At 73.9% G+C, this 56,762-nt stretch carries 45 protein-coding genes and 2 pseudogenes (1 of these 47 running past the window's edge); 26 read left to right on the top strand and 21 right to left on the bottom strand.

Annotated elements, in window-relative coordinates; all coding sequences use genetic code 11:
* From ACIA8O_RS25065 to ACIA8O_RS25045, 5 genes are all read left to right on the top strand, one after another.
* Nucleotides 1–125, top strand: the 3' end of a protein-coding gene (locus ACIA8O_RS25065) for a hypothetical protein (RefSeq protein ID WP_396296200.1). It extends 238 nt beyond the left edge of the window; only the last 125 of its 363 coding nucleotides appear in the window; its start codon lies off the left edge, out of view; its stop codon occupies nt 123–125.
* 291 nt (nt 126–416) lie between these two features.
* Nucleotides 417–1,619, top strand: a complete 1,203-nt coding sequence (locus ACIA8O_RS25060) for an aromatic acid exporter family protein (RefSeq protein ID WP_396296199.1) — start codon at nt 417–419, stop codon at nt 1,617–1,619.
* A 47-nt stretch (nt 1,620–1,666) separates the two neighbouring features.
* A complete protein-coding gene (locus tag ACIA8O_RS25055) occupies nt 1,667–2,158 on the top strand; it encodes a flavin reductase family protein (protein WP_396296198.1) in 492 nt (163 codons plus the stop codon).
* A 156-nt stretch (nt 2,159–2,314) separates the two neighbouring features.
* Nucleotides 2,315–2,563, top strand: coding sequence for an SCO4226 family nickel-binding protein (locus ACIA8O_RS25050; RefSeq protein WP_396296197.1), 249 nt, complete (start codon nt 2,315–2,317; stop codon nt 2,561–2,563).
* A gap of 67 nt (nt 2,564–2,630) precedes the next feature.
* The gene (locus ACIA8O_RS25045) at nt 2,631–3,902 is read left to right on the top strand and encodes a glycosyltransferase (RefSeq protein WP_396296196.1); all 1,272 of its coding nucleotides are present in this window, start codon (nt 2,631–2,633) and stop codon (nt 3,900–3,902) included.
* Between the two features lie 25 nt (nt 3,903–3,927).
* Here ACIA8O_RS25045 and ACIA8O_RS25040 read toward each other — a convergent pair whose 3' ends face one another.
* A complete protein-coding gene (locus ACIA8O_RS25040; RefSeq protein WP_396296195.1) occupies nt 3,928–4,707 on the bottom strand; it encodes a winged helix-turn-helix domain-containing protein in 780 nt (259 codons plus the stop codon).
* Nucleotides 4,708–4,771: 64 nt separating this feature from the next.
* Between ACIA8O_RS25040 and ACIA8O_RS25035 the strand changes: the two genes are divergently transcribed.
* Nucleotides 4,772–6,301, top strand: a complete 1,530-nt coding sequence (locus ACIA8O_RS25035) for a DHA2 family efflux MFS transporter permease subunit (protein WP_396296194.1) — start codon at nt 4,772–4,774, stop codon at nt 6,299–6,301.
* 61 nt (nt 6,302–6,362) lie between these two features.
* On the top strand, nt 6,363–6,827 hold the full coding sequence (locus tag ACIA8O_RS25030; RefSeq protein ID WP_396296193.1) for a hypothetical protein: 465 nt from the start codon (nt 6,363–6,365) through the stop codon (nt 6,825–6,827).
* Between the two features lie 56 nt (nt 6,828–6,883).
* Here the strand turns inward: ACIA8O_RS25030 and ACIA8O_RS25025 are convergent, their stop codons facing one another.
* Nucleotides 6,884–9,796, bottom strand: coding sequence for a glycoside hydrolase family 48 protein (locus tag ACIA8O_RS25025; protein ID WP_396296192.1), 2,913 nt, complete (start codon nt 9,794–9,796; stop codon nt 6,884–6,886).
* Nucleotides 9,797–9,989: 193 nt separating this feature from the next.
* Between ACIA8O_RS25025 and ACIA8O_RS25020 the strand changes: the two genes are divergently transcribed.
* Nucleotides 9,990–11,504, top strand: a complete 1,515-nt coding sequence (locus ACIA8O_RS25020; RefSeq protein ID WP_396296191.1) for a cellulose binding domain-containing protein — start codon at nt 9,990–9,992, stop codon at nt 11,502–11,504.
* Between the two features lie 87 nt (nt 11,505–11,591).
* On the opposite strand, the gene ACIA8O_RS25015 is transcribed toward ACIA8O_RS25020, so the two are convergent.
* Nucleotides 11,592–12,710 (bottom strand): glutamate--cysteine ligase, encoded by a 1,119-nt coding sequence (locus tag ACIA8O_RS25015; RefSeq protein ID WP_396296190.1) that lies wholly within the window; start codon nt 12,708–12,710, stop codon nt 11,592–11,594.
* Nucleotides 12,711–12,930: 220 nt separating this feature from the next.
* Between ACIA8O_RS25015 and ACIA8O_RS25010 the strand changes: the two genes are divergently transcribed.
* The 3 genes from ACIA8O_RS25010 (at nt 12,931) to ACIA8O_RS25000 (ending at nt 19,356) form a co-directional block, all read left to right on the top strand.
* The gene (locus ACIA8O_RS25010) at nt 12,931–13,734 is read left to right on the top strand and encodes a hypothetical protein (RefSeq protein WP_396296189.1); all 804 of its coding nucleotides are present in this window, start codon (nt 12,931–12,933) and stop codon (nt 13,732–13,734) included.
* A gap of 103 nt (nt 13,735–13,837) precedes the next feature.
* Nucleotides 13,838–14,341, top strand: a complete 504-nt coding sequence (locus tag ACIA8O_RS25005; protein ID WP_396296188.1) for a hypothetical protein — start codon at nt 13,838–13,840, stop codon at nt 14,339–14,341.
* Complete coding sequence (locus ACIA8O_RS25000) at nt 14,338–19,356, top strand: tetratricopeptide repeat protein (protein WP_396296187.1); 5,019 nt, start codon at nt 14,338–14,340, stop codon at nt 19,354–19,356. The genes ACIA8O_RS25005 and ACIA8O_RS25000 overlap by 4 nt, the downstream gene beginning before the upstream one ends.
* Nucleotides 19,357–19,418: 62 nt before the next feature.
* Here the strand turns inward: ACIA8O_RS25000 and ACIA8O_RS24995 are convergent.
* Together ACIA8O_RS24995 and ACIA8O_RS24990 are read right to left on the bottom strand one after the other, a co-directional pair.
* A pseudogene (locus ACIA8O_RS24995) lies at nt 19,419–19,568 on the bottom strand (ATP-binding protein); the annotation flags it as partial.
* Nucleotides 19,569–20,073: 505 nt separating this feature from the next.
* Nucleotides 20,074–20,727 (bottom strand): HemK2/MTQ2 family protein methyltransferase, encoded by a 654-nt coding sequence (locus ACIA8O_RS24990; protein ID WP_396296186.1) that lies wholly within the window; start codon nt 20,725–20,727, stop codon nt 20,074–20,076.
* A 150-nt stretch (nt 20,728–20,877) separates the two neighbouring features.
* Here ACIA8O_RS24990 and ACIA8O_RS24985 point away from each other — a divergent pair, with 150 nt between their 5' ends.
* A complete protein-coding gene (locus ACIA8O_RS24985; protein ID WP_396296185.1) occupies nt 20,878–21,984 on the top strand; it encodes a serine/threonine-protein kinase in 1,107 nt (368 codons plus the stop codon).
* A 124-nt stretch (nt 21,985–22,108) separates the two neighbouring features.
* Nucleotides 22,109–22,843: an erythromycin esterase family protein gene (locus tag ACIA8O_RS24980; protein ID WP_396296184.1), complete on the top strand. Its 735-nt coding sequence runs from the start codon at nt 22,109–22,111 to the stop codon at nt 22,841–22,843.
* 57 nt (nt 22,844–22,900) lie between these two features.
* Here ACIA8O_RS24980 and ACIA8O_RS24975 read toward each other — a convergent pair whose 3' ends face one another.
* Nucleotides 22,901–23,794, bottom strand: coding sequence for a LysR family transcriptional regulator (locus ACIA8O_RS24975; protein WP_396296183.1), 894 nt, complete (start codon nt 23,792–23,794; stop codon nt 22,901–22,903).
* Nucleotides 23,795–23,891: 97 nt separating this feature from the next.
* Between ACIA8O_RS24975 and ACIA8O_RS24970 the strand changes: the two genes are divergently transcribed.
* Nucleotides 23,892–25,313 (top strand): MFS transporter, encoded by a 1,422-nt coding sequence (locus ACIA8O_RS24970; protein WP_396296182.1) that lies wholly within the window; start codon nt 23,892–23,894, stop codon nt 25,311–25,313.
* A 7-nt stretch (nt 25,314–25,320) separates the two neighbouring features.
* Here the strand turns inward: ACIA8O_RS24970 and ACIA8O_RS24965 are convergent, their stop codons facing one another.
* Nucleotides 25,321–25,854, bottom strand: coding sequence for a DM13 domain-containing protein (locus ACIA8O_RS24965; protein ID WP_396296181.1), 534 nt, complete (start codon nt 25,852–25,854; stop codon nt 25,321–25,323).
* A 269-nt stretch (nt 25,855–26,123) separates the two neighbouring features.
* Here ACIA8O_RS24965 and ACIA8O_RS24960 point away from each other — a divergent pair, with 269 nt between their 5' ends.
* Together ACIA8O_RS24960 and ACIA8O_RS24955 are read left to right on the top strand one after the other, a co-directional pair.
* Nucleotides 26,124–26,828, top strand: coding sequence for a hypothetical protein (locus ACIA8O_RS24960; protein WP_396296180.1), 705 nt, complete (start codon nt 26,124–26,126; stop codon nt 26,826–26,828).
* 111 nt (nt 26,829–26,939) lie between these two features.
* Nucleotides 26,940–27,680 carry a hypothetical protein gene (locus ACIA8O_RS24955; RefSeq protein ID WP_396296179.1) on the top strand — a complete coding sequence of 247 codons (741 nt, stop codon included), beginning with the start codon at nt 26,940–26,942 and terminating at the stop codon, nt 27,678–27,680.
* 69 nt (nt 27,681–27,749) lie between these two features.
* Here ACIA8O_RS24955 and ACIA8O_RS24950 read toward each other — a convergent pair whose 3' ends face one another.
* The 3 genes from ACIA8O_RS24950 to ACIA8O_RS24940 all read right to left on the bottom strand — a co-directional run bounded on the left by ACIA8O_RS24950 (nt 27,750) and on the right by ACIA8O_RS24940 (nt 33,105).
* Nucleotides 27,750–29,999, bottom strand: a complete 2,250-nt coding sequence (locus tag ACIA8O_RS24950; RefSeq protein ID WP_396296578.1) for an FdhF/YdeP family oxidoreductase — start codon at nt 29,997–29,999, stop codon at nt 27,750–27,752.
* 924 nt (nt 30,000–30,923) lie between these two features.
* Entirely contained in the window at nt 30,924–32,042 is a 1,119-nt protein-coding gene (locus tag ACIA8O_RS24945; protein WP_396296178.1) for a fatty acid desaturase family protein, read from the bottom strand.
* Nucleotides 32,043–32,049: 7 nt separating this feature from the next.
* Nucleotides 32,050–33,105 carry a ferredoxin reductase gene (locus tag ACIA8O_RS24940; protein ID WP_396296177.1) on the bottom strand — a complete coding sequence of 352 codons (1,056 nt, stop codon included), beginning with the start codon at nt 33,103–33,105 and terminating at the stop codon, nt 32,050–32,052.
* Between the two features lie 87 nt (nt 33,106–33,192).
* On the opposite strand from ACIA8O_RS24940, the gene ACIA8O_RS24935 reads away from it, so the two are divergent.
* The gene (locus ACIA8O_RS24935) at nt 33,193–34,332 is read left to right on the top strand and encodes a PucR family transcriptional regulator (protein WP_396296176.1); all 1,140 of its coding nucleotides are present in this window, start codon (nt 33,193–33,195) and stop codon (nt 34,330–34,332) included.
* A 62-nt stretch (nt 34,333–34,394) separates the two neighbouring features.
* Here the strand turns inward: ACIA8O_RS24935 and ACIA8O_RS24930 are convergent, their stop codons facing one another.
* The 3 genes from ACIA8O_RS24930 to ACIA8O_RS24920 all read right to left on the bottom strand — a co-directional run bounded on the left by ACIA8O_RS24930 (nt 34,395) and on the right by ACIA8O_RS24920 (nt 35,706).
* Nucleotides 34,395–34,679, bottom strand: coding sequence for a hypothetical protein (locus ACIA8O_RS24930; RefSeq protein WP_396296175.1), 285 nt, complete (start codon nt 34,677–34,679; stop codon nt 34,395–34,397).
* 28 nt (nt 34,680–34,707) lie between these two features.
* Nucleotides 34,708–35,001 carry a hypothetical protein gene (locus ACIA8O_RS24925; protein WP_396296174.1) on the bottom strand — a complete coding sequence of 98 codons (294 nt, stop codon included), beginning with the start codon at nt 34,999–35,001 and terminating at the stop codon, nt 34,708–34,710.
* A gap of 99 nt (nt 35,002–35,100) precedes the next feature.
* A complete protein-coding gene (locus tag ACIA8O_RS24920) occupies nt 35,101–35,706 on the bottom strand; it encodes a hypothetical protein (RefSeq protein ID WP_396296173.1) in 606 nt (201 codons plus the stop codon).
* 150 nt (nt 35,707–35,856) lie between these two features.
* Between ACIA8O_RS24920 and ACIA8O_RS24915 the strand changes: the two are divergent.
* The 3 genes and pseudogenes from ACIA8O_RS24915 to ACIA8O_RS24905 all read left to right on the top strand — a co-directional run.
* Nucleotides 35,857–37,398, top strand: a pseudogene (locus tag ACIA8O_RS24915) (IS1182 family transposase); the annotation flags it as partial.
* Nucleotides 37,399–37,960: 562 nt separating this feature from the next.
* Nucleotides 37,961–38,755 (top strand): hypothetical protein, encoded by a 795-nt coding sequence (locus tag ACIA8O_RS24910; RefSeq protein ID WP_396296172.1) that lies wholly within the window; start codon nt 37,961–37,963, stop codon nt 38,753–38,755.
* 335 nt (nt 38,756–39,090) lie between these two features.
* Nucleotides 39,091–39,558 (top strand): phospholipase, encoded by a 468-nt coding sequence (locus ACIA8O_RS24905; RefSeq protein WP_396296171.1) that lies wholly within the window; start codon nt 39,091–39,093, stop codon nt 39,556–39,558.
* Between the two features lie 75 nt (nt 39,559–39,633).
* Here the strand turns inward: ACIA8O_RS24905 and ACIA8O_RS24900 are convergent, their stop codons facing one another.
* Complete coding sequence (locus ACIA8O_RS24900) at nt 39,634–40,629, bottom strand: ArsR/SmtB family transcription factor (protein ID WP_396296170.1); 996 nt, start codon at nt 40,627–40,629, stop codon at nt 39,634–39,636.
* A gap of 681 nt (nt 40,630–41,310) precedes the next feature.
* Entirely contained in the window at nt 41,311–42,006 is a 696-nt protein-coding gene (locus ACIA8O_RS24895; protein WP_396296169.1) for a hypothetical protein, read from the bottom strand.
* Between the two features lie 368 nt (nt 42,007–42,374).
* Between ACIA8O_RS24895 and ACIA8O_RS24890 the strand changes: the two genes are divergently transcribed.
* Nucleotides 42,375–43,139: a hypothetical protein gene (locus ACIA8O_RS24890; RefSeq protein ID WP_396296168.1), complete on the top strand. Its 765-nt coding sequence runs from the start codon at nt 42,375–42,377 to the stop codon at nt 43,137–43,139.
* A gap of 190 nt (nt 43,140–43,329) precedes the next feature.
* Here the strand turns inward: ACIA8O_RS24890 and ACIA8O_RS24885 are convergent, their stop codons facing one another.
* Nucleotides 43,330–44,379 (bottom strand): hypothetical protein, encoded by a 1,050-nt coding sequence (locus tag ACIA8O_RS24885; RefSeq protein ID WP_396296167.1) that lies wholly within the window; start codon nt 44,377–44,379, stop codon nt 43,330–43,332.
* A 417-nt stretch (nt 44,380–44,796) separates the two neighbouring features.
* Between ACIA8O_RS24885 and ACIA8O_RS24880 the strand changes: the two genes are divergently transcribed.
* The gene (locus ACIA8O_RS24880) at nt 44,797–45,213 is read left to right on the top strand and encodes a low molecular weight phosphatase family protein (RefSeq protein WP_396296166.1); all 417 of its coding nucleotides are present in this window, start codon (nt 44,797–44,799) and stop codon (nt 45,211–45,213) included.
* A gap of 68 nt (nt 45,214–45,281) precedes the next feature.
* Here the strand turns inward: ACIA8O_RS24880 and ACIA8O_RS24875 are convergent, their stop codons facing one another.
* Nucleotides 45,282–46,358 (bottom strand): beta-propeller fold lactonase family protein, encoded by a 1,077-nt coding sequence (locus tag ACIA8O_RS24875; RefSeq protein ID WP_396296165.1) that lies wholly within the window; start codon nt 46,356–46,358, stop codon nt 45,282–45,284.
* A 76-nt stretch (nt 46,359–46,434) separates the two neighbouring features.
* Nucleotides 46,435–47,328: a hypothetical protein gene (locus tag ACIA8O_RS24870; protein WP_396296164.1), complete on the bottom strand. Its 894-nt coding sequence runs from the start codon at nt 47,326–47,328 to the stop codon at nt 46,435–46,437.
* Nucleotides 47,329–47,768: 440 nt separating this feature from the next.
* Here ACIA8O_RS24870 and ACIA8O_RS24865 point away from each other — a divergent pair, with 440 nt between their 5' ends.
* Both ACIA8O_RS24865 and ACIA8O_RS24860 read left to right on the top strand, forming a co-directional pair.
* Nucleotides 47,769–48,437, top strand: a complete 669-nt coding sequence (locus tag ACIA8O_RS24865; protein ID WP_396296163.1) for a helix-turn-helix domain-containing protein — start codon at nt 47,769–47,771, stop codon at nt 48,435–48,437.
* Between the two features lie 71 nt (nt 48,438–48,508).
* Nucleotides 48,509–49,777: an APC family permease gene (locus ACIA8O_RS24860; RefSeq protein WP_396296162.1), complete on the top strand. Its 1,269-nt coding sequence runs from the start codon at nt 48,509–48,511 to the stop codon at nt 49,775–49,777.
* A 122-nt stretch (nt 49,778–49,899) separates the two neighbouring features.
* Here ACIA8O_RS24860 and kdpB read toward each other — a convergent pair whose 3' ends face one another.
* Nucleotides 49,900–52,029 (bottom strand): potassium-transporting ATPase subunit KdpB, encoded by a 2,130-nt coding sequence (gene kdpB, locus ACIA8O_RS24855; RefSeq protein ID WP_396296161.1) that lies wholly within the window; start codon nt 52,027–52,029, stop codon nt 49,900–49,902.
* A gap of 678 nt (nt 52,030–52,707) precedes the next feature.
* Here kdpB and ACIA8O_RS24850 point away from each other — a divergent pair.
* On the top strand, nt 52,708–53,244 hold the full coding sequence (locus ACIA8O_RS24850; protein WP_396296160.1) for a universal stress protein: 537 nt from the start codon (nt 52,708–52,710) through the stop codon (nt 53,242–53,244).
* Between the two features lie 227 nt (nt 53,245–53,471).
* Here the strand turns inward: ACIA8O_RS24850 and ACIA8O_RS24845 are convergent, their stop codons facing one another.
* Together ACIA8O_RS24845 and ACIA8O_RS24840 are read right to left on the bottom strand one after the other, a co-directional pair.
* Nucleotides 53,472–54,293: an SDR family NAD(P)-dependent oxidoreductase gene (locus ACIA8O_RS24845; RefSeq protein ID WP_396296159.1), complete on the bottom strand. Its 822-nt coding sequence runs from the start codon at nt 54,291–54,293 to the stop codon at nt 53,472–53,474.
* Between the two features lie 564 nt (nt 54,294–54,857).
* Nucleotides 54,858–55,652, bottom strand: a complete 795-nt coding sequence (locus ACIA8O_RS24840) for a MerR family transcriptional regulator (RefSeq protein WP_396296158.1) — start codon at nt 55,650–55,652, stop codon at nt 54,858–54,860.
* A 300-nt stretch (nt 55,653–55,952) separates the two neighbouring features.
* On the opposite strand from ACIA8O_RS24840, the gene ACIA8O_RS24835 reads away from it, so the two are divergent.
* Entirely contained in the window at nt 55,953–56,687 is a 735-nt protein-coding gene (locus tag ACIA8O_RS24835; RefSeq protein ID WP_396296157.1) for a DUF6193 family natural product biosynthesis protein, read from the top strand.
* Nucleotides 56,688–56,762: the final 75 nt, after the last annotated feature.

The raw sequence follows: 56,762 nt of genomic DNA, 5'->3' as shown, positions 1-56,762 counted from the left end.
ACCTGCACGTCGCCCGCATCCTCCAGGGCAGCTACGGCCTGCCCCACACCGGCGGGATGTACCGGATCGCCATCGCCGACATCAGCAGCTGGACGGTGGGAGACCTCAGCTACTCCGACCAGTGACCCGGGGAGCCCCTTCGCCCGGCGGCTGACCACAGGCGGCTGACAACTGACGACGAGCGCAGACCCCGGCCGCCGGGCGGGGGGGGTTGCCTGCGGCGGCCGGGTCTGCGCGACGGGCCGGACGGCCCGCCGGAGGGATCGGCGGGCGGTTCCTGCACCCGCCACTCCGTCTCACCCCGTTCGCAGACCTCAAACCTGACGGTCCGTCCGCCCCGCGTCGGGTCCCGCGCGACCGGCCCGCGACGACTCGCCGGAGGGATGACCCGGCCCTCGGCGGGACACACGCGGAGAATGGCCGATGTACGAGCGACCGCGCCCCCGAACCTGCGCCGGCACCTCCGCGACCCGGTGGTGCACCTCACCGTGCGCGCCACCCTGGCGGCCACCCTCTCCTACGCCGCCGCCGTCGCCCTGCACACCTCCCCCGCGCCGCTCACCGCTCCGCTGACCGCCCTCCTGGTGGTCCAGGTGACGGTCTACTCGACGCTGACCACCAGTGTCCGGCGGGTGAACTCCGTCGTGGTCGGGGTGCTGATCGCCATCGCGTTCAGCGCTGTCACGGGGCTGAGCTGGTGGAGCCTGGGGCTGGTCATCCTGACCTCGCTGATCATCGGTCAGTTCGTCCGGGTCGGCGAGTTCGTGAACGAGGTCGCGATCAGCGCGATGCTGGTCCTCGGGGTGAGCCAGCTGGCGGCCCAGGCCTGGGACCGGGTGCTGGAGACCCTGATCGGCGCCGTGGTCGGGCTGGCGTTCAACCTGCTGTTCGCGCCGCCGGTCTGGGTGGACACCGCGGGCGAGTCGATCGAGGACCTGGCCCGGCGCGCCCGGCACCTCCTGCTCGGCATCGCCGAGCAGCTCCCGCGCCCGACGCCGGTGGCCCGGGCGGCGGCCCGGCTGCACGAGGCCAGGGCGCTGGACCAGGCCATCGCGGAGGTGGACGCCGCGCTCCGCCAGGCCGAGGACAGCCTCCGGCTCAACCCGCGCATCTCCGAGGGCGTGCTCTCCCGGCTGGTGCTGCGCACCGGCCTGGACACGCTGGAGATCTGCGTCGTGGTCATCCGGGTGCTGGCCCGCTCGCTCACCGACCTGGCCAAGCGCCGCGGCGAGGACGAGGAGCTCTTCCCGCCGGACGAAGCGCTCGCCCTCGGCGAGCTGCTCGGCCACGTCGGCGACGCCCTGGTCAGCTTCTCGGTCCTGGTCACCACCCAGGTCAGCCGCAACGCCGAGGCCGCCGAGCTGCGCCTCGCCGGCGAACTCGCCGCCGCCCACGCCGTCCGCGACAACGTCGCCAACCTCCTGCTGGCACGCGTCCAACGCCACCCGCACGCCTGGCAGTTGCACGGCGCGCTGCTCGCCGAGCTCGACCGCGTCCTGGACGAGCTCGACCTCGAACACCGCTCCCGCCGCCTGATGGAGGAGCTCGACCGCGAGACCGTCGCCCGCCGCGACCGCCTCACCGTGCCCCACCGCCTGCGCCGCCTCCTCGGTGGCTGACCCGGCGGACACCCCGACGACCCGCTGCCCGGAGGAGCTGACGGACCATGAACCGCTTCGAGGACTTCCTCGACCTGCTGGACTACCCCGTGTACGTGGTCACGGCCGCCGCCGGGGGCGAGCGGGCGGGCTGCCTGGTCGGCTTCGGCGGCCAGAACTCGATCGACCCGGCCCGTTTCACGGTCTGGATCTCGAAGGTGAACCACACCCACCGGATCGCCCTGCACGCCCCGGTGCTCGCCGTCCACCTGCTCGACTCCCGCCGACCCGGCGGCCGGGCCCTGGCCGAGCTCTTCGGCGGGCGCACCGGCGACGAGGTGGACAAGTTCGCCGCCGTCCGGTGGGAGCCCGGCCCGGAGGGAGTCCCCCTGCTCACCGACGCCCCCGCGCGCTTCGCCGCTCGGGTCCTCGACCGCGCCGACTGGGGCGACCACACCGGCCACCTCCTGGAGCCCCTCGCCACCAGGGTCCGCGAGGGCGCCAACCGCCTCCTCTCCTACCGCGAGGTGGCCGGCATCGAACCCGGCCACCCGGCCTGACGCCGGCGGGCACTCCCGCGCCCCGGCCGGCGGTCCCGTTGCGCGGGGGTGTTGCGCGCGGTCCTGTTGCGCGCGGGGGCGTTCGGCGCAGCCTGGAGGTGGAGCGGCTCGGCACGAGCCGGGCCGCCGGTACCCGCTCCCGGAGGTGTGTGGGCGATGACGAAGTTCATGGACGTGCACCACAACATGGTCGGCATCACGGAGGAGGACCTGCGGGCGGCCCACATGGCCGACCTGGCGATCCAGGCCGAGGAGAGTGTCCACTTCGAGCAGGCCTGGGCCGACCCGGAGGCGGGCGTCGTCTACTGCCTGTCCGAGGCGCCCTCCAAGGAGGCGGTCCAGCGGATCCACGAGCGTGCCGGACACCTCGCCGACGAGATCCACCCGCTCCCGCTGATCGTCTGACGGGCCGTCACCCGGCCCCGGCCCGTCGTGGCCGCCCCGGCGGTCCCGGGGCGCCATACTGGCCACCATGCGTGTTGCGCTGATCACGGCCGGCTCACGTGGTGACGTCGCGCCCTTCACCGGACTGGGGCACGGGCTGGCGCGGGCGGGCCACCGGGTCACGCTCGTCACCCACGCGTCCTTCGAGGGGCCGGCCCGCGAGGCCGGGCTCGGATTCCACGGGCTGCCGCTCGACCCCCAGTCCCTCCTGCGGTCCGAGGCCGGCCGGCGGCTGCTCGACAGCCGCAGCGGGCCGGGCAAGCTGGCCCACGTCCTGAGGATGATCCGGCGCCTGGTCGGCGACATGGTGCCCGGGATGCTGGAGGCGGCGCGCGGCAGCGACGTGCTCCTGCTGTCCGGCTCCGTGGCCCCGCTGGGCCGTGCCATCGCCGACGGGCTCGGCCTGCCCAGCCGCGGCGTGTACCTCCAACCCATCTCCCCCACCCGGGAGTTCCCTCCGCCCGTCACGGGCACCCGGTCCTGCGGGGCGGTGGGCAACCAGCTCGCGGGGCAGGCGGTGAACCTGGCCCTGGAGGCGGTGTTCGCCGGGGCCGCCCGCCACGTCCAGCGCGAACTCGGCGTTCCCCGGCGCCGGTTCCCGGCCCGCGGCCCGCACCGCGAGCCCCCGGACTGGCCCGTCCACCACGGCTTCAGCCCCCTCGTGGTGGCCCGCCCGCCCGACTGGCGGCCGGGTCTGTCGGTCAGCGGCTACTGGTGGCCGTACACCCCTCCGGCCGCCGGACTCCCGCCGGAGGTCGAGCGGTTCATCGAGGCGGGGCCGGCCCCGGTGTTCGTCGGCCTCGGCAGTCCGACCGTCCCGGACCCCGGCCGCGTCAGTGCGCTGATCGTGGCCGCGCTGCGCCGGGCCGGACTGCGCGGCGTGATCCAGTCCGGCTGGAGCGGCCTGCACGCCGAGGGCGACGACATGCTGACGATCGGTGAGGCGCCGCACGGCCTGCTCTTCCCGCGGATGGCCGCCGTCGTCCACCACGCCGGCGCCGGCACCACCGCGGCGGGCCTGCGCGCGGGCGTGCCGGCCGTGCCGGTCCCCGTCTGGTTCGACGGCGCGTTCTGGGCCTCGCGCCTCACCGCCCTCGGCGTCTCGCCCGCCGCCGTCCCCCTGAAACGGCTCGACTCCCCGGGTGCCCTCGCCACCGCCCTCACCGCCGCGACCGGCGAACCCGCCTACCGCCGGCGCGCCGCGCTCCTCGCCGAACGCCTCCGCCACGAGGACGGCACCGCCCCCGTCCTCGCCGCACTGCACCGGCTCGAGTCCGTCCTCGGCGGTGCCGGCGCCTGACCGACCGCCGTTCCGTTCGGGTTCCCTACTCCGCCACCACGACCCCGAGGGCACGCTCCAGCCCCTGGGCGCCCGGGCCGGTGAGGTGGACGACCCTCGGGGCGGTGCCCCGGCGGACCCAGTCCAGGGCGAACAGACGCGCGGTCAGGGCCGCCCCGAGGGCTCCGGCCAGGTGGTGCTGGTGTTCGCTCCAGTCGACGCAGTAGCGGATCGCGGGGCGGCGCGGCGGCAGGGCGTCCGTGTCGACGCCGAGCCGGGCGAGCAGGGTGCGGCCGGCCGGGGTGAGGGCGTAGTGGACGTCGCGTCCGTAGGAGGACGGCCGGTCGTGGACGGCCCGCTCGGGCCGGTGCACGCCGTCGTGGCCGGTGAGCGCCCCGCGCTCCAGCAGGCCGGTCATCAGGGCGACGCCGAGCCGGCCGGCCAGGTGGTCGTAGCAGGAGCGGCCCCGGTGCAGGGCGTTGGCGCGGCTGCTCTGCCGGAGCGAGGTGATGGCCAGCGGCGGGGCGATCACGGCCAGGCACTCCAGGGCGGCGCTGACGTCCGGCCCGGCGAGCCGGTAGAGCCGGTACCGACCCCGCCGTTCGACGGTGAGGAGTCCGCCCTCGACGAGCTTGGCCAGGTGCGCGCTGGCGGTCGCGGCGCCGATGCCCGCCTCCTCGGCCAGGGCGCTCGCCGCCAGCGGCCGTCCGTCGGCCAGGCACTTGAGGATGCCGGCCCGCGACGGGTCCGCGATGAGGGCGGCGGCGCGGGCGATGTCGGTCTGGCGCTTGAGCGGCCCGGCGGGGCCGCGGCTGGTGTTCGGCACCTCCCCACCCTAGGACGGCGACACTTCGCCCGGTGACGAAGCGTCCGGAGCCGATGCTCGTGCCATGACCCCCGCGACGACCCGCCGCAGCCCCGCCCACTCGTCCGCCCGTCCATCCGCCTGTCCGTCCGGAGAGGAGCCCGCCGGGGCGGGCCGTCTCGCCCTCGCGCCGCTGATCGCCCTCAGCCTCGGCTACTTCCTGGTGATGCTCGACGTCACCGCCGTCAACGTGGCGGTCCCCGCCGTCCGGGCCTCGCTGGGCACCGGCGCCTCCGCGCTCCAGTGGATCGTCGACGGCTACAGCACCGTCTTCGCCGCGCTGCTGCTGCTCGGCGGCGGCCTCGCCGACCGGTTCGGGCCACGCCGGGTCTTCCTGGCCGGGGTGGGGCTGTTCACCGCCGCCTCCGCGTGCTGCGGCCTGGCCGGCTCCGCCGCCGCGCTGATCGCCGGACGGCTCGGCCAGGGCACCGGTGCGGCGCTGCTGGTGCCCGCCTCGCTGGCCCTGCTCCAGGCCACCTTTCCCGGCCGCGCGCTACGGGCCCGGGCGGTCGCCGTCTGGGGCGCCGTCGCGGCGGTCGCCTTCGGCGCCGGGCCCGCGGTCGGCGGGCTGCTGGTGGCGGCCGCGAACTGGCGTGCGGTGTTCTGGCTGAACCTGCCGTTCGGGGTGCTGGCCGCGCTGCTGACCCTGCGTCACTTCCCGGCACCGGCCCGGGCGCCCCGGCCGCGGCGGAGCCGGGCGGACCCGGTGGGCCAGGTCCTCGCCGTGCTCGGCCTGCTCGGGGTGGCCAGTGGCCTCAACGAGGCGGGTTCGCGCGGCTGGACGTCGTCCTTCACGCTGTCCGCCCTCGGTACCGGCGCCGCGGCCCTGGTGGCGTTCGTCCTGGTGGAACGGACGCTGGAAGCCAGTTCGGCGGACGGCCGGACCGCCCGCGTGCCCCTGCTGAGGCCGTCCGTGTTCCGCTCCCGCGCCTTCGCCTCGACCACGGTGATCGGGATGCTGATCAGCTTCGGCTACTACGGCATGCTCTTCCTGGCCGGCCTCTACTTCCAGCAGGAGCGTCACCTCGGTGCCCTGGGCACCGGCCTGGCCCTGCTGCCCTCGGCGGCGATGGGCCTGGTGGCCGCCCCGCTGTTCGGCCGCATCGCCGCCCGCACCGGGCCGTACGTCCCGATGGTCGCCGGCCTGCTCCTCGGCGCCGCCGGCTTCCTCGGCTGGCTGGCCGCCGGACCCGGCACCCCCTACCCCGCCCTGCTCTTCGCCCTGACCACGACCGGGCTCGGCCAGACCGTGACGGCCCTCGCCCTCGTCGCCGCCGTCGTCGAGTCCGCCCCGGCTTCGGGCGTGGGCGTGGGCGTGGCCACCGCCGTGCTCAACGTCTCCCGGCAGGTCGGCAGCGCGGTCGGCGTGGCGCTCTTCGGGACCTTCGCCGCCACCGCGGGCGACTTCACCACCGGCCTGCGCCGGTCGGCGGCGATCGCGGCAGCGGCCTTCGCCACCGGCGCCCTGCTCGCCCTGGCGGCCCGCCGCAGAGCACCCGCGACCGCCTCCACCGGGCCTTCACTGCACCGGAGTTGTGACCATTCCGAGCCATGACGGAGAATCAGGTCGTACGGTAACCATGGGAGTTTCCGGAGAACCCTCGAAGGAGAACCACATGCGCTTCGCACGGACCGCCGCAGCACCGATGACCGTCGCCGCCGCCGCTCTCGGCCTGGGCCTGGTGTCCGCCGGGCCCGCGGCGGCCGCCGACAGCGGCAGTTGGCGCGCCTACGGCAACACCAACCCCATCACCTCCAGCTCCAGCACCTGGCACTGCGCCGGCAGCAAGACGATCGCCACCGACGTGCTCGCCCAGGTCTGCGCGATCAGGTCGGCGGGCGGGGGCGCCGTGCAGGCCGCCGTGATCGTCCGGAACAACCGGTCGAGCCTGTTCTCGGTGCAGGCGGCCATGGACCTCTACAACTCCTCCGCCTCGCTCGGCAGTTGGGTGTGTTCCTCGTCCGGCGTCGGGGCGAACTCCTGGTCGGTCTGCTTCGGGAAGACCCTCTCGCAGACCGCCGCCGTGGACTCGGTCGGGGCCGCCAACGGCGTGAACCTCGGCCTCTCGCCGAAGGTCTGAGCCGGCCGCGAGCCCCGTCCCGCCGGACCGGCGGGACGGGGCCGCAACGGGGTTGCTCAGCCGAAGAGTTCGCCGTAGGTGGCCATCGCGGTGGCGACGTCCGCCTGGGCCCAGAACCGGTGGTAGCTGAAGACCGGGGCCGGGCCGCCGTCCAGGTAGGCCTGGACCTTGGCGAAGTCGGGGTCGTTCCTGTAGAAGGAACGGATCGACAGGAACGTGGAGTTGGCGTTCACCGGGTCGCCGTTGGGCATGGTGCCGGTCCAGCCGGAGGGCACCGAGACCGCGTCCTTGAAGCGGCTGTAGTCCGTCCGGGTCTCCGGCACCGAGATGCCCTTGGCGTCCTGGTGGTGGCTCCACATGCCGTCCAGCAGCTTCTGCGCCGCCGACTTGGCCGCCGCGTTGCCGGACTTGGCCGCGTAGTAGGAGAGCAGCTTGGCGTAGGAACCGGCCACCCCGACGTCGTTGGTGTAGTCGACGACGCTGACGTGCAGGCCGGTGTTGGCGCCGGGCGCGGCGGCGTTCCAGGTGTCCGGCTTGCCGCTCCAGGAGAGCGTGGACGGGATCCGGTAGGTGCCGTCGGCGTTGAAGGTGGTCTTGCCGAGCGCCCAGGTGACCCACTTGTCCAGGACGGCCTTGGCCTTGGCGTCACCGCTGGCGTAGTAGTACTCGGCGACCCGCTCCAGGCCCCAGGTCTGGAAGCCGAACCACTGGTTGCTCGGCGGGTCGTGGTAGACCGGCGCCTCGTCGTAGTACATCCCGTAGAAGGTCGGCGTGCCCGCGGGCGGGGTGGCGTAGCTGCCCTCCCAGCTGTTGGTCGCGCCGCCGGCGATGGCGCCCTCGCTGGACTGCAGCCACTGGACGAACTCCACCTGCCGGGTCAGGCTGGTGGCCCAGTCCGCCTTGCCGGTGGCCGACTTGGGGGCCAGCGCCGGGTCGTTGACCAGGGCGTAGGCGGCCATCGGGTTCTGGTAGCCGCCGTGCGCGGCGCCGTCGCCGATCCGCCAGGCCCAGCCGGCCGAGGTGTCGTACGCCCCGCCCCAGGCGTAGTACCAGGAGAGCAGGTAGTGCGAGGAGTCCTTGCCGGTGCCGGCCGGGCAGGTGGCGGCGCCGACGCAGTTCCCGATCTTCTTGAAGTACTTGTCGAAGAAGGAGTACCGCAGGTAGTCGCCCATCTTGCCGGCCTTGGCCACGGTGGCCGCGACCTGGCCGCCGTTGCCCTGGGCCTTGGCCCAGGTGTCGGCCCAGTAGGCCGCCTGCACGGCGCGGGCGTCCGCGTCGGGGGCGTCGGTGAACTTCCACTGCTTGGCGTAGGAGCTGTCCTTGACGAACAGGTCCAGGTAGCCGTTCCTGCCGCCGTAGGCGAAGCGGTCGCAGGTCGGCTGCGGGACGGTCTCCCAGACCGACTCCTGGGCCCCGCGCTGGTAGGTGTTGATGTACGAGGGCCCGGTGTCGCCCGGCCCGGCCTCGCACTTGCCGGGCGCGTTGCCGTAGCCGTAGACGTTGTCGACGTCCTGGAGCCAGTGCATGCCGTAGATGTCACTGGTGCCGTAGGCGCCGGCCAGCTCGGCCGCGAGCGGGTCCTGACCCGCCGTCACCGAGGTGTTCAGCGGCGCCGGGTAGTCGGACGGCAGCGGCATCTCGGGGGCGTAGGTGGCGGGCTTGGAGGCGTTGTAGGAGCCGTTGGTCGGCTGGTCCGCGTGGGTGGGGATCATGTACGTCTCCATGAGCGTCCACGCCGCGTTGAACTTGGACCAGTCCTTGCTGATCCGGCCGTACTGGGCCTCCAGCCAGAGCAGGTAGCTGTACGCCTCCGAGGTGGTCTGGTGGCCGTGGTCCGGCGCCTCGACCAGCAGGGTCTCCACCGAGTGGTAGGGGATGCCCTCGGGCGAGAAGTACCCGTTGGCCGGGTCCTTGAGCTTGGCGTAGAGCTGGAGGAAGCGGTCGTTGTACACGCCCGTCCCGGCGGCCAGTTCGGTGACCGTGACGGTGGCGGCGGTGTGGCCGCCGGCCGTCGCGGTGAAGGTGGCCGAGCCGGTGGAGGCGGCGTCGGCGGCGACCGTCACGGTCTGCGCCGTGGCCCAGGTGGCGGGCGTGAAGGTCAGGCTCGCGCCGCCGCTGACGGACAGTCCGGTGTTGCCGGAGGTCCGGGCGGTGGTCACGGTGACGTCGGCCGACGGCTGGGCGGAGAGCTTGACCGCGATGGAGCCCGTGCCGCCCTGGGTCACCGAGAGGCTGGCCGGGGTGGCGCTGACGGACGGCCCGGCGGCGACGGTGATGCCCGCCGGGGCGGACTCGCTGCTCGCACCGGTGGAGTCGTACGCCTTGGCGTGGACGGAGTGGCTGCCGGAGGCGGCGCCGGTCCAACTGAAGGAGTACGGCGCCGTGGTGTCGGTGGCGAGCAGGATGGTGTCGTCGTAGAACTCCACCTTGCCGATCGTCGCCCCGTCGCTCGCGGTCGCGGTGGCCGCGAGCGGGACGGCGGCGCCGGCCTGGTAACTCGCGCCGGGGGCGGGGCTGGTGAGGGTGGTGATCGGGGGCTGGTGGGCTCCGGTGCAGGGGGTGCCGTTGACGGTGAAGGCGGTGGGGGCCGTGTTGGTGCCGCTGTAGGCGAAGTTGGCCCCGGCGGTGGCGTTGCCGCCGGCCGGGATGGTGGTGGCCCAGGCGGGTGCGGTGACGGTGACGGTCTTGCCGCTCTGGGACCAGGTGCCGTTCCAACCGGTGCCGGAGAGGGTCTGGTTGCCGGTGTAGGCGTAGCCCAGCGTCCAGCCGTTGACCGGGGCGGTGCCGAGGTTGGTGACCTTGACGTTGGCGGTGAAGCCGGAACCCCAGTCATTGACGGAGTAGTCGACGCCGCACTGGAGGGTGGCCGCCGAGGCGGGTGCGGGGGCGGCGACGGCGGTGGCGAGGCCGGCGGCGAGCAGCACGAGGGCCGCGCCGAGGGCGGGCAGCCGGGTGGTCGGGGGTGGCATGCGTGGCTCCTGTGGGTGGGGGATGGCGTGACGCGAAACTGTGGGAGCGCTCCCAAGAATCAGGAGAGCCGACCGGAGTGTCAAGAGACTGTGCAGCAAGGGGTGTTGGCAACTCGTCGATTGCTGGCTACCTTTCAGGGCGGGCCTGTGGGAGCGCGCCCAAACACTCCGTCAGTTCGCTTAGGAGCGGGACATGTCCCTGCGCCACTCCGTACTCGCCCTCGGTGCCGCGATCGCCGCCACCGCCGCCCTGCTCGGCCCGATCGCCGCGTCCTCCTCGGCCGCCGCCACCGCCTGCACGGTGGACTACTCCGTCAACGACTGGGGTTCCGGCTTCACCGCCAACGTCAAGGTCACCAACCTCGGCACCGCCCCGGTCAACGGCTGGACGCTGGGCTACGCCTACACCGGCAACCAGACCCTCTCCGGCACCGGTTGGAACGGCACCTGGTCCCAGAGCGGCAAGACCGTCACCGTCACCGCACCCGCCTGGGCCACCACCATCCCGGCCGGCGGCAACGCCACCGCCGGGGCCAACTTCGCCTACAGCGGCACCAACACGGCCCCCACCGCCTTCACCGTCAACGGCACCCCCTGCACCGGATCACCGTCTTCCCCGTCCCCGTCCCCGTCCCCGTCCCCATCCCCGTCCTCCTCGCCCTCGCCCTCGCCCTCGCCGAGTCCAACGGCTCCGGGCGGCGCCGCCCCGGCGCTCAAGGTCTCCGGCAACACCCTGGTCACCCCCGCCGGCACCCCGTACGTCCTGCACGGGGTGAACCGCTCCGGCACCGAGTACATGTGCGTCCAGGGCTACGGCTTCTTCGACGGCCCGGTCGACGCCGCCGCCATCGCCGCAATCAAGAGCTGGAAGGGCGTCAACACCGTCCGGGTGCCGCTCAACGAGGACTGCTGGCTCGGCAAGCCCAACGTCAAGCCCGAGTACGCGGGCGCCAACTACCGCTCCACGATCAGGACTTGGGTGAACGACCTGCGCACCGCCGGGCTCACCCCGATCGTCGAACTCCACTGGAGCCGCGGCCAGTACACCGGCAACTCGGCCGGCTGCGCCGATCTGAACGCCACCTGCCAGAAGCCGATGCCGGGCGCCGACGCGGTGCCGTTCTGGAACTCGGTGGCGGAGACCTTCAAGGGCGACCCCTCGGTCGTCCTCGACCTCTTCAACGAGCCCTACCCCGACCGCTCCGAGTCCTCCCTCGCCCAGGGCTGGCTCTGCTGGCGCGACGGGCAGTGCCCCGGCATCGGCTACCCCGTCAGCGGCATGCAGTCCCTGGTCGACGCCGTCCGGGCGACCGGCGCCGCCAACGTCATCCTGCTCGGCGGCCTCGCCTACTCCAACGACCTCGGCCAGTGGCTCGCCCACAAGCCCACCGACCCGACCGGCAACCTGGGCGCGGCCTGGCACGTCTACAACTTCAACACCTGCTCCACCAGCGCCTGTTGGGACGCGACGCTGGCCCCGGTGGCGGCCCGGGTGCCGCTGATGGCCGGTGAGATCGGCGAGAACGACTGCGCCCACGGCTTCATCGACCAGGTGATGGCCTGGCTGGACGCCCGCCGCGTCTCCTACCTCGGCTGGACCTGGAACACCTGGAACTGCACCACCGGCCCGGCCCTCATCACCTCCTACGACGGCACCCCGACCGCCTTCGGAGCGGGCCTGCGCGACCACCTCGCCACCCTCGGCTGACCCCCGCCCCGCCCGGGGAGCCGGCTCCCCGGGCGGGGCGCCCTCCGTGATCGCCCACGCCGCCCTCCGCACTCACCAGCCCCTGCTTCAACCGACCGGCGACCCCGGGCCGGGAGCCATCGTGCTCGCCAGCAGACCCTCCGTCAGCCCCGGCCGCCCGCCCGCCGCGAACCAGCGGCGCTGGCGCTCGGCGCCGTTGCCCTCGCGGGCGAAGTCGTGCCACAGGCCGGCCACCAGCTCGGTGTCCCCGGCCGCGGCCAGGCCGGGGGCCGCGTGCTCCCACAGTTCGTCCACCACCTCCGCCGCCGGACGGGCCCGACCGGTGACGGGCGAGACCAGCGATCCGGCCAGGCCGGTGCGGGCCGCGTGCCAGGTCATGGCGCTCAGCAACTCCCCGTGCGGGGCCGGCCACCGCCGTCCGGCCCGGGCGGCGAGCAGCCCGGCGGCGGCCAGCCCGCGGACCACCCCCGCGAACAGCTCGGCGTCGGTGGCCGTCAACTGCACGTCCGCCGCCCGGACTTCGACGGTGGGGTAGCGGGCGGAGAGCCGGGCGTGCCAGTACAGCTGCCCCCGGTCGGCGATCACCTCCGCCTCCTCCAGGGCCCGCAGCCGCGCCCGGTGGTCGGCCGCGTCCGCGAAGTGCGGGGGCGGTCCGCTGACCGCCCACCGGTCAAACCCGACGGTGCGCCAGCTGGCGAAGCGGCTGTCCACCCCGCCCCGGAACGGCGAGTTCGCGGCCATCGCGACCAGCACCGGGAGCCAGGGCCGCAGGCGGTTGAGCACCGCCACTCGCTCCTCCTCGTCCGCCACCCCGACGTGCACGTGCATCCCGTTCAGGAGCAGGTCGTCCACCAGCAGCGGCGCCTGACGCTCCGCCCGCCGGTAGCGCTCCGAATCCGTCACCCCCACCGGTTCGTCCGCCTCGAACGGCGCCGCCCCCACCGCCACCACCCGGCAGCCGTGCCGGGCCGCCGCCGCGCTCAGGCCCGCCCGCACCCGCGCCAGGTGCCGCCCCACCTCCGCCAGCTCCCCGCACACCGGTGTGGCCGTCTCCACCTGCGCCCGCAGCAGCTCGTGCTGCGCCTCCTGCTCACGCAGCGCGGGCGCCGACCCGGCCGTGGCCAGCACCTCGGCGGCCCGCGGCACCGGCGCGCAGTCGCGCGGGTCGACCAGCAGGTACTCCTCTTCCACTCCCAGACTCAGCATTCCGCCCGGCTACCCGGTCCCGATCGCTTCACACCCCGGCGCCCCCGCCACCGCCCGGCGGGGGCGGGGGCGGGGGCCGACCGTTGCTCCGTCCGTGGGATCCCCGAGGCTTGGTTCGTACCCGCTCGGACCGGTTGCCGGACGTACGCCGGTGCCGGGGCGATGATCGCGGTGCCCGCCCCGCCCCGCGGGAGCCGCCCACACGCCGAAGGTGCCGCCCGTGGTCCTGGTCATCGCCGTCGCCGCCTGCGCCCTGCTCCTGGGCCTGGCGGCCAACCGTTTCCTGCGCCCGCTGCTGCTGAAGGAGGACGACGGCACCGGCATGGCCGTCAAGGACCTCGTCGGCCCTCTCCTCACCCTCACCGTCCTGCTGCTCGCCTTCGTCCTGGTCACCGCCAACGGCTCCTACGGCAAGGCCGAGGTCGCCTCCCGCGGCGAAGCCCGCGCCCTGGACCAGCTGGTCGAGACCGCCGAGTACGCCCCCGCCGCCCAACGCGACCGCATCCAGGCCGACTGCGTCTGCTACGCCCGCGCCGTCCGCGAACAGGAGTGGCCCGCCATGGGCGACGGCCACGGCTCCACCGCCCCCAACGCCTGGAGCGGTGACCTCCGGCAGACCTTCGCCCAGCTCCAGGGCCAGTCCGTCTTCGGCATGCTCGTCTCCGCCGACAACAAGCGCTCCGACGAACGCGACGAACGCCTCACCCAGGCCTCCCCCAACATCCCCTCCGCCGTCCTGTGGTTCCTGCTCGCCACCCTCACCGTCACCGTCGTCGCCCTCGGCATCTGCCTGCCCCGGCGCGACAACCGCGGCCAGGTCCTCACCCTCGCCCTGATCACCTGCCTGCTCACCACCACCCTGGTCCTGATCCGCGACGTCGACCGCCCCTTCGGCGGCATCATCGACGTCAAACCCGAGGCCATCACCGAAGTCGAACGCCAGGCCCACCGCGACCTCCTCGCCCACGACCCGGCCGCCAAGCTCCCCTGCGACGAGGCCGGCAACCGGACCGCCACCGCCTGACCCCCGGCCGGGCCGCGCGCTGACCGTTCCACCCCGCCCGCCGTCGGCTGACGGACCGTCACTTGTAGGCTGGCGTCGCCGGTACACAGTCAAGGGGGCAGTGATGACCAATCTCCCGACCACGGTCAGCGAACTCGGAGGTCTGGCCGAGGAGGGCGCCGTCGTGCTCGCCGGCGCCCTCGCCACGGGCGCGTTCGGCGTGGCGCGCGCGAGGATAGCCGCCATGTTCGGACGGCTGGGCCCGGGCCACGGGGCCGGCGCGGAGACGCAGTTGGACGCCGACCAGGAGCTCGTCCTGGACGCGGACCCGGAGGAGCAGGACGGGGTCCGTCAGGACATGGTGCCCGTCTGGCGGCGCAGGCTCGTCCGTCTGCTCCGGGACTGCCCCGAGGCCGCGCCGGAGCTGATCGACCTGCTCGGTGCGCTCCGCGAGGCGCTGCCCCGGGAGCGCCAGGGCTGGGTGCAGACGATCGTGGCCCGCGACGGCGGCACCGTCTACGCCGCCCAGGGCGGGAACGTCATCCACCACCAGGGCGTCCGCGGACGCGAGGTCCCGCCCGCGGACGAGGGCGGGGACGCCGAGGACGGCGGGCGGGCCGGGGCGTGAGCGGGGCGGGCACCGGTCCGGGCCCCGCCGACGGCCTCCCGGCCGACCGGCGGCAGGTCCAACTGGTGCGCACCGAGGGCGGATTCGCCTACGGTGCCGTCGGCGCCGATGTCCACGTGTTCGGGGACGGCACCCCCGTCTACCGGCTGCTGCGCCGCCGGGGCGGGCCCGGCCCCGCCCCGGCCAGGCTCAGGTCGCAGCCCAGCCGGCTGCTGGACGCACGGGCCGAGGTCGTCGACTTCACCGGCCGCGGCGCCGAGTTGGAGGAGCTACGGGCGTGGCGGGACACCGGGCCGAGGTTCGCGGTGCGGTGGCTGCACGGGGAGGGCGGCCAGGGCAAGACCCGGCTGGCAGGGCGGCTGGCCGAGGAGTCCGAGCGGGCGGGCTGGGTGGTGGCGGAGGCCGTCCACGGGACGGACACCCATCCGCGGGCCGAGGGCGGGCAGGACCTGCGGCTCGACCGGAGCAGCGGGCTGCTGGTGCTGGTCGACTACGCCGACCGGTGGCCGCTGTCCGACCTGAGCTGGCTGTTCCACAACATGGTGTTCCGGCAGCCGGTCCCCGCGCGGGTGCTGCTGATCGGCCGGTCGGCGGGCCAGTGGCCCGCGCTGCGGGGCAAGTTGGACCGGCTCCGGGAGGGCATCGACACCTCCGACCAGCTGCTGCCGCCGCTCGCCGACGACGGGGACCACCGCGCCGCGATGTTCGACGCGGCCAGGGACGGCTTCGTCCGTCACTACCCCGAGCTCGGCGACCCGGCCGAGGTCCGGCCGCCGGGGGCCCTGCACCAGGCCGACTTCGGGCTGACGCTGGCCCTGCACATGGCCGCCCTGGTCGCGGTGGACGCGACCGCCCGGGGCCGCACTCCCCCGGCGGGCATGGTCGGGCTCACCGCCTACCTGCTGGACCGCGAGCGCGAGAACTGGGGCCAGCTCCAGGAGAACGCCGGGCGGGGCCTGGACTACGGGACGTCCGACCGGGCGATGGCGCGCACCGTGTTCACGGCGATCCTCTCCGGGGCCGTCCCCCGAGCCAGGGCCGCGACCGTGCTGGAGCGGGCCGCTCCCGGGGTGCCCGTCGACCGGGCCCTGGCCGACCACGCCGTCTGCTACCCGCCCGCCGATCCGGGCACCGCGCTGGAGCCGCTGCTGCCCGACCGGCTGGCCGAGGACTTCCTCGCCCTCCTGCTGCCCGGCCACCCCGTCACCGGCTCTCCCCCGGACCCGTGGGCCACCGCCGTCCCCGAGCGGCTGCTCACCGACGGGTCCACGCTCTTCTGCACGCCCCGCGCCGTCGCCTTCCTGGCCGCCGCGGCCGACCGGTGGCCGCACGTGGGCGGCACCGTGCTCTTCCCCCTGCTGCGCGAGCGGCCCGAGCTCGCGCTGCGGGCGGGCAGCGCGGCCCTGACCGGTCTGGCCGCCATCGGCACCGCCGGCAGCCCCGACGACGACCATCCCGCCGATCCGGTGCTGCTCGCCGTGCTGGAGCGGGTGGAGCCGCTCCTGCCCGAGGACGCGCACGTCGACCTGGACGCCGGGGCGCTGGCCGTGGTCGAGCGGCTGACCGCGCACCGCCTCGCCGGCGGCGCCGATCCGGCCGAACGGGCCGCCCTGTACGGGGCCTTGAGCAGGCGCCGGACCAACGTCGGCCGGTGGGGGCCCGCGCTGGCGGCGGCGGAGGAGGCCGCCCGGATCGACCGGCGGTTGGCCGGGCACGACCCCCGGCACCGGGCCCCGCTGGCCGGTTCGCTGACCGCGCTCGGCAACGCCCTTGCCCGGCACGGCCGTTGGTCCGAGGCGGTCTCCCAGTCCCGGGCCGCCACCGCCCTGCTGCGCGAGCTGGCCGAGCAGGACCCGGGCCACCGCCCGTCCCTGGCCTCGTCGTTGACGGACCTCGCGGCGCGGTACTCCGACGGCGGCCGGGCCGGCGCGGCCCTGCACGCCGCCGAGGAGGCGGCGGCGCTGCGCCGGGAGCTGGCGGCCGAGGACCCCGAACGGCAGTCGGCCCACCTCGCCCGGGCCCTCGGCGGGCTGGGCCTCCTGCGCCTGCGGCAGGGCCGACGGGAGGAGGCCGTCCTGGCGGCGGAGGAGGCGGTGACCGTACTGCGCGGGCTGGCCCGCCGCCGCCCCGGCGACCATCTCGCCGATCTGGCAAGGGCGTTGAGCGGTCTCGGCCAGGTCCGCCTGGAAGCCGGCCGACGGGACCTGGCCGTCGGGGCGGCGCAGGAGGCGGTCGGCCTGTTCCGGCAGCTGGCCGGCACCAACCCGGCCGTCCACCGGCCGCACCTGGTGACCTCCCTGGTCCACCTGAGCGCGACGCTCCCCCGCCGGGCCGCGTCCGGGGACCGCACCGCCGGACCGGCGCTGGCCGCGGCGGAGGAGGCGGCGGCCCTGGCCAGGGAGCTGGCCGACACCGATCCGGCGATCCACCGGCGCGGGCTGGGCCGGGCCCTGGAGGCCCACGGCGACAGGCTGGCCGAGCTCGGCCGGCGGGACGAGGCCGTCACGGTGCTGCGCGAGGCCGCGGACCTCTACCAGGCGATCGGCACCGGCGGCCAGGCTCCCTGGGAACTCACCGGCGTGCTACGGCGGTTGGCCGCGCTGTACGGCGAGTCCGGCGCACCGGCCGACGAGGCGCACATGCTCATGAACCTGAGCGCCCTTCCGCTCGCCCCGCCCGAGGAACGCGTCGAGGCGGCCCGTCAGGCCGTCGAGCTCCACGCCGGGCGGGACGAGCACGTGGTGGAGGCCGCCGCCCTGGTCAACCTGGGTACCGCGCTGGCCGAGGCCCGCCGGTACGAGGAGGCCGTCGCCGTCGGCCGACGCGCCCTCGCGCTCTCCCACGGCGTGCGTCCCCGGGACTTCACGGCCCTGGCACTGACGAACCTGGCGGACCACCTGCGACGCGCCGGGCGCCACGCGGAGGCGCTCGAGGCGGCCGACTCCGCCTGCGCCCTCGACGCGGAGCTCGGCCGCGAGCGGGGCGAGCCGTTCTACATCCGCGGCGCGACCCTCCTCGGGCTGGGCCGGAACGAGGAGGCGGTCCTCGCCCTGGAGCGGGCCGCCGACCTCTACGAGCGCACGGGCCGGCGGGAGTACGAGGACAGCGGCGACACCCTGCACGAGGTCGACGCCCGGCACACCCTGGGGACGGCGCTCTCCCGCACCGGGCGGTTCGCCGAGGCGACCACCGCGCTGCGACGCGCGGCGGAGCTCTACGAGGTGGCCGGTGAGCACCGCCGGGCCCGGCGGTGCTCGCTCACCCTCTGCGCCGTCCTGGCCACCGCGGGGAGCCTGGACGAGGCCCTCCCCCTCGCCGAGCGGCTGCTCGCCCGCTGCCGCGCGGACGACGACCGGGAGTTGGAGGCCGTGGCGCTCTCCCAGTACGGCGCGGTCCTCCTGGAGGCGGGCCGGGTCGCCGAAGCCCTCCCGCTCTGCCGCGAGGCGGCCGCGGCGCTGAGCGGCCCGGCGCGGCCGGAGGAGCCCGGCCACCTGGCGGCGGCCTGGCACAACCTGGGCCGGGCGCTGGAGCGGTCGGGCCGGCCGCAGGAGGCCGTCGAGCCGTGGGGTGAGGCCGCCCGGCTGTGGGCTGAGCTCGGCGACCACCGCCAGGAGCAGGCCGCGTCCTACGGGCTCGGCGTCGCCTGCTTCGCCCGGCACCGGAGCGCGGAGGCCGTCACCGCCTTCGAGCGCGCCCTGCACCTCAGCCGGCAGCTGGCCGACCGGTCGACCGAGGCCGGGGCCCTGCTCGGCCTCACCGGCGCCATGGTGGAGTCGGGGCGGCTCACCGACGCGGTCGTGACGGGCCGTCAGGCGGCGGCGCTGCTGCGGGAGTCGGGCGAGCACGCGCGCGAGGGACTGGCGCTCGGCCGGGTGCACGAGGCCCTCACCCGGCTCGGCCGGCCGGACGAGGCCGCCGAGGTGCTGGAGCATGCCGCGGCCGCCCACCGCGCCGCACGCGACGCGGGCGACGCGGGCGACGCGGGCGACGCGGGCGACGAGGCCCGCGCGCTGGTCCGGCTGACCGACGCCCGCCTGCGGGCGGGCCGCCGGGAGGAGGCGATCGGCGGCGCCCGCCGGGCCGTCGGGCTCTACGCGGCGGTCGGCAACCGGCTGGGGGAGGGTTCGGCCCTCTACGCTCTCGGCACCGCCCTGGCGGACGGCCGGCACTTCGAGGAGGCCGCGGCGGTCAACGGCCGCTGCGCCGACCTGATGCGCGAGCTCGGTGACCTCCGGCGCGAGGGGTCGGCCCTGCTCAACCGGTGCACCGCGCTCCAGGAGCTCCAGCGGTACGACGCCGTGGCCGAGGCCGCGGACCGGATCGTCGCCGTCCACCGGGCGATCGGCGACCGGCCCGGGGAGGCCAAGGGGCTGATCCTGCTCGCCCTGGCCCACCGGGAGGCCGGACGGGCCGAGGGGCGCCTCGCCGCCGCCGGTCGGGCCACGGCGGTGCCGCTGGAGCCCGGCGACCCGCTCCGGGCGATCGCCTGGTTCGAGTACGGCGCCGCGCTCAACCACGGCGGGCAGCAGGAACCGGCCGCCGCGGCCTTCGCCGAGGCCGCCGCGTCGTACCAGGCCGCGGGCGACCTCCGCACCGCCGCGACGGCCTGGCGCAACGCCGGCGAGATGCTGCTCCGGACCGAGCGGTGGCACCGGGCGGTCGAACCCTGCCGTCGGGCCGCCACTCTCTTCGCCGACCCGCTCGCCGACCCCCGGTACGAACTCGACGCCCGGATGGCGCTCGGCAAGGCCCTGCTGGGAGCCGGCCGCTACGTCGAGGCGACCCCGGAGTGGCGGCGGGCGGTCGACCTCGCCCGGGCCCTGGGGGCGCGCGAGACCGAGGGCACGGCCCTGTTCATGCTCGGCGCGGTCCTGACGGACCTCGGCGAGGCGCGCGAGGGCATCGCCGTCAGCCGGGAGGCCGTGGCGGTGCTCCGGGCCTGCGGTCTGCACGGACAGGCCGAAGGGGCGCTGCGCAACATCCGGGTCGGGGAGCGGAAGCTGCGCGGCGGGTGACCCTGCGTCAGCCGTCGCCCGGCCCGGGACAGCTCCCCGTAGCGGTCCGCCCGTCGCTCTCCCCCTCGCTCTCCCCGTCGTGCGGATCGGGGCGGCCAGGCGGGCAGCGCCGGCGAGGAGTCGTGCACGCTGACGTGCAGGCAGCGGCTGTCCCGGGTCAGGACCAGACCGGCGGCGCTGTGCGTGTGCAGGTGCGCGTTGGTGATCAGCTCCGGTCGACCTGCTGCGCACCCGCACCCCGCTCTCGGGCGAGCCGGTGCCCGCCGAGGTCCACGACGCCCCGGAGTGGGGCGAGGACCTCCACCTGGCGCTCCACCTCTGCTACGAACTCCACTACCGCGTTCGCGGCGGTGGCCCCCGACTGGGAGTGGGATCCGGGCCTGCTGGACCTGAGGCACCGTCTGGAGAGCCGCTTCCTGAGCGCGGTACGCGCCGAACTCGGGCCCGTACCCCCGCTCGCCGAGCAGCTGGACGCCCTCCTGGTGGAGCCCCCGGACGGGGACGGCCTCTCGCACCTGCTGCTGAGGGAGGGTCAGCGCTGGCAGGCCAGGGAGTACCTGGTCCACCGGTCGGCGGACCACCTCAAGGAGGCCGATCCGCAGGCCTGGATGATCCCGCGCCTGCACGGCGCGGCCCAGGCGGCGCCGGTCGCGATCGAGTACGACGAGTACGGCGCCGGGCGCCCGCACCGCCTCCCGAGCCGGAGCGGCGGGACGTTCAGCGTTTCCGGACACCACGGACCACCACCAGTTCCTCCGTCCGCTCGCCCGGGGCGACCAGCCCCTGCGCCTCCAGCCAGGCGGCCCGGCCGCTCATCACCGGCCCGAACGGGATGCTGCGCCGGGCGACCACCTCGGTGGCGAGGCCCGCCCGTTCCAACCGGGCCCGGGTCTCGCCGACGCCGCACAGCGAGGAGTGCACCACCAGCAGGACGCCGCCCGGTGCGAGGACCCGGGGTGCCTGACGGCAGATCCGCTCCAGCAGCGCGCGGCCGTCGTGGCCGGCGTCCCAGGCCCGGGCGATCCCGCGGACCGGCAGGGTCTCCTCGGCGGCGGGGACGTAGGGCGGGTTGGAGACCACCAGGTCGAAGCGCCGGCCGCGCACGGGCTCCAGCAGGTCTCCGTGCAGCAGGCGGATGCGGCAGCGGTTGAGCGCGCTGTTCAGCCAGGCGGTGGCCAGGGCCCGCCGGGAGACGTCGACGGCGGTCACCCTCGCCCCGGTGCCGGCGGCCGCGAGCGCCACCGCGCCGGTGCCGGTTCCCAGGTCGAGCACCGCGTCGCCGGGCCCGAGCGGTTCGCGCCCCAGACACTCGACCAGGAGCTCGGTGTCCTCCTGCGCACGGTGGACCCCGGGAGGGTTCAGCAGTCTCATGACGGCGCGTCTGCCCCTGCACCGCCGCCTGACACCTGACGGCTCGCGGGTCACCGGTGGCGTGTGGGGCGGCGTTCCGGGGGTAGGCGGGCCGGAGCCCACCCTCCTCCGAGCGGGGCAGCGGTGGAACGTCCGAGAGCGGAGACGTCGATGGCCACCGCACACGTACTGCCCGCCCCTGCCGGTCTGTTCGCCGAGCGCTACCGGGTGCAGTGCCCACTGGGCAGCGGAGGCGAGTCCGAGGTGGTGCGAGCGCTCGACGAGCGGCTGCAGCGGCCCGTGGCACTGAAGGTGCTCCGGCCGTCGGCGGGCGGCGAGGTCGCGAACCGCTTCACCCGGGAGGCGCGGACCCTGGCCCGGCTGCGGCACCCCGGCCTGGTGGCGGTCCACGACTGCGGGACCTGGGACGGCCTCCCCTATCTCGCCCTGGAGCTGGTCGAGGGCCCGACGCTGCGTCAGGTGCTGGCCCGCGAGCCCCTGTCGCCCCTGGCCGTGGCCCAGCTCGGGGCGCAGCTGGCGCGGATCCTGTCCTTCGTCCACGAGCACGGGGTGGTCCACCGTGACGTGAAACCGTCCAACATCCTGTTCGACGCGGGCGGCACCGCACGGCTCGTCGACTTCGGCATCGCCCGGCCGTCCGGCGACCCGACCACCACCCGGGCCGGACTGGTCACCGGCACGCCGGCCTACCTCGCGCCCGAACAGATCCGCGGCCGCCGGGCGCTCCCCGCCTCGGACGTGTACGCGCTGGGGCTGGTGCTCCTGGAGTGCCTGACCGGCCGCCGCGAGTACCACGGCACGCCCTCGGAGGCCGCGGCGGCCCGTCTGTCCCGCCCGCCCCGCATACCCGCCTGGCTGCCCGTCCCCCTGGCGGGAGCGCTGCACCGAATGACCCTCACCGACCCGCCCCGCCGGCCGCCCGCGCCCGAAGTCGCCGACCTCCTCGCCGAATTGACCTCGCGGACCGCTCCGACCCGACCCCGCCGACACCGGCGGCCGGCCCTCCGGCTCCACCACCGCCACGGCGCCGCCCTCGCGGCGGCCGCGGCCTTCCTCTCCCTCACCGGCCTGACGAGCGGCAGCACCGCCCCGCCCCAGCTGACCGGCCGCCCCAACACCTGCCCGTCGAGGTCGGCCAGCGCCGACCAGCGCGCGCACTGCCCGGCCGGCGCACGGTTCGCTCCCGCACCCGCTGCGGGCCCGGTCCATCCGCATCCGACCGGAACCCTGGACTCGGGTGCGGGGCAAGCCACTTGACGCCGGTTCACGACCAGGACCTGGGTCCTGGTCCCCCGCCGGTCGGCGGGTGGGGACAACCCCCGGTCCGGTCGGGGGTGTAGCGGATGGTGCAAGGCCGGTCCGCCCGGCGAGAGTTGGGTCCATGATCACGCACAAGGCCCTGCTGGCCGCTCTGCTCGTTCCGCTCGGCGCCACCCTGGCCGTCGCCCCGGGCGCCTCCGCCACCACCCCGCACGCACCGACCGCGCCGACCGCGGTGTCGGCCTCCGCCGCCTTCCGCTCGCCCGAGGCCGCCCTCGACCGGGTGGCCCAGCCCCTGCGCACCACCGACCCCACCGGCGGGACGGCCGACCTGCGGCCGTTCGGCCGGATGGTGGGCGATGCCCGGGTGGTGGCCCTGGGCGAGGCCAGCCACAGTTCGCACGAGTTCTTCACCCTCAAGCACCGCGTCCTGCGCTACCTGGTCGAGGAGAAGGGCTTCCGGGCCTTCCACAACAGCCACATCGCCCTCCAGAGCTACGTCCCCGCCACCTACCCCCGGGTTCAGGGCGACTTCCTCCGCGAGCAGCTGGGCGACGGCTACCTGAGCGTGGGCCTGACCTTCGACCACGGCTCCTTCAACGCCTTCGACCACGACGGCGCCCCCGGGCAGTTCACCGTCGGCCCCGCCGCACCCGGCACCGCAGAGCACACCCTCGACCGCGTCCGCCACCGCGACTTCGTGGTCGACCTGCGCAGCGCACCCGCCCCGGCCCGCGACTGGCTCGCCGCACCGCACACCCTCAAGAACATCGGCGCCACCTACCCCGGCATCGCCGATGTCCCCCAGGTCGGCCTGGCGGCCTCGCACGCACGGAGGATCGGCCCCGGGGCGTGACGCGTCTTCGGGCACGAGCTGCCGGAGGCGGCACCGGTCACCGCGGCGGGGGCAGGGTCAGCCGGAGCGCCCGAGGCCGGCCGCGGCGTAGAGGAGGGTGCGCACGCCGGGGGCGTCCTCCGTGCCGGTGCGCCAGAGCAGGCGCAGGCTCAACGCGGGTGCGGGCAGCGGGAGGACGGCCAGGCGTCCTTCGGTCACGGAGGTGGCCACCGCGAAGTCGGGGAGCAGTGCGACGCCGACGCCCTGTTCGGCCCAGGCGCGCATGACGGGCACGCCGTCGGCGCGCAGGCGGGGCTGGTGCGGGCTGAGGAGGCGGTCGGCGGCGAGCAGGAAGGAGCAGCCGGGTGCGTTGACCAGGAGTTGTTGGTCCGTCAGGTGTTCGGGGGTCAGGGCGGGGTGCTCGGCCAGGGGGTGCCCGGGGCGGCCGACGAGGAGGAGCGGGACGGTGGCGACGTCGACGAAGGAGAGCCCGGCCCGGGGTGCGGGGAAGCCGAGGGTGCCGAGGGTGGTGCCGGTGTCCAGGAGCAGGGCGGCGTCCAGGCGGCCAGCGGCGACGTCGGCGAGCAGTTCGTCGCGGCGGCGGGAGGCGCGGACGTCGATCCGGAGGTGGGGGTCGCGGGCGGTGACGCGGGCCAGGACGGCCGGGACGTGGGAGGCGGCGATGGTCTCCAGGGCGCCGAGGTGGAGTGCGTGCGGGGTGCCGGTGACGTCGCGGCGTGCCTGGTCGGCCTGGTCGAGCAGGCGGTGGGCCCAGCCCTGGAGGCGTTCGCCGGCCGGGGTGAGCCGCATGCCGCGGCTGCCGCGGTCGAACAGCGGGACGTCGAGGGAGCGTTCGAGCCCGCGGATGTGTTCGGACACCGTGGAGGGTGCGAGGCCGAGGGCGGTGGCGGCCTCCGTCACGGTGCGGTGGCGGACCACGGCGTCGAAGACGCGGAGCTGGCGTAGTTCCATGCCCGTCGGCAACCGCCCACCGTCCGTTCGGGATTCCCGAACGCGGGTGCGGTGTGACCGGTCGCCCGCCGCCGGTCCCGGCGGGGAAGGTACCGCCATGAGCGTCCTACCTCCCACCGGGGCGGAACACCCGCCCGGTCACGTCCTCGATCCCACCCCGCCCGCACCGCCCGCACCGTCGGCACAGCGCCGCCGCCGGGCCGCCCTGCTCGGCGTCTCCCTCGGGTACTTCATGGTGCTGCTGGACCTGACGGTCCTGGCCGTCGCCGAACCCGATCTGGTCGCCTCGTTGGGGATGTCCGCGACGGGCCTGCAGTGGGTGACGACCGCCTACACCGTGGTCTTCGCGGCCCTGTTGCTGACGGCCGGGGCGCTCGCCGACCGCCACGGTGCGTGGCGGGTGTTCCGGGTCGGGACGGCGGCGTTCGGCGCCCTGTCGCTGCTGTGTGCCGCGGCGCCGGGCACGGGTGCGCTGGTGGCGGCCCGGGCGGTGCTCGGGGTGGCGGCGGCCGCCGTCGTGCCCTCCTCGATGGCGGTCGTCGCGCGGCTGTACCCCGACCCGGCCGCCCGCACCCGGGCGGTGGCGGCCTGGGCGGCGGTCAGCGGTGCGGCGGTGGCCGCCGGCCCGCTGGTGGGCGGACTCCTGGTGCAGTTGGCCGGCTGGCGGGCGGTCTTCGTGGTGAACGCCCCGATCGCGGTGCTGGCGTTGGGACTTGCCGCGGGCCGTGGGGCGGCGTCGCCGCCCGGCACCCGGCGCATCGACTGGCCGGCCCAGGCCGGCGCGTGCCTGGCGCTCGCGCTGGCGACCGACGCGGTGATCGCGGTCGGTGGCGGGGCCTGGCGCCATGCGGCGGTCTCGGCGGTACTGTCCGTCGCGGCGGGCTCGGCGTTCGTGCGTCGTGAACTCCGCAGCACGGCACCGGTGTTGGGCGCGGGGCTGCTGCGCAGCCCGGTGGTACGGGCGGGGCTGGCGGTCGGTGCGGCGGTGAACTTCGCCTTGGCGGGCGACCTGTTCGTCCTGCCCCTGCTGTTCCAAGGGGACCGTGGGCTGGGGGCGTTGGCGACGGGGGTGGCGCTGCTTCCGCTGACGCTGCCGTTCGTGGTCAACCCGCCGCTGACCGGCAGGATCGTGGTCGCCGTCGGGCCGCGGACACCGATCGTGGGCGGGACTGTGCTGCTGGCCGTCGGCGCCCTGGTGCTCGCCGCCGGGAGCCGGGCCGGGGCCGGGTACGCGGTCCTGGCGGTGGGACTGCTGCTGACCGGGGCCGGGGTCTCCTTCGTCCTGCCCGCGGTGGTCGCGGCACTCGTCGAGGCGGCACCGCCCGGGACGGCCGGCGCGGTGGCCGGCGTGCTGAACGCCTGCCGGCAGAGCGGCGCCACGCTCGGGGTGGCGGTGATGGGCGCCTGCGCGGGGACGACGGCGCACCCCACGGGGTCGGCCGCGGCCCTGCTGGTCCCGGCCGGGGTGTGTGCGGCGGCGGGTCTGTGGTTCGCCGTCCGGACGTCGCCTTCCCGTTGACGGGCCGTCAGGCGGCGGCGAGGTCGGCGGCGCCGAAGCCGACGGAGAAGCGCTTGCACCAGATGACAGCACTGTGGAAGCGGGTGAGGTCGGTGCCGGCCGGGACGGCGTAGTTCTGGTTGCCCAAGTTGCCCTTGAGACGGCCGAGTTCGACGGCGCCGGGGCCGAGGTCGTCGAGCCTGGACTCGGCGGAGGGGCGGGTGGAGAGGTAGACCCTCACGTCGGGGCCCTCGGAGGTGGCGAGGTCCTCCAGGCGCAGGACGGCGCTGCCGTCGGCGAGGCGGACGAGGCGGGCCCGGCCGGTGGTGGTGTGCTCGCCCGAGACGAAGCTCCCGCGGCCGAGGTCCGTCGGCGCGGCAGTGGACGCCGAAGGCGAGGGCTCCGTCGTACGTACGGCCGTCGTCGGTGCCGACACGGCGGTGGGCAGGGCCTCGTCGACGGTGGTGTCGGTGAACGCCTTCCACGGCTGAAAGACGATCAGGCCGCCCGCGAGCACGGCCAGGAGCACGAGCGACAGGACGGACAGGAGCGGCTTGGACATGCGTCGTCGCATCACGGACTCCGGGAACGGGACAACAGGTGGACGGGTACGACTGAACACCACCGGCGTACCCGCCACCAGCCCCGGAGCCATTACGGAACCCTGACGTCAACGCCGGTCCGGCCCAAAGGCGTCGGCGTCGGCGGGCCGGATAACGGCAGGCGTGCTGCCGATGATCACCCCCATAATGTCCGCAACCGGCACCGGGCCGGTGGTCGCCGCATGGAGAGAACTTGATACGCCGCACCGCCCTCGTGTCACCGGTCCTGGTGTCACTGCTCGCTCTCGGGACGGCCTGCTCGTCCGCCCCCGCAGCACCGTCGCCGTCGCAGACGCCGTCGCAGTCGCCGTCAGCCGCCCGGAGCGGCCCGGCGGCGGCGCCGTCCGCCGCCCCGTGGCGCGCCCTTCCGGCGCTGACCCCCGGTCAACTGCCGGGCACCGCACTGCCGGTGGCCGACCTGCCCCCGGGCACCCGGTACCAGGACTTCACCCGCACCTCCGCACCGGACCCGGAGCGCTGGAGGCTCGCCGCCGCCGGCAACCCGGACTGCGCGCCGGTGATCAACGCGCTCGCCCCGCCCTCCGGTCCCTACGCCGAGCACGGCTACGTCAGCGGGGGCAGCGCGGGCGACGTGCTGAAGGCCCGGGTCACCGCCGTCCCCGGTGCGGAGGCCCGAGGACGGTTCGACACGCTGCGGGACGCGGTGCACGGCGGACGCTGCACCACCCTGCGGCTCAGCGCCGAGACGGCCGCGTTCCAACTCGAACCCATGCCCGTCGACGGACCGGACGTCCCGACCGTGGGCCTCCGCCTCCGCACCACCAGCGGCGGTGGCACGGTCCTGCTGGTCCTCTACGCGGCCGTCGGGGAGAACTCCCTGCTCTTCTCGGTCAGCGACGAGGCCCAGCGCAAGCCCGCCCTGCGCACCGACCTGGTCACCGCCCAGATCAACCGGGTCCTCGCCACCTCCTGACCGCGCTCCGCCCGCCCCCACGAGGAGTTGACGGTGGCTCTCCTGCCGCTACCCGGCAGTACTGCCATCCGGCTGTCGGGGCGTCACCGGGTGTCGATAGAGTCCTCGCCCATGCGAAGAATGATCCAGGCCTTCACTGCCGTTGTCGCGGTCGGTCTGCTGACCACCGCCTGCGGCACCTCCGGCAGTCCTTCCGGTTCCACCGACAGCGGTGCGGCGGGCAGCAGTGCGGCGGGCAGCGCCAAGAGCGCTCCCGCCGACACTGCCAAGAGCGCCGCCAAGGTGCTGCCGGTGGCCATCGACGGTCCGCAGAAGGACGTGGTCCAGCGGGGCGGTGGCGACGCGCTCAAGGTGACGCCCGCTCCGGACAGCAAGGCACCCGTGGTGGAGAAGGTCGAGCACGCGCTGCGCGAGGACGTCCTGTCCGCCGCCCACGTGCCCGGCACGACGAGCGCGAAGTGCGCCGACGGCATCACCATGAAGGCCGGTGCGGTCAGCCAGTGCGTGGTCACCTACGAGGGCGCCGAGATCCCGTACGAGGTGAAGATCAGCGACAAGTACACCGAGGGCAGCTTCGTCTTCTCCTACACCAAGACCCAGAAGAAGGCGCTCCTGGTCGCCAAGGAGATCTACAACCGCTTCCACGAGCGCTACGGCTCCACCTCCACCGCCAGCAGGCTCGCCTGCGACGAGATCCCTGCCGCCAAGACCTTCGACTTCGGTGCGGACACCGGCTACACCTGCCAGTACTGGAGTGAGCACGGCACCAAGGACGGCAAGCCCGGCTACGTCACCGTGAAGGTCAGGATCGGCTCCACCCGCGGCAGCATCGCCCTCGACGAAGTCCGCTGACACCCGGTCACACCGCCGGCCGCGGAGCGGCGCACCCGCTCCGCGGCCGGCCGACCGACCGGCCGCGGGTCAACCGCGGCCGGAGGGCTCCACGGTGACGTTGAGGTGCTTCATGATCGGTTGGTCGCTCTGGGTGGAGTGGTCGCCGATCGCGCACAGCACGTTCATCTCCGGCATGTACCCGGCCGCGCAGCCCCGCGGCAGGTCGTACGGGACCGCCAGGTAGCCGTGCAGGGAGCGGGTGGAGCCGTCGCGGGCGGTGGCGGTGATGTCGACCGGGTCGAGCTCGGCGAGGCGGCGTTCGCGCATGTCGTCCGGGTTCAGGAAGATCAGGGTGCGCAGGTTCCTGACGCCCCGGTAGCGGTCGTTGTCCGAGTAGATGGTGGTGTTCCACTGGTCGTGCGAGCGCATGGTGCCGAGCACCAGCGTGCCGGGCGCGGGCAGGACGTCGGGCAGCGGGGCGGCGGAGAACTCGGCGCGGCCGGAGGCGGTGAGGAAGACCAGCTCGCGGGCGGGCTGCTTGATCCGGAAGCCGAGCGGCAGGCGGACCCGGCGGTTGAAGTCCTCGAAACCGTCCAGGACCTTGGCCATGGTGTCGCGGATCCGGTCGTAGTCCTCGACGTACCACTCCCACGGGGTGGCGCTGCCGGGCAGCGCGGCCCGGGCCAGGCCGGCGATGATCGCGGGTTCGGAGAGCAGGTGGGGGGAGGCGGGCCGCTTCTTCATGCCCACCGACAGGTGGACCATGCTCATCGAGTCCTCCACCGAGGTGGCCTGCACCCCGCCGCGCTGCCGGTCCTGCTCGGTGCGGCCCAGGCAGGGCAGGATCAACGCCCGCCGTCCGTGCACCAGGTGACTGCGGTTCAGCTTGGTCGACACGTGGACCGTCAGTTCGCACCGGCGCAGCGCCCGGTAGGTGTAGTCGGTGTCGGGCGCGGCGAGCGCGAAGTTGCCGCCCATGCCGACGAAGACCTTCACCTCGCCGCGGGCCATCGCCTCGATGGTGGCCACGGTGTCCTTGCCGTGCTCGCGCGGGGCGTCGATCCCGCAGACCTCGGAGAGCCGGTCGAGGAAGGCCGGTGCGGGCCGGTGGTCGATGCCGCAGGTCCGGTTGCCCTGCACGTTGGAGTGGCCGCGGACCGGGGAGGGCCCGGCGCCCTCGCGGCCCAGGTTGCCGCGCAGCAGCAGCACGTTGACGATCTCGCGGATCGCGTCGACGCCGTGCTCGTGCTGGGTGACGCCCAGGCACCAGGAGAAGATCGACCGGTCGGCCTCCCGGTAGACCCGGGCCGCCGCGAGGATCTGATCGCGGGTCAGGCCGCTCTGCCGCTCCAGCTCCTCCCACGGGGTGCGCTCGCAGAGCGCGCGGTACTCGGCGAAGCCGGTGGTGTACCGGTCGACGAACTCCTGGTCCAGGGCCTTCGGGTCGTGCGCCGACTGTTCCAGGACGGCCTTGGCGATGCCGCGCAGCAGGGCCATGTCCCCGCCGATCCGGACCTGGAGGTTGAGGCTGCTGGTCCGGGTGGCCTTGAACAGTGCCATGTCGACGAACTCGTGCGGCACGATGGTGCGGGTGGCGGCCGCCTCCACCAGCGGGTTGACGTGCACGATCCGGGCCCCGCGCCGGGTGGCGTCGGCCAGGGCGGTGAGCATCCGGGGTGCGTTGGAGGCGGCGTTGACGCCCAGGATGAACAGCGCGTCGGCGCTCTCCCAGTCCTTCAGGTCGGCGGTGCCCTTGCCGGTGCCGATCGCGGCCTGCAGGGCCCGCCCCGAGGCCTCGTGGCACATGTTCGAACAGTCGGGGAGGTTGTTGGTGCCCAGCTCACGGGCCATCAACTGGTAGAGGAAGGTGGCCTCGTTGCCGAGCCGGCCCGAGGTGTAGTACGCGGCCTGGTCGGGGCCGTCGAGGCCCCGCACGGTCTCGCCGAACAGGTCGAAGGCCTGCTGCCAGCCGACCGGCACGTACCGGTCGGTGTCCGGGTCGTAGAGCATCGGCTCGGTGAGCCGGCCCTGGTCCTCCAGCGCGAAGTCGCTCCACCCGGAGAGCTCGGTGACGGTGTGCGCGGCGAAGAACTCCCGGCCGACCCGCTTGCGGGTCATCTCCCAGGTGACGTGCTTGATGCCGTTCTCGCAGATGTCCAGGTGCAGGCCCTTGGTGTCGTCCGGCCAGGCGCAGCCCGGACAGTCGAAGCCGCCGTTCTCGTGGTTCATCCGCATGATCGCCCGGGGCCCGTCCACCAGCGCCCGCTCGCGCACCAGGAACTCCGTCACGCTCCTCGCCGCGCCCCAGCCCGCCGCCGGATGGTGGTACGGCGCCACCTCCGGCGGCCCGGACGGCTCCGCCCCGACCCTCGCCTCCCGCTCCGCCGTCCGCTCGGCGTCCTTCGCTCCGGCCCCCGGGTCATCGGCACGGTCCACGGCACTCACCTTCCGCAGTCGGGGCGCCGGCCACCACGGGCGGGCGGCCGGCGGTTCTCCCCTGTCCCCTCCAGGAAGCCAGCCCCACCGCGATCCCGCCTCCTGCGACACCCGACGCGGCGCGGATTCCCCCGGCCGCATGTCCGACCGCATGCCCGGCCGCACGGCCCACCGCGCCCGGCTCCCGCTGCGCCGGGCCACCCGCTCGCCCGGAATCGAGGCAGCATTTCCGAGCCCAGGAGCACGGCCGGGGGGGGAGGACCGACCGGGAGATCGGCCGGGAGCTCTACCTGGCCGAGAAGCCGGTCAAGAACCACGTCTCCCGGCTGCTCGCCGAACGCTACGCCCGGGGCGAGATCGACACCGACGAGTACCGCCACCGTCTGGAGACACTCCGTCAGGAGCAGGACCCCGCCCCCGGCGTCGGCTCCTCCGAACGCACCTGAGGGGCCGTCATGTCCGCCCCCTCCCCCGCCCCCGCCCCCGCCCCGCCTGGACGCCGCCGCGCTGGAGAAGCTGGTCGCGGCGGCCGTGGCCGCGCCGTCGGTGCACAACGCACAACAGCCGGCCCTGGCGTTTCCGCCTGCGGCCCGAATCCGCCACCGTGGACGTCCGGGCCCAGCGGGACCGCTCGCTGCCCGTCGCCGGCCCGGCCGGGCAGGCGCTGCACATCTCGGTCGGCGCCGCCGTCCTCAACCTCCGGGTGGCGGCCCGCCCACCCTCCCGGGCTGGGCCGGACCGCTCCGGCGGGCCGTGCGCCGGGGGCGGGGTCCCGGAGGCCACCGGAGGGAAGGGGCCCGGCCACGGCGCCGTCGGCACCGGGGATCAGGCCGCGACGAGCTCCCGCTCGCGGTCCGGCGTCCCGGCCCCGGTCCTCCGGTTCGGCAGCGAGAGCCGGACGACCTTGCGCCACGCGGAGAACACCTGCTTGGGCAGCGGCCCGGTGACGTACTCCAGCTCGTACTTGTCGAACAGCGCGCGGACCTTCACCGCCACCTCGGCGTACCGGTTGCTCGGCAGGTCCGGGAACAGGTGGTGCTCGATCTGGTGCGAGAGGTTGCCGGTCATGAAGTGCATGGCCCGGCTGCCGCTGATGTTCGCCGAGCCCATCATCTGGCGCAGGTACCACTGGCCGCGGGTCTCGCCCTCGATCGAGCGGCGCTGGAAGACCTTGACGCCCTCGGGGAAGTGCCCGCACATGATCACCGAGTGGGTCCACAGGTTGCGGACCAGGTTGGCGGTGAAGGTGGCGGCGAGCGTGGGGAGGAACGACGGGCCGGACAGCAGCGGGTGGACCACGTAGTCCTTGAGCACCTGCTTGCGGATCTTGCGGCCCACGGCCCGGGCCCGGGCGCGGAACTCCGGGTCCTTGCGGCGGCGCTTGCTGAGGTTCTTGCCGAGCTCCAGGTCGTAGGCCGCGATGCCGTACTCGAAGAAGCAGGCGTTGACCAGGTTCCACAGCGGCTGGCCGAGGTGGAAGGGGTGCCACCGCTGGTCCTCGTCGACGCGCATGATGCCGTAGCCGAGGTCGTTGTCCTTGCCGATCACGTTGGTGTAGGTGTGGTGCAGCTCGTTGTGCGAGTGCTTCCACTGGTCGGCCGGCGAGACGTGGTCCCACTCCCAGGTGGTGGAGTGGATCTTCGGGTCCCGCATCCAGTCCCACTGGCCGTGCAGGACGTTGTGGCCGATCTCCATGTTCTCCATGATCTTCGCCACGGAGAGGCCGGCGGTGCCGATCAGCCAGGCCGGCGGGAAGAGCGAGAACAGCAGCACGCCCCGGCTGGCCAGTTCGAGCTTGCGCTGCGCCGAGATGACCTTGCGGATGTAGGCGGCGTCCTGCTCGCCGCGGCCGGCGATCACCTCGTCGCGGATCGCGTCCAGCTCGCGGCCGAGCTCCTCGATCTGATCGGCGGTCAGGTGGGCGGCGGGGTCGATGGCGGTCACGGTGCTCCTACCGTTCGATGTCGCAGGGGCCCGCCGCGGCGGACACGCAGGTCTGGATGAGGACGCCCGGCTCGGCCTCGGTGATCTCGCCGGTGCGCAGGTCGCGGACGGCGCCCGCCCTGAGCGGCGTGACGCAGCCGAAGCAGATGCCCATCCGGCACCCGGAGGGCATCAGCACGCCGGCCTCCTCGCCGACGTCCAGCAGCGAGGCGGCGCCGTCCGCGTCGACGGTCCTGCCGGTGGTGCTGAACGTGACCCGGCCGCCGTCGCCGACGACCGCGACGCTCGGGCGGAAGCGCTCGGTGTGCAGGCGCTCGTGGACGCCGTGCCCCTTCCAGTGCGCCTCCGCGGCGTCGAGCAGGCCCGCCGGACCGCAGGCCCAGGTCTCGCGCTCGGCCCAGTCCGGGACGAGTTCGCCGAGGCGGGCGACGTCGAGCCTGCCGTCCGCCTCGGTGTGCACCTCGACGAGGTGCAGCCCGCCGCCCGCGGCCAGGTCCTGCAGTTCGCCGCGGAAGAGCGCGTCCTGCGGCCGGGGCGCGCAGTGGACCAGGACCACGTCGCCCGGCACGCCGTCGCGCAGCATCCCCATCACGGGCGTGATGCCGCTGCCGGCCGTCAGGTAGAGCACCTTGGCGGGCCTGGCCGGCGGCAGCACGAAGTCACCGGCCGGCTGGTCGAGGTGGACCAGCGTGCCCGGGACCGCCCGGCGGACCAGGTGGTTGCTGACCTTGCCGTCCGGGAGCGCCTTGACGGTGATCGTGATGCGGCCGTCCCGGCGGTTCGTCGGCGAGGTGACGGAGTAGGACCGCCACAGGCGCGTCCCGTCGACGTCGACCCCGATCCGCACGTACTGTCCAGGCGTGTGGCCGCGCCAGCCGCGTCCCGGCCTGATCACCACGGTCGCGGCGTCACCCGTCTCGGGGTGCACGGCCTCGATGCGCCCGCGCAGGTCGGCGCCCGCGCGCAGCGGGCTGACCAGGTCGAGGTAGTCCGACGGCAGCAGCGGCGTCGTGACCAGCTCCAGAAGTTTCCACGCCCTGCTGCGGAGGGCTGCGCTCGTCATGGGGCCAGCTTGCTGCGCATACGGGCGTAAAGTCCTGACCGTAGGACGTGAATCTGGTCGGCCGAATTGTTCGCAGGGAACAAGAACATGAGCAACGCAGTCCGGAGGGCCGGCGAACTGGCCCTGGACGACACGACGGTCGCCGCCCTCAGGGCCACGCTGACCTCCACCGCCGAAGAGGTCGTCCGGGCGATCATCGACGAGGTCCCCTCCTACGCCAACGCCCTGTCGGGCCGCATGGGCGGCACCATCCGGCGGGCCGTCCGCACCGCCCTGGGCCACTACCTCGACCTCGCCAGCGGGCGCGCCACCGGAGTCGACGCCGGCGACGCGGCCTACGAACTGGGCCGGGGCGAGGTGCGCGACGGCCGTTCGATGGACGCCCTGCTCAGCGCCTACCGCGTCGGCGCCCGGGTGGCCTGGCGCTGCCTGGCGGCCGGGGCCGTCCCCGCCGGCCTGCCCGCCGCCGAGGTCGCCAAGTTCGCCGAGCTGACCTTCGCCTACATCGACGAGCTCTCCGCCGCGAGCGCCGCGGGCCACGCCGACGAACTGGCCGCCCGGGGCCGGGCCCACGAGCGCCACCTGGAGCAGTTGGCCCGCGAACTGCTCACCGACGCGGGCCCCGACGTGCTCCAGGCCTCCGTACAACGGGCCGGCTGGCAGCCCCCGGACTCGCTGACCGCGGTCCTGCTCCCCGCCGCCCAGGCCCGGACCGCCTACCGCACCCTCGACCCGGGCACCCTGGTCCTCGACGACCTGCCGGACGCCACCGGTGTGCTGCTCGTCCCCGACGCCGACCGCCCCCGCCTCCTGCGGCAACTGGCCGACCGCACCGCCGTGGTCGGCCCGGCCCGACCCTGGACCCGCGCCTGCACCTCCTACGCACGGGCCGTCCGCGCGCGCTCCCTCTCCCCCGGCATCCGCGACACCGAGGACCACCTGCCCGAACTCGTGCTGACCGCCGACCCGGAGGCGTTCGCGGACCTGCGGGCCCGGGCCCTCGCACCGCTGCGCGCCCTGCCCGCCGCGACGGCACGACGGCTGGAGGAGACGCTGCGGGCGTGGCTGCTGCACCAGGGCAGGCGGGAGGAGGTGGCGGCGGCGCTGTTCGTCCACCCCCAGACGGTGCGGTACCGGATGTCGCAGCTGCGGGAGCTGTTCCCGGACCTGGCCTCACCGCAGCGGATCCTCGAACTGACCCTGGCCGTGGGCCGCCCGGTCGCCTGACCCGGGGCGCGCCCCGGCCCGGGCACGACGGGAGCCGGACGCTCCGCCGGCCTGACGCCGGGTCACATCAGTTCGAGCAGCCGGTACCAGATGCCGAAGGTGAAGTAGTACGTCCTGGCCGCGGTCGTGCGCAGGCCGCGCCGGCGCCGGATCCCTCGGGTGATCGTCAGGGCGGCGATCGCCGCGTGCAGCGCCAGGAACCACCACAGGAAGGTCCGGTAGCCCGCGGACCAGCTCCCCAGGGAGACCGTGACCACCAGCACCAGGCCGAGGTGCGGGTACTGGATCCCGTCCGTCCCGTCCGCCCCGTCGTCCGGCTCCGGCTGCTCCTCACCCTTGCCCTTCATGCCTCCCCGTCCCCCACCGTCGGCGCCACTACGAGTACCCGAGGAAGGCCACGACGAGCATCGTCGGCCACCAGAAGGTCCAGCGGTACGCGAAGGACAGGGCCCGCCACACACCCCACCGCCGCAGCAGCCGGTCGGTGAGCAGCAGCAGGAACGTGGCCCCGTAGCCACCCGCCAGGCACCGTCCGAGGATGGGCAGGTCGCAGCGGAAGGCGGCCCAAGCCGCCGCCCCGGCCAGTACCAGCCCCACATGGGCCACCACGTTCTCCAGGACCCGCCCGTCCCCCGGGCCGTCGTCCTCCCGGTCCTCCGGCTCCCCCACCGTCCACCCCCGTCGACGTCCGTGCGTCCACCATCCCCGGCACCGCCCCGTGGGGCAATACCCGGGGAGCCACCCGTGACCGCTCTCGCCGACGTGCCGTCACATGCCGCTGGGGTGTGTGGACAGCCAGTCGGGGTGCGCGGCCCTGAGGGCGTCCCGGACCGCCGCACTGGGTGCGAACACGTCCCCGCCACCGTCGTAGGGGTGATAGAGCCAGCGGAGGTCGAGCGGGGCCAGGGTGACGCCCGCGACCACCTCGTCGGCCACGAGCCGCAGGAGCGGATCGAGCGCCTGCCGGCTCCGCGGGCGACGACTGACGTACTCGTGCCCGTGGACGACGTCGTCCGGGTCGTCGTCGTCATGGACCCAGCTGCCCCAGTGCCGGGCATCCGGGTCGACCCGCCGGAGCTCCGCCAGGCGCGTGACCGGCTCGGGGTCCGCGTTCCACTCCCGGGTGACCACGTACAGCTCGTCGTCGTCCGGCCCCAGTTCGGCCAGCAGCGTGTGGTGGCGTTCGAGGAGGATGCCGTACTCCGCCTCGTCGTCCGGGTACCGCTTCGACCCGGGCAGGCTGTGGAAGCGCACCCAGCGGTCGGGGTGGGCCCGGCGCATCGGGATGTCCTGCTGCGGTGCGGGCCACTGCCGCTGCCACAGGGCGGAGAGCGCTTCGAGGTCGAGGTCGAGGTCGAAGGTGCTTCTGTTCACCGCTCCATGATCGGGCATCAGGACTCCGGCGGACCGGGCGGCCCGGAACCGGCCGGGACGCTGTTGGCGAATTCGGTGCCCGCGTGACGTCGGCCCCCGAGACCTGGTTGTGGTCTTGGGGACCGACGTTGTCGTGTGGGGTGGGGTTCGTTGTCGATGCGGGTGCTGGGTGACCACGGTGTACCGGAGGAGACCGCCCGGGTTGCCCGGGCGGCGTTCCCGAAGGGGAGTCTGACGATCCGTCTGCGGGACGAGCCGGAAGTGCCGTTCCGGAACGAGGAGTTCGCGGACCTGTTCCCGGCACGGGGCCGACCCGCGTGGTCGCCGGGCAGGCTCGCGCTGGTCTCGGTCCTCCGGTTCGTCGAAGGGCTGCCGGACCGGTAGGCGGCGCTGGCGGCGCGCGGCCGGATCGACTGGAAGCACGCCCTCGGCCTAGAGCTGACCGACCCCGGCTTCGACCACTCGGTCCTCAGCGAGTTCCGTGCCCGCCCGGTCGACGCCGACGCCAGCCGGGGCCTCTTCGACCGGATCCTGGAGGTGGCCAAGAGCGTCGGCCTGCTCCGGGCACCGGGCCGGGCCGCAGCGGCTCCACCCACGTCCTGGCCGCGGTCCGCTCGCTGAACCGGCTGGAGTTCGTCATCGAGACCCTGCGCGTGGCCCTCGACTCCCTGGCCACCACCGCGCCGCACTGGCTCGCCGCCAACACCGACCCCGACGCCCTCGCCCACGACACCTGCCGCCCGGAGGAGTACCGGCTGCCCTCGGGCCAGACCAAGCGGACCGAACTGGCCGAACAGGCCGGCCGCGACGGCACCCTACGGAGACGGCCGGGTGCGGTGGCGTGAGCGAGCGGACTGCCCGCCCGGCGCGATACGCCTGGTCAGCCCCTACGACACGGACGCCCGCTCGAGCGTGAAGCGCGACGTCAAGTGGGACGGCTACAAGGTCCACCTCACCGAGACCTGCGACCCCGATGCCCCCAACCTGATCACGAACGTGCTCACCAGCGACGCCACCGTGCAGGACAACCGGGCCACCGACATCATCCACGACGCCCTCGCCGTCAAGGGCCTGCTGCCCGGCGAACACCTCCTGGACGCCGGCTACATCGACAGCACCCGGATCGTCACCGCCGCCCGCGAGCACCGCCTCACCCTCACCTGCCCCGTCCGGGCCGACACCAGCACCCAGTCCACCGGCCCGTACCGCCTGGACGCCTTCACCATCGACTGGGACACCAAGACAGTGACCTGCCCTAGCGGAGCCACGACCCGACAGTGGCGCGACGCCACCTCCCAGCGCGGCGCCCAGGTCGTGCGGATCCGCTTCTCCACCACCGACTGCCGCCCCTGCCCCGCCCGCGCGCACTGCGTCAGCTCCACCCACGCCCAACGACGCGAGCTCACCCTGCGCCCCCGCGCCGAACACGAGACACTCCGCCAAGCCCGCGCCGACCGCGACAGCGCCACCTGGCAGGCACGCTACGCGGCCCGCAACGGCATCGAGGGCACCATCTCCCAAGCCGTCCACACCGCCGGCCTGCGCCGCTCCCGCTACCGCGGACTGGCCAAGACCCGCCTGCAGCACCAGCTCACCGCGACCGCCGTCAACCTCACCCGACTCGACGCCTGGGCAACGGGCATTCCCCAATCCCGCACCCGCGCCTCACCCTTGACGGCGATCACGCCGGCCGCCGCACCGCCCCACCACAGCCTGCCGAAGAGAGCGGATCGCCAGCCGTTCCGTCGTCGCCCAGGCGGCGGAGCGGGCCGGGGTGAACGGCCTGGGTGGTGGGGACGACCGGGTGCGGGTGTGGGCCGAGCGGGCGAATCCGGCAGCCACTCCGCCCTCCCTCCCGGGCAGCGCGCGCTCGGTGGGACAGCATGCGCGCGGTGGGACACCACGCACGGCCATCCGGCCGAGCGCGTGCGGATACCGGCCCGCCGGGCTTCACGCTGCCCCCGTCACACCGTTCCCGGACCGGGACCACGGGCGAGGGGGCGGGACGCCCCGGCGGGCATGTCGACGGGCAGAGTGAACAGTGAACGCGAAAACGATCCTTCGAAGCGTGATGGCGGCGGCCTTGCTCGCCGTCGCGACCAGCGGCACGGGCGCCGCCTCGGTCGCGCACGGCGCCACCGGGAGCGGCAGCGAGGCATGCGACACGCAGTCGTTCGCCGACGAGTCCGTATCGGCCCGGCAGGCCCGGCTCACGACCTGCTTGACCACCGACGGCCGTTACATCACCGCCACTGTGAAAGCTGAGTGCCGATACGACGGCACCGTCGGAGAGCTTCGGCCCGACACCTGGAAGACGTGCGACCGGACGACCCTCGAAGGCGTCCTGGGCCGTACCGGCGCCGAAGGCCTGGAAGCTGACCTCTACGCCTCCGGGTCGGTCCGTTTCGAGTACCCCGGGCCCGGCGAGTACGGGCTCAAGGGCGTCGTCCGGGCCAGCCAGGCCTGGATGTGGTGCTACCAGCAGGACCACGTCCAGCGCAGGGACCCCACACTCCCCAACACCTGCGAGAGCAACGAGGTCCACGCGCAGTTCACGGTCGACCTGAAAGCCGACCTCACGGTCCCGAAGACGCCCAACCTGAGCGGAACCTACACCGAGGAGGTCTTCCAGACCGCGGACGGCAGCCCGGAGACCGAGTACACCTTCACCGTCACCAACACCGGCGATGAGCCCGTCCACGGCGGCGTGCAGGCGAGGCTCAACACCGTGTTCACCGGCCAGGACGAGGACCTCGCGTTCAAGACCGCCGACCCCAGGTGCAGCCTGAGCAGCATCCCCCCGGCCTACGAGAACGCCGTGCTCACCTGCGACCTGGGCACCGTCCCCGGCCACGGCTCCGTGCAGGTCAAGGCACGGACCACAGACGAGGAGCCCCCCAACGCCCATCCCAGGGCCGGGTGCCACCCGTGGTTCACCTGGGGCACCACCACCATCGACGACACGGGCACCCACACCAGCGACACCGATGGCCTCACCAGCTGCGGCTACATCGAGCGCCTCACCAACGCCGACATCGAAACCCCCTAGGGGCACCCGCACGACCCACAACCACCCCAGGCACCACCTGGGCAGCGCAGACGGTGGCCCCCGGCACGTCCCATGACGTGCCGGGGGCCACCGCCGTTGTCCCGAGCTCCCCGCCGGGCCGTCCCCGCCACCACGACCGGACACCGAATTCGCCAACAGCATCCCGGTCGGGGCGAGGCCCCGGCGCCGTCGGCCGGTGCTCGGGCGCAAGGGTTTGCGTCCAGGGACAGAGGATCGCCGGCCGGCCCGTCCGGATGCCATCGTCGGTGCTCGGCCGAGAGCCGCTGCGCACCGGGCGACAGCGGCGCGAACGCGGCCGGAGACGTGGGGGAACGATGAAGAACTACAGGTCCGCTGTGGTCGGCGGCCTGGTGCTGGCCGCCGCCGTGACGGTGGCGGTGCCCGCACCGGCGTCCGCCGCCGGGGGCGGACTCACCAGGCTCGGCAGGCTCGGACAGCTGGTGGACTCGGTGAAGGAGTGGAACGGCGCCTACGCCAACCGGGCCAAGGACCCGTGGAAGTTCGACTGGTCGACCGACGGCTGCTCGCACGTGCCGGACAACCCGCTCGGCTTCAACTTCAAGTACGCCTGCCACCGTCACGACTTCGGCTACCGCAACTACAAGGCCCTGGTCGGCAGGACGACCTTCAACGCGAAGTACAAGGCGCACGTGGACGACGTCTTCCTGCGCGACATGAACACCCAGTGCGTGTTGAGCACGGCACCGGGCTCCAACATGCAGGTGGCCTGCCTCTCGTTCGCCCGGGCCTACTACACCGCGGTGAAGAACCTCGGAAGCTGACAACCCCTTTACAGGCCGGGCGAGTTGGCGCAATGTCAGCTCGCCCGGCCACAGCGGAAGTCCGACCCGCGCGGGTCAGTTGCCCGACGCCCGCAGGAAGGCCCTCCCCGCCGGGGAGAGCCGGTGCAGGACGCGGCGGCCGTCGCGGGTGGTGCGGATCAGTCCGGCCCGGCGCAGGGCGGCGGCGTTCCGGCTGGCGGTGGAGAGCGACGTCTTCAGGGCCCCGGCCAGTTCGGTGGTGGAGTGGGCGGACTGGAGCAGGACCAGGGTCTCCGCCCGGCTGGGGCCGATGAGTTGCCGCAGGCTCCCTCCGTCCGGTGACGGTCCGTGGGAGGAGGCCAGCCAGTGCTCCGCGAGGTCCACGGGGTAGGCCAGCAGGGGAGGCCGGCCGGGATCGGCGACCGCCATGGTGCGTGACGCGAAGAACGAGGGCAGCAGCGTCATCGGCCGGCCGCCGACCTCGAAGTCGGCCTCCACCGGGCACGGCGCCTCCAGGACGCCGTCCGACCACCTCAGGCCCTGGCGCCGGTAGCCGCCCAGCAGCCCTTCGACCCCTCCTTCCAGCACCGTCCGCGCACGCAGGGCCCGGTCGACGGTGAAGGCGGCCTCCATCTGCGCCGCGAAGGGCCTGATCGCCACTTCGTGGTAGCGGCGCAGCAGTTCACCCAGCCGGCTGACGGCGAGCGGCTCACCGTCGGCGAGCGGCCGGAACCGGGCGGGGAACCGTCGGCCACCGGCGGCGAGTAGGAGCATCTCCTCGCGCAGCCGACGGCGTGGGGTGGACATGAGCAGGTCCAGCCCCGCTTCGAGATCCGCCACCTCATGACCACCCGTCAGGAAGTCGGGCGGGTAGGAGTCCGCCGGGTAGAGCGGGGCGAGCGAGCGCACGGCCTCGGCGAGGCCGGCCGCGCCGAGCCTGCGCCGCACGGTCGTGCGCCACAGCTCGAAGACGGGCGGCACCCGAGGGCCGTGCAGGAGTTGCAGGCTGCAGGCGATGTCCCACAGCGGGTGCGGTTCGGCCGCGACCCGGATGCGCAGGGCGTCGTCGCCGGTGAAGTGGAACCGTAACAATGCTTCCCCCGACTCACCTGTAAGGAAATCCCGTTGAGTGCCCGCGGCGCACCGCTCCGCCGGCGTGCCGGTGCGCCGCCGACGGCCTGCGCGGGAAGTCTCGCCGCTCGCTGACCGCACCGTGAACCTGTGAAGTCATAGGACGCGTCGGCCCGGACGGGACGGCGTCGGCTTCGAGCCAGCGCCCGCTCGGTGCCGGGTCAGGCGGTGGTGTGGTTGCCCGCGCCGTCGCAGGGAAGCAGGGTGCAGGCGGCGGCGACCAGGACCACGGGCAGCATCTTCCGCGTGTGAGTGGCTCCCCCGAGGCGGGACGGGCACCGCGATCACCGCCCAGGGGGGCAGCCGGGAGCCGGGAGCCACGCGCTGCGCATACGGACCCATGAGGCCCGGTTGCTCCGCCAGGAGCAGGTGTGCTGCGTGGCGGTACGGTGCGGGCATCGGGGGCGGAGCGTCACACGCCCGGGACGTTCCCGTCCCCGGCGTCGACGGTTCCTCGGCGGCTGACCGAACGTCAGGCCCCGCACGGGGCCGCTGCCGGACCCGCCCGTCGACCGTCGAGCCGGTGCGGTCCCGTAGGCGTCCTCACACGGGAGCGGGTCCCGGCTCGCCGTGCAGCAACTCGGCCGAGGGGGTGGGGTCGGAGGGCCGAGGTCGGGGGCGGCCGGCACCCCGCCTCGGCGCCTACTGCGGGTTCCTGGGCTGCTCCGCGGGAAGGCCTTCGTTCCGCATCTGGAGGGTGAGGCCGGCGGCCGGTGTCTCGCCGGACGGCACGGCCTTGCCGGTGAGGTAGCCCGCGTGGCTGATCCCGAGCAGGGTGACGAAGGTCGACGAGAAGTCGGGCAGTGACGTCACCGCGGCGGGGTTCGCGGCACTTCGCAGGTGGACGACGGCGGCTCCGACGTACCCGGCCAGTACGACGACGGTGAAGACGAGGTTCTGGAACTTCGCCACGTCGACCAGCCTGTCCGCCAGCGGGCCTTCCTCGACGAGCACGACCTGGGCGAGCCTCGGCGGGTCCTTGAGCTTGCGGCTGCTCGCCGCGACGACATCGGCGCGCCGTACGTCGGCGTTGGTCTTGATGACCTTCGCCGTGACCGCCGAGCCGACGGAGATCCCGAGCACGCCCAGCACCTGGGCTGGCAGCGTCAGGTCGAGCGCGTCCTCGACACCCTCCACGAGCCGGCCCATGACCACTCCCGCGATCAGGGACACCACCACCAGGGTCCACAGCACGACCTGCAGGTGCGTCAGGCTGTAGCGGCCGCGCCGGTCGATGAGGATTCCCAGCGGACCACGGCCGATGGTCACACCGAGGCCGATCGCCAGGAGGACGCCGAGGGCGGCGGAGATGACCCACGCCAGGTACACAGGAGCCATGAGGGAGTCGCACCTTTCGGATGGCCGGGCCTCAGCTCGGTGGCCGACCCTCCGTCAACCGGCGCCGCGGGCACGGCACTTCGGTCTCCGACCAGGGCCCCACGCTTCGCGACGAGCATAGGGGCTCCCGGTGCGCACCGGTCGTCAGGCTCGCCGGGCTACCGTCAACGGAGCCCGTGAGAAGGGGCCGCGGAACGGGGACGAGGTGGCTCGAACACTGCCCTCTGCCGAACGGCCGTGCGCGCGTCCGTGGTCCGACCGGCTCCCCCCGGAGCTGTGCGGACCCACGCCGGAGACGGTCGGGCTCCGCCGCCGGGGCCCGCATCTGCCGTGACGCGGCGTCAGCCGTGCGGCCTAGACTCACCGGAATGAACACCGCGATCCCCGCCGAAGCCGATCTCGCCCTCCTGGTCGACGTGCTGCTGACCACCTCCGGATCCGCCGGCCACGACCGGGCCGGGTGGGAGCGGCTCGCCCGCGACGCCTTCGCCGCCGAACTCCCCCGGGAGCAGCCCGACCACTGGTGGCTGGCGGTGCCGGGCGCGACGTACGAGGCCGCCTTCGAGGTGCTGGGCCTGCACGACCGGATCCCGGTGACGGTGCGGTACGGGCAGGAGACGCAGCAGGAGGACACCAAGTACGCGCCGGACGCGGTGCACCGGGTGTTCGTCACCCCCGAGTACGCGGGCTGGCGGCTGATCTACGCCAACGAGCCGCTGGGGACGACGACTTGGGGGCCGCACGAGGTGATCGAGCGGCTCAGCGAGGCGTGCGGCCGGGCCCAGGTGTACTACCAGGACCCGTTCGCCGACGCGGTGATCTGGGCGGCGGCCGAGGACGGCGAGGTGGTCCGGGGCTACTGGCGCCACGAGGACGGCGAGTGGACCGGTACGCCGCTGCCCTGGGAGAGCGTGCTGACCGAGGCGGAGTTCGCGGACGACCCGGACGAGTACGAGTCCTACGCCGAGGACCCGGGCCGGGCGGAGACCACCGACGTCAACGCCGCCGCCGCGCACCTGTCGGTGGACCCGGCCGCGATCGACGCCGACACCCCCGTCCGGGGCCACGGCTGGCTCGCCCTGACGGCGGCCGGCGCCGGCCACGACGGCTTCGACGAGTACCCGGAACTCTGACCCGGCCCGCCCCGGTCGGGGTGGTCGGCGGCTGTGCGGGCCGGTCGGTGCGGGCGCCGTGGGAGGGCTCCGCCCAAGCGTTGCTCGGCCACCGCCTGGCCCGCCAGGCCGCGGTGGCCTGCTTGCGCAGCAACTCACCCACCGCGACGCCGGCCCCGGCCTGCCGGTCCGGTCGGAGGCGGACCGGGTGTCAGGCCGCCGCGCGGGCGGCCTTGGTGCGGGCGGCGTCGAAGACGGCGGCGGGGTTGCCGTAGTAGACCCACGGACCGGCGATCTCCCGGCCCATCCTGCGGAAGAGGTTCAGGGCCTGTGCCGGACGGCCGTTCTCGATCAGACCGTGGGCGATCCAGCCGCTGGTCGGGACGATGCCGAGGTGGGCGGGGTCGGCGGCCGCGAGGTCGGCCAGGGCCGCGTCCAGGGCGGCCGTGTACTCGGCGGAACGGTAGAGCGAGGCCGCGGACTTGTCGCGCAGGACCTGCTCCCAGTACGCGCGCAGCTTCAGCCCCGTCAGCAGGCTGCCCGCCGGCGCCGCGGCGATCGCCGTGTCCGCGAACTCGTGCATCAACTCGTTGCTGCCGAGCCACTTCTCGCACCAGTACTGCAGTGCGGCGACGTGCGCGGCGAAGTGATGGGGCTCGCGGGCCACGATCTCCGCCCACAGCGCGCGGTAGCGCTCGCGCGACCAGCCCTGGCCCATCGCGATCGGCAGCTGCACCACCCAGGCGTTCGGGTCGCCGGCCGGGGCGAGCCGGATCGCCTCGTACGACGCCTCCAGCGCCTGCTGCAGCACCTGGTGGAAGCCCATGGCCTGCTCGCGGGACACCTGCGAGGCGTAAGCGCCGGTGCGGATCTGCCACGCCCGCCTGACCAAGGCGTCCGTCTGCACCTGGGCGGCCACGTGGTTGTCCGGCTCTTCCTTGCGCCACTGCCAGAGCCAGATGTCGTCGGTGGCGGCGAGTTCACCGAACGGGTTCATCCGGGCGTAGCGGATGCTCCAGTCACCGTCACCGTCCGAGAGGTGGGCGGCTGCGGGCCGCCAGTTGCCCGCCTTGGCCGCGTCCAGCGCGGCCCGTGCCGCCGGGTCGGTGGGTTCGCTGCCCACTTCGACCAGTTCGGCGCGCGGCACCAGGCCCGCCGCGGGTGCATCGTGTCCTGCGGTGGTCCTGCGGCGCTTGTTCAGCCACAGGCCCAGTCTGATGAGGAGGACGAGGACGGCAATGATGGCGAGCGGGTGGGTCATGAACCTGCTTTTCTACGGAACTTCGTCGCACAGATGTGCATGCGGCGAAGATCGTATCGTTCGGCCGCGGAACCGCGAACAGGATTTGTGCGCGCGTGGCGGCCGAGCCGGACAAGACGTTCGCCGGCTCACCGGATCCCGCCCAAAGATGACCCAACTGTCGATTCTTACCCGGGAGTTGACTTTCCTCGCCACGCCCCGCACCACAACGGCCACGCCGGCTTCGCCCCCCTCCGCCACCGCATCCCCCTCGCATGACGCCGTCGCCCACCGGCATGACCAGGAAGCGGGTCGGCGGCCATGAACAGTGCGTGAAGCGGACGGCGGGCCGGGCGGGGTGGTGTCAGGGTGGTCGGGTCCGGGGTGCCGGTCCGTGGTGCCCAGCCTGGTCAGTGCGGTTGGTGGAGGGTCGTGCTCGTGTCCGACAAGCCCAGTGTCCTGTTCGTGTGTGCGCACAACGCGGGGCGGTCGCCGATCGCGGCCGCGTTCTTGCGGGAGTTGGCGGGGGACGCGGTGAGCGTGGCCTCGGCGGGCCCGGTGCCGGGTGAGCGGGTGAACCCGCTGGTGGTCGAGGCGATGGCGGAGGTCGGCATCGACGTGTCCGGACACGTGCCGCGGCAGCTCACCGACGCGGCGGCGCAGGCCAGTGATGTGGTGGTGACGACGAGCGGGCCGCTCGGCCTGCCGGGGCGTGCGGGCCAGGTCGTGGAGGACTGGCCGGTGGAGGATGTGGCGGGTAAGGACCTGGAGGGGGTGCGGGCGATCCGGGACGACATCCGGGAGCGGGTGGAGCGCCTGGTGGCCGGCCTCGTCGAGCAGCGGGACCGTCCGTAACGGCAGCGGGTCCGGACGGTCGTGAGGGGCGGGGACCCGGAAGGGGTGCCCGCCCCTCACCGTTGTCGTCAGCGGGTGACGGTGATGACGGAGACGCTGTGCGAGCCGGTGTTGGTGACGTACAGGTAGGTGCCGCCGGGGCCGGACGCAGTCCAGCGGGGGTCGTCGCCGACCGGGACCGAGCCGAGGATCTTGTTGGTGCGGGTGTCGAAGACGGAGACCGTGTCGGAGCCGGAGTTGGCGACGTAGGCGATCCGGTTGCCGCGGAAGAGGTTCAGGCCGCGGGGGTTGGCGCCGGTGGTGATGGTGTCGGTGACGGTGTTGGTGCGGGTGTCGATGACCGAGACGGTGCCGCCGATGGTGTTGGAGATGTAGACGGTGCGGGCGTCGGGGGCGATCAGGACGCCGCGCGGCTCGTCGCCGACGGGGACGGTGGCGGTCACCGTGCCGGTGCGGGTGTCGATGACGGAGACGGTGTCGGAGTCGGAGTTGGCGACGTAGGCGGTGCGCCCGTTGGGTGTGAAGGCGATGCCGCGGGGGGCCTTGCCGACCGGGATGGTGTTGACGACCGTGTGGGTGGCGGTGTCGATGACGGTGATCGCGCCGGAGCCGGTGCTGCTGACGTAGGCGTAGCGGCCGCTGGGGGCGATGGCGACCCAGCGGGGGGCGTCGCCCACGGGGACGGTCTTGATGACGGTGCGGGTGGCGGTGTCGATGACGGACAGGTCGTCGGAGTCACGGTTGGGGATGTAGGCGAAGGTGCCGCGCACGTCGAAGGCAACGCCGTAGGGGAAGGTGCCGACCGGGATGGTGGAGACGGCGGTGCGGGTGCGGGTGTCGATGACGGAGACGGTGTTGGAGCCGGCGTTGGCGACGTAGGCGTAGCGGTAGCCGGGGGCGAAGGCGACGGCGCGGGGGTTGAGGCCGACGGGGATGGTGTCCAGGACCACCGGGTGCAGTCCGTTGACGGAGGCGGCGGCCACCGCCCCGGAGCCGGACTCGTCGGCCGGGGCGGCGGTGGCCGGGCCGGTGAGCAGGCCGGCGGTCAGCAGGGCGATGCCCGCGGCGGCGGCGATCCGCGTCCGGCGTCCGGCGGACGCGGCGGTGGTGCGGGTGGCGGTCCGGGCGGTGGCCTGGGTGGACATGATCAAGGGTTCCTTTCGGCGGGAAACAATCCGGGGCGCACGTGGCCCCCGGTCGGGTTGGTCGAGGTGGACGGGCTTATTCGGCGACGGCGGCGGCCGCCGGGGCGCCGCTGCGGGTGCGGGCGAGGGCCACGGCGTAGGCGGCGGCGATCAGCAGCAGGGCCGGGGGCAGGACGTAGTCGCCGACGCGCTCCACGAACTGGAACCAGGGCTGCCCGACCAGCGGGCGCAGCAGTTCGGTGATGACCTTCCAGACGAGGATGAATATCACCAGGGATTTGGCCGGCTTGATGAGGACGGCGATGCCGAGGAGGATCTCGAAAATCCCGAAGACGACGAGGAGGTTGTTGTCCTGGACGGCGGCACGGCCGATCCCGAAGTAGTCGAAGAAGGTGTAGAGGAATGCCTTGTCCTCGAATGCGCCGAAACCGCCGTGGCCGATGAGGAGCAGGGCCAGGCCGCCGCGGGCGGCCCAGTGGGCGGTGATCCAGGTCTTGTCCGAGACGGCCCGGGGCGCGTCGGCGCGGGTGAGCCAGCCGCGCACGGACCGGCCGCCGAGGCCGACGATCGCCAGCAGGGCCAGCGGCATGCCGTAGTTGCCGCCGCGCTCCAGGAACTCCCACCAGCCCTCGCCGACGATGGGGCGCAGCAGGGCGGTGAAGACGCCCCAGGCGGTGGCGTGGAGCAGGACGATGCGGGCGGGCCAGAGCAGGACGATGATGCCGACGGTGATGTCGAACGCGCCGGTGAGGTACATCAGGTAGTCGGTGGCGGCCTGGGCGGAGATGCCGAAGAGGTCGTAGTAGGGCAGCCACGCCTTGGAGCGGCTGAGACCGGCCCAGCCGTGGCCGAGGTACTCGACAGCGACACCGATGCGCAGCAGCCAGTACAGCTTGGTCAGCGTAGGGGCGGTCAGGGCTCTCTTCCACGGGCTCGGCCTGCCGGTGGTGCCGGTGGTCTGGGTCGTCACCGATGTGTCTCCTGTTCTCAGTTCGAATACAGCTCCGATGGCCGAGAACTATGACACGGGCAAAGGCTTTGCATAACCCTTCCGATTGTTTCGCCTTTGATAAATCCGAATGCCCCCGAAAAAGGGCGTGCGAAAGCCGACCCTCTGCGCTTCTGGGCACTTCCTGTCCGACGGGGAATGCAATCCTGCCCGAAAGGGCAGTATCGCGTCCGCGCATTCCCCGCACGCGCCGGCGGCGAGGGGCCCGGCGGGATGCGCGGGATGGTGTGGGTGGAGTACGTGGAGGTGTCCGGCGGGAGCCTGGGGCTTGTGCGAGCATCACGCTCGGCGCGCCCCGGCGCGGGCGGACCATCAGGTCAGGCGGCCTCCCCCCGGGGCCGGGCCCGCCGCCGTGGCGGGCCGATTGGACCTCATCCAACAAGTCAACGAGAATTGAGTCAATGGACACTGACCCAACCGGAGTGCGGGAGCGGGCCGCCCGGCACCACGCGCTCGGCGACCCGGCCCGCCTGGCCATCGTCGACGCCCTGGTCACCGGCGACCTGGCCTCCACCGAGCTCGGCCACGCCCTGGGCCTGCCCTCCAACCTCCTCGCCCACCACCTCAAAGTCCTCCAGGACGCCGGCCTGGTCACCCGGGTGCGCTCGCACGCCGACCGCCGCCGCGTCTACGTCCGGCTGAACCCCACCACCCTCGCCACCCTCCTGCCGACCCCGGCGATCACCGCCCCCAGGGTGGTGTTCGTCTGCACCCGCAACGGCGCCCGCTCCCCGATGGCCGCCGCGATCTGGGCCGCCCGCAGCCCGGTCCCCGCCGCCAGCGCCGGTACCCACCCCGGCCCCCGCGTCCACCCCCGCGCGATCACCACCGCCCAGCGCCACGGCGTCCCGCTGAGCCAGCGTCAGACCTTCGACGCCGCCGACCTGCTGACCCCCGACGACCTCGTCATCACGGTCTGCGACAACGCCCACAAGGCCCTCGCGCCCGCGCACATCCACTGGTCGGTCCCCGACCCCAGCCCCGTGGACACCGACGACTTCTTCGACCGGGTCTTCGACGAACTCGACCAGCGCATCACCTGGCTCGCCGCCCTCACCACCACCGCCTGACCACCTGACCCGCGCCTTCCGGCCGCCACCGGACAGCTCCCCCGGACCACCACCGAAAGGCCGCACCCCCGATGAGCACCCCCGCACCGCCGTCCCGAGCCCCTGCCCTCACCCGCCGTCTCGGCGTCTTCGACGCCACCGTCATCGGTCTCGGCTCGATGATCGGCGCGGGCGTCTTCGCCGCCCTCGCCCCCGCCGCCTCCGCCGCGGGCTCGGCCCTGCTGCCCGCCCTCGCGCTGGCGGCCGTCGTGGCGTACTGCAACGCCACCTCCTCCGCCCGGCTCGCCGCCCGCTACCCCGCCTCCGGCGGCACCTACGTCTACGGCCGTGAACGCCTCGGGCCGTTCTGGGGCTACCTCGCCGGCTGGGGCTTCGTCATCGGCAAGACCGCCTCCTGCGCCGCGATGGCCCTCACCGTCGGCTCCTACCTGTGGCCGGCCCAGGCCCACGCCGTCGCCGTGGCGGCCGTGGTCGCCCTGACCGCCGTGAACTACGTCGGCGTGCAGAAGGCCGCCTGGCTGACCCGCGCCATCGTCGCCGTCGTCCTGGCGGTGCTGGCGGCCGTCGTCACCGCCTGCCTCACCAGCTCCACCGCCGACACCGGGCGCTGGGCCGTCGGAACCGACGTCACCTTCACCGGTGTCCTCCAGGGAGCCGGACTGCTCTTCTTCGCCTTCGCCGGCTACGCCCGCATCGCCACCCTCGGCGAAGAGGTCCGCGACCCGGCCCGCACCATCCCCCGCGCCATCTCCACCGCCCTCGGCATCACCCTGGTCGTCTACGCACTGGTCGCCCTCGGCGTCCTCGCCGTCCTCGGCCCCGACCAGCTCGCCCGCACCACCGCACCGCTCGCCGACGCCGTCCGCGCCGCCGGCCTCCCGGGCCTCGTCCCGGTGGTGCGCGCCGGAGCGGCCGTCGCCGCACTCGGGTCCCTGCTCGCGCTCATCCTGGGCGTCTCGCGCACCACCCTGGCGATGGCCCGCGACCGACACCTGCCCCACGCCCTGGCCGCCGTCCACCCCCGCTTCCAGGTCCCGCACCGCGCCGAGCTCGTCGTCGGCGCCGTCGTGGCCGTCCTCGCGGCCGGCACCGACGTGCGCGGCGCCATCGGGTTCTCCTCCTTCGGGGTCCTCGCCTACTACGCCGTCGCCAACGCCTCCGCCTACACCCTCACCGCCGCCGAGAACCGCCCGCCCCGCGTCGTGCCCGCCCTCGGCCTGGCCGGCTGCCTGGTCCTGGCCTTCGCCCTCCCTGTCGCCTCGGTGCTGTGGGGAGCGGTGGTCCTCGCGGCCGGCGCCGCCGTCTACGGCCTGCGCCGGACCGCCACCACCGGCACCTGACCCACCCGAACACGCGAAGCAGCCCCGGCTCGGAACCGGGGCGGCCGGTCCCGTGTCAGGCCCGGCACCGCGTGCGCTGTTCGTCGACGCCGTCCCCGTCCGTCGTGTCCGTCCCCGCCCGCTCACAGGCCGGGGACGAACTGGACCAGCAGGTCGATCAGCTTGATACCGAGGAAGGGCAGCACCAGGCCGCCGAGGCCGAAGAGCCGCAGGTTGCGGCCGAGCAGGTCGGAGGCGGAGGCGGGCTTGTAGCGCACGCCACGCAGTGCGAGCGGGATGAGGGCGACGATGACCAGCGCGTTGAAGACGATCGCCGAGGTGATGGCGGACTGCGGGCTGTGCAGGCCCATGATGTCGAGGTGCCCCAGGCCCGGGTAGGCGGCGGCGAACATCGCGGGGATGATCGCGAAGTACTTGGCCACGTCGTTGGCGATCGAGAAGGTGGTCAACGCCCCTCGGGTGATGAGGAGTTGCTTGCCGATCGTGACGATCTCGATCAGCTTGGTGGGGTTGGAGTCCAGGTCCACCATGTTGCCGGCCTCCTTGGCCGCCATGGTGCCGGTGTTCATCGCCACGCCGACGTCGGCCTGGGCGAGCGCGGGGGCGTCGTTGGTGCCGTCACCGGTCATCGCGACCAGCTTGCCGCCCGCCTGCTCCTGGCGGATGAGGGCGAGCTTGTCCTCGGGGGTGGCCTCGGCGAGGAAGTCGTCCACCCCGGCCTCCTGGGCGATCGCCTTGGCGGTCAGCGGGTTGTCGCCGGTGACCATCACGGTGCGGATGCCCATCCGGCGCAGTTCCTCGAAGCGTTGGCGGATGCCGTCCTTGACGATGTCCTTGAGCTGGACGATGCCCAACACCCGTGCGCCGTGCCGGTCGTGGACCGCGACCAGCAGCGGTGTCCCGCCTCCGGCGGAGATCACCCGCACGATGTCGAAGGCCTGCTGCGGGACCTGGCCGCCGTGCTCGTGCACCCAGGTCGCCACCGCCGCCGCGGCGCCCTTGCGCACCAGGATGCCGATGCCGTCCGGCCAGGTGAGGTCGACACCGCTCATCCGGGTCTGCGCGCTGAACGGGACGAAGTCCATCCGGCCGAGCTCGCCGGGCGCGCGCTCGCGCAGCCCGTGGTGCTCCTTGGCCAGCACCACGATCGAGCGGCCCTCCGGGGTCTCGTCCGCGAGGCTGGACAGCTGGGCGGCTTCCGCGAGTTGACCGCCCGTCACCCCGGCGAGGGCGACGAAGCGCACCGCCTGCCGGTTGCCGAAGGTGATGGTGCCGGTCTTGTCCAGCAGCAGGACGTCGACGTCCCCGGCCGCCTCCACCGCACGACCGGACATCGCCAGCACGTTGCGCTGGACCAGGCGGTCCATGCCGGCGATGCCGATCGCCGAGAGCAGCGCGCCGATGGTGGTCGGGATCAGCGCGACCAGCAGGGCCACCAGCACGGTGGTGCTCTGCTCCGCCCCGGCGTACACGGCCATCGGCTGGAGGGTGACCACGCTCAGGACGAAGACGACGGTGAGCGAGGCCAGCAGCAGGTTGAGGGCGATCTCGTTCGGGGTCTTCTTCCGCTCGGCCCCCTCGACCAGGGCGATCATCCGGTCGATGAAGGTGAGCCCGGGCCTGGAGGTGATCCGCACGACGATCCGGTCGGAGAGCACCTTGGTGCCACCCGTCACCGCGCAGCGGTCACCGCCGGCCTCACGGATCACCGGGGCCGACTCCCCCGTGATGGCGGACTCGTCGAGCGCGGCGACACCGTCCACCACGTCGCCGTCGCCGGGGACGGTCTCCCCGGCCTCGACCACCACGAAGTCCTGCGGCATCAGGTGCTCGGCGGGCACCCGCTCCTCCCGGCCGTGCTCCTGCCCGACCCTCCAGTGCTCCAGCCTGCGGGCGGTGGTGCCGGTACGGGCCTGGCGCAGCGAGGCGGCCTGCGCCTTGCCCCGGCCTTCGGCGACCGCCTCCGCGAGGTTGGCGAAGACCACCGTCAGCCACAGCCACGCGCTGATCAGCCAGGCGAAGACGCTGGGCGACACCACCGCCGACAGCGTGGTGAGGGCGGAGCCGACCTCGACCACGAACATCACCGGGTTCTTCACCATCACCCGGGGGTGCAGCTTGCGCAACGCCTCGGGGAATGCCTCGACCAGCTGCTTGGCGTCGAACAGCCCGCCGGGAGCCCGGTGTTGACGGGCCGCGGGGGCCGGGGCGGACACGGTGACGGGGTCCTTCTCAGGAGCCAGGGGAGACATGCGGCAGACCTTCGGCAGGCGGGCCCGGCGACAGGACCGGAGTGGGCGCCCCCAGCCAACCGTCCGGCGCCGTGCGCCCCCGCCCCCACTGACGGCTTCTTGACGGACCACCAGGAATCCTTGACGCGGCCCTGGCACCGGGATCCGCCGGGATCCGCCGGGATCCGCCGGGATCACGGCGCGGAGTCAGGAAGGGATTCGTCAGGACGTCCCCGCCGGCCCACTTCGGTGGCCCACCGGGATGTTGCCCGCCTCGACCTCTCTCCTGCCCGTCACCCACCTCCTCTCCGAAGCACCCGGAACGGCGGCGGCCGGTGGACCGGCGATCCCGTGTCCCCCCGGGTGCTGCTGGTGCGCTGCGGCCCTGAGCTGCTGCTCCGAGGAACTCCCGGGCAGCCCGACCCGGCGTTCCCGGACCGTTGCGGGCGGGGGCGGTTCACCGCTCCGGAGCGCTTCCTACCCCTTCTCGGACGGGTCTTCAGCGCCATCACCCCGTGGGTACGCACCGTCCACGCGCACACCCGCCCACCGCGCCCGGCCGGGCAGCTGGCGGCCGGCCCGTCAAGAACGCGCTCGGGCTGCGGCCGTGCGCGTCAGCCCTGCGTCAAGAGCGTCAACCGGGTGCCCTCGCGGAGGTCCACTGGAAGGGTCACGACCAGTGTGGAAAGAGGGACCGTCATGGACCGGACAGCCCGGGTCGTCGTCGGGGTCTGCGGGACGCTCAGCGGGCTCGCCGCCCTGCAGCGCGCGGTGGCCGAGGCACGGGCACGAGGCGCGACCCTCGTCCCCGTCACCGTCTGGGAGGTGTCGGAGGCCGACGGCCTGCGCCCGCTCCCCGAGTTGGCGCACGCCGCCTCCCGGCGCCTGGACACCGCCTTCGAGCAGACCTTCGGCGGCTACCCCGAAGGCATCCGCATCCACCCCGTGGTGGTGCGCGGCGAGGCCGGGCCGACCCTGGTCGCCGCCGCCGGCCGACCGGGCGACGTCCTGGTCGTCGGCACCGGCGGGCACCGCCGCCTCCGGCACGTCCTGCACGGCTCCGTCACCCGCTACTGCAAGACCCACGCCCGCTGCCGCGTGATCGTCGCCTCCCCCACGACGCTCCTGCAGAACCTCGCCCTGTCCGCCGGCAACGGCACCGCGCCGGCCGTCCCGGCCGGGGACCGGTCCGTCGCCGTCCCGGGCGGCGCGGCGGGTGCCGGGCACACGAACTGACGGTCCGTCGACCCACGCGCCACCGCCCCGGCGTGGGACGGGCCTTCCGGCTCATCGTCCCGCCCCGGGGCGGTGTGTGGGCTCCCGGTGCCGGTGGCACGCGGCACCGGGAGGTTCAGGGGGTCAGCGGCAGGCGCCGCCGCCGTGGTTGGCCTTCTTCTTGCGGCGGGCCTTCTTCTTGCGGGCGCGCTTGGACATCGTGGTGCCTCCTGGTGGTACGGATGGGCTCAGCTGTTGTGGACGAGCAGGTCGGCGAGCTTGGCGATCCGGCGCTGCGAGCGGTCCTCGTGCACGGCGGCCGCGGCGGGCGCGATGTCCCCGCCGTCGTAGTACTCGCCGTTGGCCAGGCGGAAGTCCGGCAGGCAGAGCTTGACCACGGCCCTCGCGCCCTCGGCGGCGGGCGCGCCACCGCGCCCGTAGAGCGGCAGCAGCGCGGTCTCGCACAGGCCGGGGTTGACGCTCACCGAGGTGATGCCGGAGCCCTCCGGCGCCATGTCCCGGGCGGCCATCGACAGGGCGAGCTGGGACTGCGCGTAGGCGGCCACCCGGGAGTACTTCCTGGCCCGGTTGGGGTCGTTCCAGTTCATCGAGGCGGTGCGGTGCAGGGAGGAGGAGACGTTGACGATCCGCGCGGTGCCGCCGGCCGCCGCGAGCGGTGCCCGCAGCAGCTGCGAAAGCAGGTGCGCGGCCAGGAAGTTGACCTGGAGCGAGACCTCGTTGCCGTCGTCGGTGAGGGTGCAGCGCTCCGGGGCCATGGTGGCCGCGTTGTTGACCAGCAGGTCCAGCGTCGGGAGGGCCGACACCACGGTGGCGGCGAGCACCGCGACCTCGTTCAGGCGCGTGAAGTCGGCTGCGAAAGAGTGGAGTCGGTCGCGGGAGGCACCGGACGCGACCAGGCGCTCGACGGCGTGCTCGCCCTCGTTGGCGGTACGGGCGTGCACGATCACGGTGGCACCGTGCTCGGCGAGCAGCCGGGCCGTCTCCCAGCCGATGCCGGAGGAGGCACCGGTGACCAGGGCGGTACGGGTGGACAGAACTGCGTCGGACATGACCCATCCAAGGGTGACCGGCAACACCGGGGTGCCGGAGCGCGCCGAACGCGCTGACCGGGAGCCGGAGTTGCGAAAGGTAATACTGCGGAATGCCCGCCGGGCGGCGTACGACGCGACTACACCAGCGGGGGTACTACGGCGCGGGCGGGCCGCCTGGGCGGCCCGCCCGCGATACGTCCGGGAGCTGGTTCCGGGAAGGGAATCGCTACCGGGCGTCGGGGACCGCGACAACAGCCAGCGCCCGCGGATGCGGCGGGCGGTCGTGGTGGCGTGTCGAGCGGTTCATGACGCCCATTCAAATCCACCGCGATCGCCCGCGCAACGACACGCCGCACGCTCTGACGCTTCCTTGACGACCGTTCACCCCGGCGCGTCGACCGGGCCGTTCTCCCGTACCGGGGCTGGCATCCCGCCACCGTTCCCACCCTGCCCGTCGACCCTCAGCACACAGGCGCGGGCGGCCCGGCTCCGGCCGTACGGCCGGGGCCCGACGGCGAGGACGGGCAGTGCGCAGCAAGCCGTGAGGGTGCCCAGGGCCCTGAGGTACTGTCGGCGGGCCGGTCAGCGGCAGAGGTCGGCAAGGGACTTCTCGTGGGCGAGGCCGGTGAAGGGGACGGGGCAGCGGGGGCTGCCCGCGCACTTGGTCAGGTCGTCGCAGCCGGCGTCGAGGGCAGCGGTCAGGGCTTCGCGGACGGTGGTCAGGTCGGCGATCCTCGCGTCGACCTCGGCGAGCTTGGCCCGGGCGTGGTCCTGGAGCCCGGTGACCGGGCGGCCGTGGCGGTGGCGGCCGGTCTCCAACAGCTCAGCGACCTCCTGGAGGGTGAAGCCGAGCCGCTGAGCGGCCTTGACGACCCGCAGCACGGTCACGGCCGTCCCGTCGTAGCGGCGGTGCCCGCCCGGGGAGCGGTCCGGTGCGGGGAGCAGGCCGCGGCGCTCGTAGTAGCGCAGGGTCTGCACGTTCACCCCGGCCGCCTCGGCGACCTGCCCCGAGCGCAGGCCCTCGCCGCTCACGACCGGCCCCCGTCCGCCCCGGTCGGCCGTGATGCGCTCGTGGAGGGCGGTCAGCACCTCCTCGTGCGCCGGGTCGACGGCGATCTCCAGGTGGATCCGGCCGTACGCGGCCGGGTCGACGGCGAAGGTGAAGAACGAGCAGCACCCACGCTCCCTCCCGGCCAGGTCGCGCAGCTGCTCCTCGACGGCTCGGTCCCCGGCCAGCACCAGGTGCAGCCGCAACGGGTCCGGCCGGATCACGGTGGTGAGGTGCCCGGCGAACAGCCGGTCCCACTCCGCCACCCGCAGGGGACGCTCCTCGGTCGGCAGCGTGCACGACGCCGGCACCCAGTTCGGCTCGGTCATGGTGTGCTCCTCGGCCCGGTCCGACGCGGTCCGCCGGTGATGCCACGACGGTAAACCCGTACCTCGGTACAGCTTGCAACTCGCGGTGGCCGCACCGAGCACGCCCGCGCGCATCACCGATCCGTAAGTCCAGGATCCTCTGTACCGCCAGGGCGTGCCGGCCCTCACCTCCGAGGTCGAAGTCGAGGTCCTGGCGCGGTTCGGTGCCGAGCTGCTGTTCCAGGTTCTGACGGAGCATGGGGGAACTTCACCTATGATGGCCGACCCCGCGCACCACACTGGCAGGAGGATTGGAACGTCATGAGCCGCGAACCAGACCCCACCGTCCTCTACCCGGACGTGGCCGCCCACGGCAGCCTCGCCGCAGCACTCCAAGCCGAAGCTGCGGCCCAAGGCATGTTCCTTCCCCTGACCGTCACCTCGTCCGATCCACTGCGTCATGCCACGATCACCAGTGTCGTCCCGCATCGCCACTCGTCCTACATCGCGGCGTGGCATCACGAGCGGAACTGGACCTTCTGGGGATCGTCCAATGACCGGCTCATGATCTGCGGCAGCACCAACGACATCCGCGAACTCCCCCAGGTGATCCGAGGCTGGGCCGAGGGGGCCGGCCTCGACGAGATCAGGCAGGCCGCGACCTTTGACCTGCTGACCGGACGTTTCGAGGTCCCCGACAACAACCCCGCCGACGTCATCGCCTCGGAGTGGCAATGTCTGCTGAAGGAGGGCGACCGCGCCGACTGGCCGCAGTACCAGGCGCTCATCGAGTCCGCCCACGCCGAACCGAAGCTCCGCAGGCTCTACCCCTACACCAGCCACTGGGCACTGGGTTTCGCCGAGAAGCCTGACGGCCCGTATTCCACTCCGTCCTTCGTCTCGATCGGCTCACCCCGGGGAACTGGCGACTACACCATCAGAGAGTGGTGGAACGGGCCTGCCCTGCACCACGTCGCCACAGCCGCCGAAGCGATCGCCATCGCCGTCGAACGGATCCCCGCCGACCTGCTCCAGAGGGCCTTCCCCCTGATGTGAGGACACCGGACACTGGATCTTGATGGTTCAGGAGAACGGAGTCCCTGTGGGGATGAAGCACTACCCGCCGGAGTT

The sequence above is a fragment of the Kitasatospora sp. NPDC051853 genome, assembly GCF_044452665.1.
In the GTDB taxonomy this organism is placed as follows: domain Bacteria; phylum Actinomycetota; class Actinomycetes; order Streptomycetales; family Streptomycetaceae; genus Kitasatospora.
This window is presented reverse-complemented; position numbering and strand designations above follow the sequence as displayed.

What these genes read in the sequence shown, in the direction of transcription:
- ACIA8O_RS24990 (WP_396296186.1), bottom strand. Translation starts at nt 20,727, where the DNA reads ATGAGACTGCTGAACCCTCCCGGGGTCCACCGTGCGCAGGAGGACACC.
- ACIA8O_RS24860 (WP_396296162.1), top strand. Translation starts at nt 48,509, where the DNA reads ATGAGCACCCCCGCACCGCCGTCCCGAGCCCCTGCCCTCACCCGCCGT.
- ACIA8O_RS25015 (WP_396296190.1), bottom strand. Translation starts at nt 12,710, where the DNA reads ATGCTGAGTCTGGGAGTGGAAGAGGAGTACCTGCTGGTCGACCCGCGC.
- ACIA8O_RS25030 (WP_396296193.1), top strand. Translation starts at nt 6,363, where the DNA reads ATGCGCTTCGCACGGACCGCCGCAGCACCGATGACCGTCGCCGCCGCC.
- ACIA8O_RS24970 (WP_396296182.1), top strand. Translation starts at nt 23,892, where the DNA reads ATGAGCGTCCTACCTCCCACCGGGGCGGAACACCCGCCCGGTCACGTC.
- ACIA8O_RS24895 (WP_396296169.1), bottom strand. Translation starts at nt 42,006, where the DNA reads ATGGCTCCTGTGTACCTGGCGTGGGTCATCTCCGCCGCCCTCGGCGTC.
- ACIA8O_RS25050 (WP_396296197.1), top strand. Translation starts at nt 2,315, where the DNA reads ATGACGAAGTTCATGGACGTGCACCACAACATGGTCGGCATCACGGAG.
- ACIA8O_RS24885 (WP_396296167.1), bottom strand. Translation starts at nt 44,379, where the DNA reads ATGACCCACCCGCTCGCCATCATTGCCGTCCTCGTCCTCCTCATCAGA.
- ACIA8O_RS24850 (WP_396296160.1), top strand. Translation starts at nt 52,708, where the DNA reads ATGGACCGGACAGCCCGGGTCGTCGTCGGGGTCTGCGGGACGCTCAGC.
- ACIA8O_RS24940 (WP_396296177.1), bottom strand. Translation starts at nt 33,105, where the DNA reads ATGACGAGCGCAGCCCTCCGCAGCAGGGCGTGGAAACTTCTGGAGCTG.
- ACIA8O_RS24835 (WP_396296157.1), top strand. Translation starts at nt 55,953, where the DNA reads ATGAGCCGCGAACCAGACCCCACCGTCCTCTACCCGGACGTGGCCGCC.
- ACIA8O_RS25005 (WP_396296188.1), top strand. Translation starts at nt 13,838, where the DNA reads ATGACCAATCTCCCGACCACGGTCAGCGAACTCGGAGGTCTGGCCGAG.
- ACIA8O_RS25045 (WP_396296196.1), top strand. Translation starts at nt 2,631, where the DNA reads ATGCGTGTTGCGCTGATCACGGCCGGCTCACGTGGTGACGTCGCGCCC.
- ACIA8O_RS24955 (WP_396296179.1), top strand. Translation starts at nt 26,940, where the DNA reads ATGCGAAGAATGATCCAGGCCTTCACTGCCGTTGTCGCGGTCGGTCTG.
- ACIA8O_RS24975 (WP_396296183.1), bottom strand. Translation starts at nt 23,794, where the DNA reads ATGGAACTACGCCAGCTCCGCGTCTTCGACGCCGTGGTCCGCCACCGC.
- ACIA8O_RS24985 (WP_396296185.1), top strand. Translation starts at nt 20,878, where the DNA reads ATGGCCACCGCACACGTACTGCCCGCCCCTGCCGGTCTGTTCGCCGAG.
- ACIA8O_RS24980 (WP_396296184.1), top strand. Translation starts at nt 22,109, where the DNA reads ATGATCACGCACAAGGCCCTGCTGGCCGCTCTGCTCGTTCCGCTCGGC.
- ACIA8O_RS24905 (WP_396296171.1), top strand. Translation starts at nt 39,091, where the DNA reads ATGAAGAACTACAGGTCCGCTGTGGTCGGCGGCCTGGTGCTGGCCGCC.
- ACIA8O_RS24875 (WP_396296165.1), bottom strand. Translation starts at nt 46,358, where the DNA reads ATGTCCACCCAGGCCACCGCCCGGACCGCCACCCGCACCACCGCCGCG.
- ACIA8O_RS25025 (WP_396296192.1), bottom strand. Translation starts at nt 9,796, where the DNA reads ATGCCACCCCCGACCACCCGGCTGCCCGCCCTCGGCGCGGCCCTCGTG.
- ACIA8O_RS24935 (WP_396296176.1), top strand. Translation starts at nt 33,193, where the DNA reads ATGAGCAACGCAGTCCGGAGGGCCGGCGAACTGGCCCTGGACGACACG.
- kdpB (WP_396296161.1), bottom strand. Translation starts at nt 52,029, where the DNA reads ATGTCTCCCCTGGCTCCTGAGAAGGACCCCGTCACCGTGTCCGCCCCG.
- ACIA8O_RS25060 (WP_396296199.1), top strand. Translation starts at nt 417, where the DNA reads ATGGCCGATGTACGAGCGACCGCGCCCCCGAACCTGCGCCGGCACCTC.
- ACIA8O_RS24845 (WP_396296159.1), bottom strand. Translation starts at nt 54,293, where the DNA reads ATGTCCGACGCAGTTCTGTCCACCCGTACCGCCCTGGTCACCGGTGCC.
- ACIA8O_RS24840 (WP_396296158.1), bottom strand. Translation starts at nt 55,652, where the DNA reads ATGACCGAGCCGAACTGGGTGCCGGCGTCGTGCACGCTGCCGACCGAG.
- ACIA8O_RS25020 (WP_396296191.1), top strand. Translation starts at nt 9,990, where the DNA reads ATGTCCCTGCGCCACTCCGTACTCGCCCTCGGTGCCGCGATCGCCGCC.
- ACIA8O_RS24890 (WP_396296168.1), top strand. Translation starts at nt 42,375, where the DNA reads ATGAACACCGCGATCCCCGCCGAAGCCGATCTCGCCCTCCTGGTCGAC.
- ACIA8O_RS24865 (WP_396296163.1), top strand. Translation starts at nt 47,769, where the DNA reads ATGGACACTGACCCAACCGGAGTGCGGGAGCGGGCCGCCCGGCACCAC.
- ACIA8O_RS24965 (WP_396296181.1), bottom strand. Translation starts at nt 25,854, where the DNA reads ATGTCCAAGCCGCTCCTGTCCGTCCTGTCGCTCGTGCTCCTGGCCGTG.
- ACIA8O_RS25055 (WP_396296198.1), top strand. Translation starts at nt 1,667, where the DNA reads ATGAACCGCTTCGAGGACTTCCTCGACCTGCTGGACTACCCCGTGTAC.
- ACIA8O_RS25035 (WP_396296194.1), top strand. Translation starts at nt 4,772, where the DNA reads ATGACCCCCGCGACGACCCGCCGCAGCCCCGCCCACTCGTCCGCCCGT.
- ACIA8O_RS24930 (WP_396296175.1), bottom strand. Translation starts at nt 34,679, where the DNA reads ATGAAGGGCAAGGGTGAGGAGCAGCCGGAGCCGGACGACGGGGCGGAC.